Source organism: Streptosporangium sp. NPDC023963, assembly GCF_040639135.1.
Lineage (GTDB): Bacteria > Actinomycetota > Actinomycetes > Streptosporangiales > Streptosporangiaceae > Streptosporangium.
On the sequence record NZ_JBEZZK010000008.1, the window covers coordinates 226,580 to 281,123 of the forward strand.

Genomic DNA, 54,544 nt, shown 5'->3' on the forward strand with positions numbered 1-54,544 from the left:
CCGCCCACCGGCGCAGCGGCGCGTACGCGAGCAGGGCGAGTCGCTCTCCCGGGAGGCTACGGCGCAGGCAGCATCGCAGCGGGGAGCCCCCCTCGGTGTCGGTGACCATGCGGGGCGGACGCCCGGCGTCGTCGCGGACGCGTAGCTCGGCGGCGACCTCGGCCTCGATGGCGAATGCGCGGAGAGTGCTCATGGATCCATGCTCGTCCGCGCGGCCCCCGACGCGCTGGCGGAAATCGGCCCTGGTTGTGGACCCGGAGGGTGCCCTCCCCGGCTTCCCCGGATGCCGGTCCGCGGCGGCCGGGAGCACCCACGGTGACCATCGTGACGGCGGGCTCCTCGGAACGCCGCGGCTCTTCGGCACCGGGCGGGGGTGCCCGGATGTCAGGGGAGAGGATTTTCTGTCGGTGGGTGTGCCTACCGTGGACGGGCACAGGATTCCGGCGCGAGCGAGGGAAGACCGTCATGGACGGCGCCGCAGGCACATACCCAATCGCGGACGCCCAGCGGCATGGACCGCTGGGTGGTTCCGCACGCCGAGCACAGCTTCGAGGAGGGAAACCAGCGATCGACGAGCACAGGATCGACACGAACCAGCGCCCGGCCGCGTCCTTGGTCACGGTCACCGTGGACGGCTGGGCGCCCTCGGGCAGGGGGCGCGACCACACGATGTCCAAAGGCGCGTCCATCTTTGCGAGGGTGATCTGACCGTTTCGGTAGGTGAACGCAGAGCGGGTGTACTCGGCGCTTGCCCGGGACTTCTTGCGGGACTTGAACGTCGGGTACTTCGCGCGTTCGGCGAAGAAGTTCACGAACGCCGCCTGCTCGTTCGTCGGGTGGAAGCGGAACCTGCAGGCCCGCTTCACGATCTGCGCCACGCATCACGCTCTGCCACAAGAAGTTAACTGTGGACGTGTGTTCGATACCAGACCTGCGGCACTGCGCCGCGTTTCCTCTCCGGTCCAAAGTCCGGGGTCTCCACGCTGGAGGTATGCGATGACCACACTCGAGAACCGGCCGCACACCGCGCTTCTCGTCGTCGACGTGCAGAACGGTGTCGTCGAGGGGACCCATCGGCGCGACGTGGTCGTCGCGAACATTGGCGGCCTTGTCGAGAGGGCGCGGCGGGAGCGGGTCCCCGTCGTCTGGGTCCAGCACTCGGACGAGCAGCTCGCCAGGGGGAGCGACAACTGGCGGATCGTCCCCGAGCTGGCTCCGGACGACGCCGAGCCGCTCGTCGAGAAGCACTACAGCGACTCCTTCGAGGACACCACCCTCGAGGCCGTGCTGTCGGGCCTCGGCGTCGGGCGGCTCGTCGTCGTCGGCGCGCAGACCGACGAGTGCGTCCGCTCGACGCTTCACGGCGCGTTCGTGAGGGGATACGACGCGACCCTCGTCAGCGACGCCCACACGACGGAGGACCAGACGGAGTGGGGGGCGCCGCCGCCGGACCAGGTCATCGCGCACACGAACCTGTACTGGACCTACCAGACGGCGCCGGGACGGACGGCCGGGACGGCCGAGGCCAAGGACGTCGACTTCGGCGGCCCGTCCTGAGGTCTGTGTGACGCGGACGGCATCATCACGGGACGGGCACCGGGCCCGGGTCGCCGGGCGCGGATCACCGCGGGCCGTGGGAGCGGGTGGGGGCGGGTGGGAGCGAGTACGGCTCGTCGTCCCGCTCCCACCCGCCCTGCTTCGTGTCGAAAGGGCCGGCGGTGGCCGGCCTGAGAGAACGATCAGTGGCGCTCGACGGCCACCACGTTGTACGGGGTCGTCGGGGTGGGGGTCGTGGTGAAGCGGCCGTTGGGGAGATAGAGGCGGTCGCGGAAGGAGGCGACGGTGGTGGGGACGTCGAAGCGGCCGTCCGAGAGCTTGCGGATCACCTTCCCGGAGGTGGCGCCGCGGTCCAGGGAGAGGGACGTCAGGGTGTTCAGGAAGTTCTGCACGACGTGCAGGGTGCGGCCCTCCAGCAGCAGGCCGTCCCCGTTGACCAGGGACTCGGCGCCGAGGTCCACCAGGGTGGCCACGCCGGTCGAGGGGTCGACGCGGAACAGTTTGCCGGTGTTGGACTGGACGACGAGCAGGGCCCTGCGGTCGGGGGTCTGGGCGACGCCGTTGACGTTGATGCCGGTCGCGTAGGCGATGTCCCCGCTCAGCGGCACCTTCACCGCCTCGTCCGGCAGTGCTCCCCCGCGCCCGAACGGCAGCTTGTACAGCACGGGGTTGGTCGAGTCGGTGAAGTACGCCGCGTCGCGGGTGAGCACGACGTCGTTGACGAACGCGGCGCCGGTGGCGAGCCGGTAGCTCGCGAGCACCTTGCCGTTGCGGGTGTCGATCACGCGGGCGTCGCCGCCCGTGCCGCCGGCGACGAACAGCCTGCCGCGCGCGTCGACCTTGAGGCCGAGCGACGGGGTGCCAGGACCCGGATCGATGATCCGGCCCCTGCCCGTGCGCAGGTCGGCCCGGTAGATCGCGCCGGTCGCGCGCGAGCCGAAGTACGCGGCCTCTCCCGGGCCGACGGCGATCCCTTCCGGCTGGAAACCGTCCGGGAGGGGGAACTCGGTGGGATAGGCCGGTTTCTCGGAAGAGGCGGAGGGGGTGGACGCGTCGGCCCCGGATCCGGTCTCGGCCGCCGTGGCCGGGGCCGCCATGAGCACGGTGAGAAGCCCTGCTAGGAGAAATGCCACCTTCATTAAGGAACATCCCATCTGTCGCGAGTGCGATGGTCTACCCAAATGCTCACTTGGGTAATGGATCTACCGTATGACGCCCGGCTGTAGTGCTCCCGTAAAGCGCACCCGCCCGGACGACGTCCCTGCCGTCGTTGGATAGCGTCGAGGTCATGCGGCTTCATGTGGGATGCGCGATGTGGTCTCTCACGTCATGGCAGGGACGTTTCCTGCCCCATCCGCTCCCTCCCGGGGAGCGCCTGCGGTCCTACGCGACCTTGTGCAACGCGGTGGAGGGCAACACCACGTTCTACGCGACACCGGCGAGGGGCACGGTGGAGTCGTGGGCGCGGCAGACCGGCCCCGACTTCCGCCTGGTGGTCAAGCTTCCCAGGACGATCACCCACGAGGGGCACCTCACCGGCGTCGACGAGGAGGTTCGATCGTTCCTCGAGGCGATCGAACCGCTCGGGCCGCGAGCCCAGACCCTCTGGATCCAGTTGCCGGGATCATTCGCCCCGGCCGACCTCGGTACCCTGGCCGGCTTTCTCCACAGGCTCCCCCGCTCGCACAGGTACGCCGTCGAAGTCCGCCACCGCGCGTTCTTCGACGACGCGCGATCCGTACGGCTTCTCGAAGGGGTTCTCGCCCGCGCCGGTGCCGAGTGGGTGCCCTTCGACACCACCACTCTGTTCCGGAGCCCTCCGACCAGCGACGCCGAACGAGAGGCGTGGTCGAAGAAGCCGCGCATGCCGCGCAGGTCGGTCGCTCTCACCGACCGCCCGATCGTCCGCTACCTCGGCCGGGACGACACGGCGAGCACGATCGAGGGCTGGCGGGACTGGATCGGCACGGTCGCCGAGTGGCTGCGCGAGGGCCGCTCGCCGACCGTGTTCGTCCACACCCCCGACAACGCCGAGGCGCCGGCGCTGGCCCGTCGCTTCCACGACGACGTACGAGCCCTGCTGCCCGGGGTCGAGCCTCTCCCCGAGCCCGTGCCCGTCGAGCCGCTGACCCTCTTCTGACCGCCGAGCCCGCCGCCGCTCCTGGCCGCCGGGCCTCCCTCCGCCGGGCCTCCCGTCGCGCGGTGGTGAGCCCGGCCGTCCGCGCCGCGCGCGGCCGGGCCGGCTGCGGCGGTGATCAGGTGACCGGGCCGGTTGCGGCGGTGATCAGGTGACCGGGCCGGCTGTGGCGGTGATCAGGTGATCAGGTGACCGGGTGGTCAGGTGGTCTCCGGCCCGGCCGCCGGTGTGACGGGGGCCGCGTCCCGGGCGGTGGCGTCCGGCCTGGGCTGCCGCAGCACGACGAGCGCGACGGTGAAGGCGGCCAGGAGCAGAGCGGCGGCGACGCCGAAGGCGAGGTGGTAGCCGCCGGCCAGCGCGGCCGCCTCGCTCCCTCCCGCGGACAGCAGTTCCCCGGTACGCCGGGCGGCCAGTGTGGACAGCACCGCGACGCCGACCGCCATGCCGATCTGCTGGGTGGTGTTGAACAACCCGGACGCCAGGCCCGCGTCGTCGGCCCTGGCGCCGGACATGCCGAGCGCGGTCAGGGCCGGGAGCACCAGCCCGCCACCCGCGATGAGCAGCATCACCGGGAGCAGGTCGGTGACGTAGTTCGCGTTCACCGGCACGCGGGTGAGCCAGCCCATCGCCCCGAACAGGAGCACCAGGCCGACCAGCAGGACGGCGCGCTCGCCGAAGCGGGTGTTGAGCCGGGCGGAGAGGAACAGGGACACGCCGCCGATGGACAGCGCCGCGGGAAGCATCGCCAGACCGGTGTCGAGGGCGCCGTAGCCGAGGACCTTCTGCATGTAGAGCGCGACGATGATCTGGAAGGCGAACATGGCCGACAGCGCCAGCATCTGGACCAGGTTGGCGCCCGAGACGTTGCGCGACCGGAGGATACGCAGTGGCATCAGCGGGGTCCCGGCGGTCGCCTGACGGATGACGAACGCGGCCAGCAGGGCGAGCGAGACCGCGCCGAGGCCGAGGGTGTGGGCCGCGAGCCAGCCGTACTCCTCGATCTTGACCACGGTGTAGATGCCCAGCATCAGGCCGCCGGTGACCAGCACGGCGCCGATGGCGTCGGCCCCGGCGGCGAGCCCGGTCCCGCGCTCGCCCGGCAGTGCCCAGACCGCCAGCGCGATCGTGGCCAGCCCGATCGGCAGGTTGATGAAGAAGATCCAGTGCCAGCTGAGCGCGTCGGTGAGGACCCCGCCCAGGACCTGCCCGATGGAGGCTCCGGCGGCGCCGGTGAAGCTGAAGACGCCGATCGCCTTCGCGCGCTCCCCGGGTTCGGTGAACAGCGTCACCAGGATGCCCAGCACGACCGCAGAGGCCATCGCGCTGCCGACGCCCTGCATGAACCGGGCGGCGATCAGCATGCCGGGCCCGGAGGCCAGCCCGGCCAGCAGCGACGCGGCGGTGAAGACCACGTTCCCGGCCAGGAACATGGTCTTGCGGCCGATGAGGTCGCCCAGCCGGCCGGCCAGCAGGAGCAGGCCGCCGAAGGCGATCAGGTAGGCGTTGACGGTCCAGCTGAGCCCGGCGGGTGAGAAGCCCAGGTCCGCCTGTATGGCCGGCATCGCCACGGTCACGATGCTGCCGTCCAGGATCGTCATCAACATCGCGGCGGACAGCACGACGAGCGCGAACCAACGCGACGGGGGCGCGCCGGTGCGGGGCGGCCGGGAGGGCCGGGGGGAGGGTGCGGTGTGCGACATGGCCGTCTCCTGTTCGAAGGGGAACAGGAGAGACCGTAGCAGATAGTTTTGTTATAGACGATCCTTTACGGATTCACTTTGTGCGCTGCCGTGCCCGCCTGACCCCCTGCGGCGCCTCGGCGGGAGTGGCCAGATGGCCCGTCACCAGGCGGTTCATCGCCCGTACGAGCACCTCGGCCTCGTCCTCGGGCAGCGCGCCCAGCGCCGCCCGGTGCACGCCGTCGACGATCTCCTGGCTCTGCCGCGCGGCCTCCGCGCCCTTCTCGGTGACCGCGATGATCCGGGCGCGCCGGTCCGTGCTGGACGGGCGGCGCTCGGCGAGCCCCGCCTTCTCCAGGGCGTCGACCGTGACCACCATCGTGGTCTTGTCCATGTCGCCGAGCTCGGCGAGCTGGATCTGCGTGCGCTCCTCCTCCAGGGCGTGGACCAGCACGCAGTGCATGCGTGCCGTCAGCCCGATCTCGGCGAGCGCCGCCGCCATCCGGGTTCTCAGGACATGGCCGACGTGGTCCAGCAGGAACGACAGATCCGGCTCGGTGCGGGCGGGTGCCATGGCGGTCATGGCCCTACCCTAGCCAACCGGTACCGTTCTGGATTATCTGCAAGCGGAAGCACTTGGCGGGGCTCAGACCGTCGACCGGCCGATCAGCCGTTCACCCGGCCGGGTGAACGTGCTCGCCGGAGCCGCGTCGTGACCGCGAGGCCGGGCGCCGGGGCGCACGCCGATCGCGAGGACGGCCTGGCGCGCCCGTGCGCGGATCCCGTCAGGCGGCGTTCTCGTGGTCGGTGAGGACTTCGTGGATCACGTGCCGCGCGTTCGCCGCGAACACCGGATTCGTGTCCCGGTAGTACGGGAGCGCGATGAGCGCGATGGACAGGGCCCGCCCGCGCCCGCGGGCCCAGGTCGCGTCGTCGACCTGGAGGGCCGTGCGGAAGTCGTCGCGCACCTCGGCCGGGAGGAGGTTCCACGCGACGATCAGGTCGCAGGCGGGGTCTCCCACGCCCGCGGTGCCGAAGTCGATGACGGCGCCGAGCCGTCCCCGGACGAGCAGCAGGTTCCCGGGCATCAGGTCGGAGTGGACCCAGACGGGCGGGCCCTGCCACTCGGGAGTCCTCAGGGCTGCCTCCCACGCCGCGGTCGCCGCGTCGGTGTCGATCATCCCGCGCAGCTCGCCGAGCGCGACGCGCGTCGGAGCGTCCAGCCTCGCCAGCGGTCCGCCCCGGTAGGCGGGCGGCCCGTCCGGGAGATCGATCCGGCGGAACGCGGCGACGAACGCCGCCAGGTCCCCCGCGAGCGGGCCCGGCTCGGTCAGGTGACCGGCGGACGGGCTCTCACCGTCGAGCCAGCGGTAGACCGACCAGGGCAGCGGGTAGTCCTCGGCGGGCCTCCCCGCACCGAGCGGGACGGGAACGGGCACCGGCAGCAGCGGAGCGAGCCTCGGCAGCCACCGCAGGTCCTTCTCGACCTGCGCCGCGGAACCGGCCCTGCGGGGCAGGCGCACGGCCATGTCGTCACCGAGCCGGTAGATGGCGTTGTCGGTGCCGGAGGAGTCGAACGGCTCGACGGGAAGGTCCGCCCACCGCGGGAACTGTGCGGCGACCAGCCGGCGCACGAGAGGGACATCGTGCTCCATCTCATCCGCATGCATCCTGCCGGCACGCATGAGCACCTTCCTGACCTGGAGTGGGACCACCATGTGAAACGGGCGGCGCGACGGGGCCGAAGGACCGGGCCGCCCATCCCGCCGTACGCCGGACGACGTCCATCGGACCGGTCTCCGGACGCGCCTGTCAACTCATATACCGGCGGGAACGCGCACGCGCCCGGCGTTCGCCGGCGGCGCCGCCTTCTCCCGGGAACCGGTCGCCACGGTGCTCCGGTGGCCTCGTGCCCGCCACCGGAGGGGACTCGCGAGCCGGCCGGGGAACCACGGACCCGGCCACCGGCGAGCCGCTCACCGGCGTCGTTCACGAAGAGCTCTTTGCTCGCGGAGACGTCATTCGTAGACGGGCGGGGCGGCCGGCGGGGGCGGCTTCGCGGTCCGGTACCGGGCGGGCGGCTGGCCGGTGACGCGTTTGAAGGCGTTGCTGAAGGCGCTCTCCGAGGCGTACCCCCACTCGGAGGCCACCGAGGCGACCGTGCGGTCACCGGCGCGCAACGCCTCGGCCGCGGACCGGATGCGCCAGTGCAGCAGATAGTCCAGCGGCGGCAGCCCGACGAGGGTCTTGAAACGCAGGGCGAAGCTGGAGCGGGACATGTCCACCTCGGCGGCGAGGCCGGCGACCGTCCAGCGGCGGGTGGCCTGCTGGTGCATCAGGGTGAGCGCGGCGCCGATCTGCGGGTCGTTCAGCGCTCCCAGCCAGCCCGGGATGTTCTCCTCGCCGGCCAGGTGGGCGCGCAGCGCCTGGACGAACATGATCTGGGTCAGATGCTCGATCATCACCGTCGCCCCGAGCGGCTCGACCGCGGTCTCGTGGGTCAGCATCCCCAGCACGGGGCGGAGGGTCCGGGCCTGAGGGCTGTCGGCGGGGATGCGCACGGCCGGGGGCAGGCAGTCGAGCAGCAGCGTCGCGGTCATGTCGTCGAGGGTGATGCTGCCGCCGATGATGACGGTCGGCTCCGCGTCCGGGGTGCCGGCGCCGTACCGCACGTTCCTGATGTTGGGAGCATCGAGGTAGACGGCGTGGCCGTCCTCCGCCTCGATGTCCAGGTCGCTGGCGACCTCGTACGGCCGCCCGCCCGTGAGCAGGTAGCAGTCACCCGTCGACAGCCGCAGCGCGGGCGTGCCGTCGATGGTGAGCCAGCAGGCGCCGGACGTGATCGCACCGATCTTGATGTGCCGGTAGCTCCGGAAGCGCAGCGCCCAGCGGCCGGCGGCCTCGAAGCGCGAGGAGAGTGCGCTGCTGACGTTCAGCAGGGTCAGGACATCGGACAGGGGGTCCACGGTGACTCCGGACGATCTCGCATATATGTCGGACTCTTTCTTATGGATTGTCCAGGTAGGCGAGTTGTAGCGTTCCAACGCCCCCCTCATCTGGAAGGAGAAGGACGATGAAATACGCACAGCTCGGTACCACAGGAGTCTTCGTCTCCCGCGTCTCGCTGGGAGCGATGAGCTTCGGCGGTCGTGGCTCCCAGGTCTGGGAGGCGGTCGGCGCGCTGGATGTGAAGGACACCGACCACCTGGTGGGCACCGCGCTCGATCACGGGGTGAACCTCATCGACACCGCCGACGTGTACGGCGGGGGCGAGTCGGAGGAGCTCCTCGGCCAGGTGCTCGGGGCACGCCGCCGCGACGTGGTGCTCGCCACCAAGATGACCGCGCGGATGGCCGGTGGTCCCAACGACGTCGGCCAGTCCCGGCTGCACATCATGCGGTCGCTGGAGGACAGCCTGCGCAGGCTCCGTACCGACCACATCGACCTCTACCAGATCCACAACATCGACCCGATCACGCCCTTCGAGGAGTCCCTCGCCGCCCTCGACGACGCCGTGCACCAGGGGAAGATCCGCTACGTCGGCGCCTCCAACCTGACCGCCTGGCAGACGATGAAGGCCCTGGGCGTCTCCGAGCGGCGAGGATGGGCGCGATTCGCCTCCCTGCAGGCCCAGTACTCGCTCGCGGCGCGTGACATCGAACGCGAGATCCTCCCCCTGCTCCAGGACCAGGGGCTCGGCCTGCTGGTCTGGAGCCCGCTGGCCGCCGGCCTGCTGTCCGGGAAGTTCGACCGGACCGGCACGAGTGACGGAGGGGCGCGCCGCAACCGGTTCCAGTTCCCGCCGGTGAACCTGGAGCGCGCCTACGACGTCATCGACGTCCTGCGCGAGGTGGCGGCCCGCCACGAGGTCGGCGTGGCCCGCGTCGCGCTCGCCTGGGTGCTCTCGCGACCCGGCGTGAGCAGCGTCATCATCGGCGCCAAGCGCCCGGAGCAGCTCACCGAGAACCTCGCCGCCGTCGAGCTCGAGCTCACCGAGCGGGATCTCACCGAGCTGGACGCCGCCAGCGCGCTCCCGGTCGAGTACCCCGGCTGGATCCAGGCCGACCACTCCGACCGCTTCCCCCGGCAGGGCGCGTGGGAATTCACCCCGCAGAGTTGACCCTGACACGAGGGCAGGGCGTAGAACAGGATCATGAGAAGCGACACACTCACCGACCGTCTCGCCCTTGGCGTGGAGCAGGGCCGGCTGCCCGACCTCCACGCCGTGGTCGCCCTCCGCCACGACAGGGTGATCCTTGAGCACTACGGCGAGGGCGAGGATTTCCGGCTGAACGAGCCGCTCGGCCGGGTTCGCTTCACGCCCGACACGCTCCACGACGTCCGCTCGATCACCAAGAGCGTCGTCGGCCTCCTGTACGGCATCGCCCTGGCCGACGGCCGGGTGCCGGAGCCGTGCGAGCCGCTGCTGCGGCACTTCCCCGAGTATCCGGACCTCGCCGAGGATCCCCGGCGCGCCGCGCTGACGGTCGAGCACGCGCTCACCATGACGCTCGGCCTGGAGTGGGACGAGAGCGCCCCCTACACGAGCGCGGCCAACAGCGAGATCGCGATGGAACTCGCCCCCGACCGTTTCCGCTACATCCTGGAGCGGCGGATCGTGGACGAGCCGGGCAGCCGGCGGTCCTACTGCGGAGGCGCCTCGGCGCTGCTGGCGCGGCTCATCGAGAAGGGCACCGGACAGGCTGTGCAGGAGTACGCGCGCGCCAGGCTGTTCGAGCCGCTGGGGATCACGCGCTTCGAATGGTCGACCGGCGAGGACGGGGTGGCCCTGGCCGCCTCCGGGCTGCGGCTCACCCCCCGCGACCTGCTCGCGGTCGGGCGGCTCGTACGCGACGGGGGCGGCGGAGTCGTCCCCTCGTCCTGGCTGGAGACGGCGCTGCGCCCGCACGTGCGGATCGACGAGGGATCCCACTACGGCTACCACTGGTACGTGGGCGACACGTGGACGGGCGGGTTCGGCAACGGAGGCCAGCGGATCCACGTGGCACCCGCACTGGATCTGGTGGTCGCCATCACCGCGGGACAGTACAACAGGCCCGACCAGTCGACCGCCTCGGTCGTGCTCGACGAGGTGATCCTGGCGGGGATCGGACGCTGAAGGGCGTGACCGGCGGGGAAGCGTGACCGGCGAGGGGCGAGAGGAACGGGGAGGCGGGACGGCGGGGGCGGGAGGAACGGGAAAGCGGGACCGGCGGAGACGCGGGACCGGCGGGGAAGCGGGTGGAACGCCATCGGCCCGCGTTCCGCCCAGCCCTCGTCACCTGCCCGTTCTCACCGTTCCCACCCGTTCCCGCCGCTTTTCGCCAGATCGCCGCTTTGCGTCAGAGGCACCGGAGATGTCAGAGGCACCGGAGATGCCGAAAACGTCAGCGGTGTCGAGCCGAGCCCCGGCGTGGCCGCCGCACGGTCACGGATTCTTCGCCCGTGCGCGCTGCGTGACCGTGTTCCTCACGATCCACAGGACGCTCTGATGGATCGCCACCCCGGCGGCGACGTTGAGCACCCCCAGCGCGGCCGCCGTCACCAGTGATCCGTCGAGTCCGATGGCGTCGCCGGCCAGGAGCACGACGGGCCAGAACACGGCGGCGGCGAGGAGGGAGACCCGCCACCATCGACCGAAGACCAGGCCGAACAGGATCATGGTTGGTATCACGATTCACGCCCTTCGGAATGATCTGCCGACATCTTCATCATGACCTCGCGGCACCGGTTCTAAGCCCGCGAGATCGGTTCGATCGCCGTACCGGCCGGGATTTCCCGCCGCAAAGGCCACTTACCTGTTCAAGCTCGCCCGCGCGGTTCACCGGCGGCCTCCACCGTCACGTCCCGTTCGATGGCCGGTGGAGCGCGCGGGTCGCGAGGAGTGCGGGTGCGAACGGTGCGGAGCCTTGGGAGGCCGTGCCTTGGGGATCCGGGAGCGTTGTTCCCCGTGTGCCTTCGGACGGCGCTCGGCGGGCGCCTCCGAGCGGCGGACGTATACGGGAACGCCCGGCTGGAGGAACCGGTAGAGGTCGAGGGCGTTGTGCAGCGGGACCCGGACGCAACCGTGGGACGCGGGGTAGCGGGGGACGAGGGTGGAGCCGTGGATGGCGATGCCGCCGTTGAAGTAGACGGGGTAGAACATCGATCCCAGGATCCCGGTGGACCAGCCGGGAACCCGCACTCCCACCCGGTAGTCGCCGAGCGGGGTCGCGGCGAACCCGCAGTGGCCCTTCTCGCAGTACGGCCTGCGGGCACCGGTCGAGATGTGGGTCACCAGCACGGGTTTCCCGCCTCTCCACGCCGTGAGGAGCTGGCGCCGTAGATCGATCTCGGTCCTTTCCGGCTCCCCGCCCGCCACCAGGGGCCTGACACGACGAGGGTGCAGGAGGGCCTGCCAGGTCGGCGCGTCGATCCTGTCGACGGGTTTCAACCCGTTCGCCTTCTGAAAGGCCCATACGGTCATGCGTAAAGCGGGATCATACGTGGGGCTGAGATTTCCCGGGGGGAAACCCAAATCTTTAAGTCTTTTCTTTGCGTTGTGCACTTCCATTCCCCTGCTGCCTGTTTTCAGGGTCGTGAACTGGTCTGGCAGAGGGACGTGCCGGGAATCGGGGGCGGGGTCGGCCACGGCGTGCGTGACGCTGAAGGGGAGGGTCGTGACCAGGGCGAAGACGGTGCTGGTGATGAGGGAACGCTGAACGGTGCTTCGCATATGTGACGTCTATCCGTCGACAGGTGCGATTAACCCTGTAATGCTACTTGCCAGGGAGTAAGACTTATACAGCCGCGTGCGGTTCAAGGGTTATCTCGGGAGAATTTTCCCTGGAAAATATGCATATATTTCCAGGCGGCGTTATGTGATGATATTCGATAAATACTTCTGAAACCGCTGGGCGTGCTCGAGGGGACTCGGCGGGGTCAGCGGGGACGCGAGTAGCGGGCCGTCCGGTCGCGGGCGCGGAAGCCGAGTGCCTCGTACAGCCGTGCGGCCACCGGATACCCCGCGTCCCCCCGAGGGTGGACGATCGCGGTGACCGCTCCCGCCTCCCCGAGCCGGCGCAGCGCGTGCAGGCAGGCCGCGCGGGCCAGCCCCATCCGCCGGAAATCCGGGTGCGTGCCGACCGGCTCCAGTTCCCCGACGCCGTTGGCGTCGTCCAGCCAGATCAGGCAGTACGACGCCAGGCGGCCGTCCGGGGCCTCGACGACGCGGTCCAGTTCGCGCCGGTAGGGCCACGCGCCCATGACGTTGCGGTAGCTCTCCTCGGTGACCGACGAGGGGGCGAACGCCGCCCGGTGCACGGCCACCCGCGCGGGCACGTCCTCCTCGCCGCGCACGTGGCGCGCGACGAAGCCGGGAGGCACCTCGGGTTCCGGCAGATCGCGCAGATCGCGTGACATGCGCAGCAGGAAGGGCGCGTCCGCTGGCTCCCGCCGGTAGCCGTGCCGGGACAAGGTCGCGGCGAGTCGCCTCTCGCCCTCCAGGATGGTCACCCCCGCCTCGTCGCGGAACCAGTCGAGCACCTCGTCCGCCAGCTCGGGATGCTCCGGATGCACGAACATCTCCAGCTCGCCCGGGGGCATCGCCCAGCCCCACGCCAGGGTGTCACCGTCGCGCTCCCACAGCGCCGTCGGCCACTCCGCCTCCCGCCCCACGTGCTGGAACCTGCCCCAGGCGAGGCCTCCGACGTGCGGCCGGGCGGCGGGACCCCAGGTCGCCCGTACGAGTTCCTGCATCTTTCGCAGGTCGGCGGCGCCCTCGTAGGGGCGTACGGTGACGTCACCCATCGGTCTCACGTCCTTTCCTCGGGCGGTTCCACGGACCGGACCAGCCCGCACGACCGGATCACGGACCCGCTGAACGGCTGAGCATGTGGATCGCCGGACCACCGGATCCCGCACCGCGTATTCTTTCGCCGCTTCTCGCCGGAGCACACCCTGACGATCCTCTCTTCCTGGAAGCACACGCGGATCCGTCCTGACCTTCCCCGCCGCCGCGCGAAGCGATTGATTCACGTGAAACCTTCGCCGATGTCCTGGGAAGACCACCCCGCCCCACCTTCGCCCGCGAGCCTCCCCCTGCCTCCGCGCGAACCGGCCCCGCGCGAACCGGCCCCGCGCGAACCCCCCCGCACGGAGGCGCGCGTGTGGAGGCGCGCGTGTGGAGGCGCGCGTGTGGAGGCGCGCGTACAAAGCGACCCCGGACAACTTCGCGCTGATTTGTACGGCGGGGAGACATAGTGGCGTCCTCGCGGAGCGTCATAGGGGTAACCGCAGAGTGGAGGTGACCGTGGACGCCGCAGAGGAGCGACGTTTCCGCGAGTTCGTCTCGGCGCGATCGCCCGCGCTGATGCGCCTGGCCTTCCTGCTGACCGGAGGTGACCAGCACGCGGCGGAGGACCTGCTGCAGACCGCGCTGGCCAGGACGGTCGCCCGGTGGAGCCTGGTGGAGACGCCCGAGGCGTACGTCAGGCAGACGATGTACCGCCAGCAGGTGTCGTGGTGGCGGAGACGAAGGGAGACCGTGGTCGCGGAGCCACCGGAGGGAACGGTGGCGGACGGCACGCACGGCGTGGACCTGCGCATCGTCATGCGCCGGGCACTGTCCCGGCTCACCCCCCGGCAACGGGCGGTGCTGGTGCTGCGCTACTACGAGGACCTGCCCGAGGCGGAGGTGGCCGGGATTCTCGGCTGCTCTGTCGGCACGGTCCGCAGTACCGCTCACCGTTCCCTGGCCCGGCTGCGCGTCCTGGCGCCGGAGTTGGGGGAGCCGTACACGATTTTCGGGGAGGTGGCGACGTGACCATCGACGAGTTGGTGAGGCGGACCCTCAGGGAGTGGTCGGCGGAGGCGGACGTACCGCCGGGGGATCTGGCGGGGGCCGCGCTCCGGCGGCGGCGCAGGAACCGGTTGCGGATGTTCGCGGTGGTCGCGGGGGCGACCGCGACCGTCGTCGCGGCGGCGGTCACCGTGCCGGCCCTCGTTCACGGGGAGGGACCGCCCGGGAACGACGAGCCGGTCGTCGCGGTCGTCGCGGAGCCCGACCCGTCCAGGGAGACCGCGGCCGATCCGGAGTCCTCACCGCCGAAGACCCTGGTGGCCGCGGGCGGGGTGGCCGCCTACTCCTTCTACACCTGGAAGGAGGAGAAGATATCCGCTGATCGGCAGGTCATGAAGCTGACCTGGAGCCGCTACAACAGGGACAGCGGCGTCTACGAGCGGACTCCGTGGGCGTGGCTCGACGTCGTCAGGGGCGGCGAGGCGGCCGTGTTCCTCGAGGAGATTCCCGCGACGCGGGTCGGGGTGCTCACCGGTCGCGGCGCGGAGGTTCGCTGGATCGCCCTGGAACGTCCCGCCTCGGCCGTCCGCATGTCGCCGGACGCGACCCGGCTGCTGCTCACGAACTACTCCGCCAACCCCGACGAGTCCTACATTCCCGTGGACAACGGCCAGAGGGGCATGCCGCAGAGCCGCATCGGCTTCACCGTCGTCGACCTGGACGGCGGCCGGTCCGTCTTTCACGCGGTGGCGGCGGATCAGGAGGCGGGGTTCGGCGGCCGGAACGACTTCCAGTGGAGTGACGACGGCACGCTGGTCTGGGAGAACCACTCCTCCGCCTCGACGACCAGGAAGTACTACGACCTGGAGGGCAAGGAGCGGCCGGCCCCTTCCCGGGAGGCCGAGACCCACCAGCGGGCCGGGCTCTCGCCGGGCGGCACACGGCTGGCCGTCGAGAGTCCCGACCGGAGCGCGATCGTCGGGATCCAGGACCTGTCCACCGGCGAGACCGTCCCGCTCGCCGCGGTCGCCGGCTACTGGATCGAGCAGGCCGTTGCGTGGGCGGACGACGAGCGGCTCGTCGTCTGGGCCTGCGAGCGGAAGGGCGCCCAGGTCTGTGTGGGCGGTGAGTTCCGCAACCGGCTGCTCCTGGTGGGCCTGAACGGTGGCGAGGCCGTTCCCCTCAGTGGCTTCCGGAAGAACAGCCAGCAGGAGGGCGAATCCTGGACGCCCGTCTTCACGGACCGCTGACCCCGCTCTCTCGCGAGCCGCCTACGCGCCAGGTGTCACGCGAGCGGCTCGCGAGGGCCGGTCCGCCTGGCCGGCACATCCGCTCACGACCGGCACACCCGCTCACCGGCCGGCACATCCGCTCACCGGCCGGGCACACCCGCTCAGGTGGCGAACGTCGCGAGAGCGGTTCGTACGGGCCGCTCGACGTGGCGGGCTTCATGCGCGTCGCGGGAGCGGTCCGCGTGGAGTGCGGGTGAGCGCAGGCCGGTCAGCTCAGCCGGATGACGCCCTTGGAGACCCTGATCTTCCTGCGGACCAGCGGCCGCTTGGCGGGGCCCCTGGCCACCGAGCCGTCGGCGATCCGGAACCTGCTGCCGTGGCAGGGGCAGTTGATGGTCCCGCCGCGGATGGTCGACACCGGGCAGCCCTGGTGCGTGCACTTCGCGCTGAAGGCGCGGAAGGTGCCCTTGACGGGTTGGGTGACCACCCATTTGCCGTTGATGATCCGGCCGCCGCCGACGGGAATGCTGCTGGTCCTGGCGAGGATGGGACCCGCGGCCTCCTGGGTGTCCTCGGAGGCCTCTGCGGGACGTACCCATGCGGTGGCCGACGCGATCGCGGCGACGGCGCCGCCCGCGAGACCTCGGAAGATCATTAAACGACGGGTGGGAGCGGGCATGCCGGGCCTCCTGGGGCGTGAAGGGATCCGTGATAGATCACGTGTGTGGTTCATATCACAGGAAAACGGGCCTGAAGCCATGCTCCTCGATCTTTCCCCGCCACACGCAGGCTGCCGCCGTGCCGTACCGCGATGTCCCTGGCGATGGCCAGCCCGAGACCCGCACCGCCCGCGTCCCTGTCCCTGGCCTCGTCCAGCCGGGTGAACCGGTCGAAGACCGCCTCGTGGTGCTCGGCGGGAATGCCCGGTCCGTCGTCGAGCACGTCGAGCACCGCCTCGCCGCCGTCCGTGGCCAGCCGGACGGTGACCGCGGAACCCGCGTGACGTACGGCGTTGTCCACCAGGTTGGCCACCAGACGCCGCAGCTGCCCGGCGGAGCCGAGGATCACGGTGTCGGCCGCCACCTCCAGCGTGACCCCGATCTCCGGCCTGGGGCGCGACCTGGCCGCCTCCTCGGCGGTCACCTGGCCGAGGTCCACCTCCTCGTGACAGATGGGCTCCCCGGCGTCCAGGCGGGCGAGCAGGAGGAGATCGGAGGTGAGGGCCTGGATCCGCTCCACGTCGGTGAGCGCCTCGGCCGCCAGCGGTCCCGGCCGGGCCAGCTCCAGGCGGGTCCGCAGGATGGCCAGCGGGCTGCGGAGTTCGTGGGCCGCGTCGGCGACGAAGCGCTTGTGCCGGCTGACCGCCAGTTCGAGACGGTCGAGCGTGCGGTTCATGGTCTCGGCGAGGCGGGCGATCTCGTCACGCGACCTGGGTACGGGGACTCGCCGGTGCAGGTCGCTGGCGGTGATGTCGGCCATCTCGGCGCGGATGGCCGAGACCGGTGCCAGCGCCCGGCCGACGGCGAGCCAGGTGAGGGCGGCGACCAGCAGGAGCAACGCGGGAATACCGGGAAGCAGCAGGCCACGCAGGGTCGTCAGAGCGTCCACCGTGGGTTCGAGTGAGGCCCTGGCCTGCACGAACAGCGTGCCGTTGGCGGTGTCCACGGGCATCGTGGCCAGGGCGAAGGAGTCACCGGGAGCCCATCGGGCCACCTCGGCGGACTGGAGCGCGGCTCCGCTCGCGATGTTTTGCACGGCCGGCACGGGAGCCGCCGTCACCTTCCCGGTGGACGCCCCTGACGGCTGCGCGCCCTTTCCCCCGGACGTCCCGGACGGCGCGGTCCTTCCGGACGGCTGCGCGGCCTTCCCGCCGGGCGCCCCGGACGGCTGCGCGCCCTTCCCGCCGGACGACCGGAGGGCGACCGGGCCGGGGCCGGGGAGCGTCGGAGCCGCTGGAACGGGATGCGTGAAGATCTTGACGTCGGGGTCGAGGAGGGCCGGCTCCGAGTGCCCGGCGGTATCGGTCCGCGGTCTGGTGACGGTCACCACGGTGGCCGACGGAGCGTCGATCGCCCACGCGGAGGGCTCCGCGACGCCGGCGGACGTGACGTCGAACGCCGGGACGTCGAGCACCAACGTGCCGCCGGGGAGCACGTCGGTGGTGGCGCCGGCGAGAACGTCCGCGGTGGCGCCGGCGCGGCGGGCGGCCTCGTCGGAGGCGCTCCGGGTCAGGCTCCCCGTCAGCACGCCGACGAGCACCGACGCCGCCACACCCAGCGCGACCGCGACGATGGCGGTCGCCGCGAGGGTCGCCCGGAGCCGTACCGACATGCGCGACGCCATCTCAGGCCTCCAACCGGTAGCCGGCGCCGCGTACGGTCACCAGCGACGAGCGGCCGAACGGAGAGTCGATCTTGCGACGGAGCGCGCTGACGTAGACCTCGACGATGTTCGGGTCGCCGTCGTAGGCGAAGTCCCACGCCTGAGCCAGCAACTCGCCCTTGGAGACCACCTCGCCCTGCCTGCGCGCCAGGCCGTGCAGGACCGCGAACTCCTTGGGAGTGAGGGAGATCTCCACCTCGCCGCGGCGGCAGCGGAGCCCGGCGGGATCGACGATCAGGTCGCCGACCGCGATGGACACCGGCCTCGCCCTGCCGCCCCTGCGTACCAGCGCGCGCAACCGCGCGAGCAGCACCACGTAGGAGAACGGCTTGGACAGGAAGTCGTCCGCGCCCGTGTCCAGGGCCTCGGCCTCGTCGTGCACCCCGTCCTTGGCGGTGAGCATCAGGATCGGCGTCCAGTTCTCCGCGTCGCGAAGTTTGGCACAGACGGTGTAGCCGTTCATCCGGGGCAGCATGACGTCCAGCACGATCACGTCGTACGGGTTCTCGGTCGCCATCCACAGCCCGTCGCGGCCGTCGTACGCGACGTCGACGGCGAATCCCTCGCCCGCCAGCCCCTCCTTCAGGAGGTGGGCCAGGCGTTTCTCGTCATCAACCAGTAGCACGCGCATGCCGCCCAGCCTGCCGTACCCCGCCTAAAGCCAACCTGAAGACGATTTCCGGCGCCTTCAGGCTGGGTTCAGGCAACGGGCGGGAACCTGTGATCTCCAGAACGGCATGCCGGTCCGCTCACCAGTCCACCTGCCGGTTCGTCCGCCGATTCGTCTGACAAGGAGAACATCCATGCGTATCCGCATGCTCGCCGCCGCCGTGGTGACCGCGGGGGCTCTGATGGCCACGCTGACCGGAGCCGCCAGCGCCGACGACACACCGACCCCCGCCCCCCTGCCCGAGGACGGTGTCGTGCTCATCGACTGCGAGGGGGGCGGCCAGGTGACCCTGACGACGCGCCGGCTCACCGAGGCCGAGCGCGAGAAGCTGGAGAAGGAGGGATCCGCTCTCGCGGTGCCCGCCCTTCCCGCAGTGCCGTCCGGGCAGGCCGGTGAGACCAGGAAGCCCGAGGCCGGACACGTCACGATCACCGAGGACATCCTGGTGGCGCGGCCGGACGCCGAGCCGCCCGCCCTGCCCGAGGGCGCGACCCCGCCCAAGAGGATCAAGGTGATGGCCGCGCCCGCCCTTCCCGAAGGCGCTCCGAAGCCCGGGGAGGTGGCCACGCTCTCCGCGGCCGTGCCCGCTCCCGAGGGGGCCGCGGTCACCGAGGTCAAGGTGACGGGCAAGCACTCGGAAGGCGACGTGCCCACCGTCACCTGCGTCAGGAAGGCCGAGGAGAAGTGACCTCGGGGACACCCCGGCGAGCCCAGGGGTGTCCCCGCGAAGACCTGCGAGCCGGCCGGGGCATCCGTGCGGGAATACTCCGGCCGGTTCGCAGCAGTCCCGGAAACGAGTCCGGCCGGTTCGCCGCCGGTTCGGAGGTGACTTCGGCCGGTTCGCCGCCGGTGCGGAGGCGATTCGGGAAACCCGCACGGAAATCCTGTTCCGTGCGGTGGTCGGTCCCCGGGGGACGGCTTGTCACGTGCGGGGGCCGGTCCCCGGGGGACGACCGGTCACATGCGGTGGTCAGCCCTCGGGGAAGGACGGGTGCGGGCCCAGGGCCCAGTACTCGTACAGGCCGTAGCCGATCCGGCCGTCGTACTCGAAGCGGCCGACCGCGTCGACCATGCCCCACATCCTGGGGGCGTCCTCGGGCAGCGTGTGGGTGACGCCCTGCACCACCGGGCCGGGACCCTGGTACATGCCGTGCTTCCAATCCGATTCCAGGCCATATCCGGTGCCCACCATCAGGTGCACCGGGAGAATCGGGACGCAGCGCAGGTCGAAGGGTTTCCCGTCCGGCGGGGAGAAGGAGATCGTCGCCTCGCGCACCTCCCGGGTGCCGTCCACGTACGTCGGGCGGTACTCGGGACGGCCGAGATACTCCTCCTCGCCCTCCCTCGGAGAGCCGAACCCCCACACGCGCACCGCCTCCTCCAGCACCCGGCGGCCCTTCTCGTCCTCCTGGATGATGCACAGGATGGCGTGGTCGTCGAACTGGACGGGCGCGTAGAGCCAGTAGAAGGTGCCCGCGTTGCGCGCCTGGATGCCGGGGGGCTCGGGCTCGCCGACCGGGCGGATGCCCCACGAGCGGTCGCGGGTGCCCTGCCAGCGGTCGGGGGTGACCTCGACGCGCTCGTCGCCGACCAGGATGTGCCCGGTCCACCGGCCGGTCTGGGCCATCCGGGAGGAGTCGAACACCACGCGCTCCTGCCAGCGGAGGAAGTGCCTGGGTTCCAGGGTGGCCGGTACGGTGCCCTCCCAGGTGAGGTCGAAGGACAGGCCGTGTTCCGTGGCGTCGAGCACCACCCGCAGCCGCCGCAGGCCCTCGATCACCTCGACCCTGAACGGGCCGACCCGCGTGTCCATCCGGTCGCCGCCGAGTTCCCGGGAGGCCCGGACCACGCGGTGCAGGTTCCGGTACCGCACGCAGGCGAACGCGTCGGTGACCCCGAGGTTGGGATACTGGCCGAGGCCGACGATGAGCATCAGCTCGTCGGACCCGGCATGGCAGTTGAAGTAGTACCGGTCGTAGAAGTTGCGGTCCGACGTCGTGACGTGCCGCATCACCTCGGGCGACTGGTGGACGGGGTGGTCGTCGAGGGGCGACAGCGTCATCGGTGCTCCTTGGGTCCGAGGAACACGTTCTAACAAGCGCTTGGTGATCGGTCAATGGACGCCCGCACAGGAGTTCACCCGGTTCCCGCGCAGGAAAGTCCACCCGGTTCCCGCGCAGGAAAGTCCACCCGGCTCCCGCGCAGGGAAGTCCGACGGCTCCCGCACAGGAGTACGGCCCGCACCTTCGCGGTGCGGGCCGTACTCCCGGCAGTCGCCGTACGCCGTACCCGGCCGTACGCCGTGTTCGTGCCACCGACCGGCACTCACGTGACCGGCCGGCGTCCCGACCCCTAGGGCAGTTTCTTGGAGGTGTGCTCCGCCCTGGAGTCGGCCTTGGCGCCGACCTCGTCGGCCTTCGTCGCGGCGTCGTCCGCCGTGTCGGAGACCTTCCCGGCCACCGCCTCCGTCTTCTGCCCCACCCACTGGGACGCGTCGGAGGCGCTCTCCTTCAGCGTGTCCGCCCATTGGTCGGCGTTCCTGCGGTACAGGACGTAACCCGCCGCCGCGATCGCGACGCCCACGAAGAGCAGGATCATGGGTGTTTTCCTGGATTTCGCGGGAGTGGGATCGATCCTCGCGGCGGCCTGGGACAGCGCGGCGCTGATTTTCGGCGCGAGCTGCTCCTCGAACGAGTGCGCGGCGGCGTCAAGCCTGGGTGCCGCCCACCCGCGTGCCACAATGATCTTCTCGCTGGCCACGTCACGAGCCTGACCGGCCACTTCACGGGCCTGGCCGGCCATCTCTCGGGCGTGACCGGCCACATCGCGAGCCTGGACGGCCATGTCATGGGCATGATGACTGGCCGCGTCCCGGGCGTGGCTGGCCATTGGGCCGACCCGATCCGCGGCTCGGACGGCCTGAGCCTTCACGTGGCGCAGCCGCCTTTCCGGTGCCACGATCTTCATGTGGCGCTTTCCAAACAGTGCTAGAGGCACAACAACCTCCCCATTCGTTGGGGCCCCGTCGCCACCCCTTCCCGCTCGAAGGCGGCTCAATCATGACGGCCCGTGGGAGGATGCTTGGGGATGCGGCTGCGGCCGAAATCGTCAAAGTGCCATAAAAGCAATACGTTGCACAGGTATTCCTACGAACTGAAGGGGGCAGTCCGATCATGGCTGAGAAGTTGATCGCAAACCTCAACACCAACCGCGGTAGCGTGAAGGTCCAGCTCTTCCCGGATCACGCGCCCAAGACCGTGCGTAACTTCGTCGAGCTCGCCGAGGGCACCCGCGAGTGGGTGCACCCGGAGACCGGCCAGAAGTCCACCGCCAAGCTGTACGACGGCACGATCTTCCACCGGGTCATCTCCGGATTCATGATCCAGGGTGGCGACCCGCTGGGTCAGGGTGTCGGCGGCCCCGGCTACAAGTTCGACGACGAGATCCACCCGGACCTGTACTTCAACCGCCCGTACCTGCTCGCCATGGCCAACGCCGGCGTCCAGTTCGGCCGCGGCACCAACGGCTCGCAGTTCTTCGTCACGGTGGTCCCCACGCCGCACCTCAACGGCAAGCACACCATCTTCGGTGAGGTGATCGAGGGCCAGGACGTCATCGACGCCATCGCCAAGACCGACACCGACGCCCGTGACCGTCCCACGGAGCCCGTGGTCCTGGAGTCGGTGACCATCGAGCGCGTCCAGAGCTGATCTCTCGCCCGGCGGCCTCCTCCGGAGGCCGCCGTTCGCGTTCCCGCACGCCCCCGTCCCTCCACCCCCGAGCCCTGCCCTTCGCTCCGGCCGGCCGGTGTGGCCCGGCGGCCGTTCGCGGGTGTACGGGTGCTCGGGATCGTGAATAGGCTGGCAGTCTGTGGATAACAGCACGCTCGAAGGGGCCAGCCACACACATGACCACCCAGCCGTCCAACGAGCCCGACACCGTTGTCCCCACCTGCTACCGGCATCCAGGACGTGAGACCTACGTCCGCTGCCAGCGTTGCGACCGTCCCATCTGCCCCGACTGCATGCGCGACGCCGCGGTGGGCTTCCAGTGCCCCGAGTGCGTGGCCGAGGGCAACAAGGGCATGCGGCAGGCGCAGTCCGTGTTCGGCGGCCGGGCGGTCACCACGCCCCGGGTCACCTGGGCCCTGCTGGTCGTCAACATCCTGGCGTACGCCGCCGAGACCGCGAACACCGACTGGGTGCTGGACAACTTCGTGATGAGCGCCTACGACGTCGGCTATCAGGGCGAGTGGTGGCGCCTGATCACCGGTGCCTTCCTGCACCAGCCGCTGGGGGACGGTGGCTTCGCCCTGACCCACATCGTGTTCAACATGTGGGCGCTCTACGCCATCGGTCCCGAGCTGGAGCGGCGCCTCGGATCGGCCAGGTTCCTGGCGTTGTATCTCCTCGCCGCGCTCGGCGGGTCCGTCGCGGTCTACCTGTTCGGCATCGCCGCGGTCGGCGCCTCGGGCGCGATCTACGGCATGTTCGGCGCGCTGTTCGTGCTCGCCAAGAAGCTCGGCTACAACGCCCAGGGCGTGCTCTGGCTGATCGGCGCCAACGCCGTGATCACCTTCGTGGTCCCCGGCATCAGCTGGCAGGGCCACCTCGGCGGCCTGATCACCGGCGCCCTGGTCGCCGCGATCCTCGCCTTCGCCCCGGCCAGGAACCGCAGCGCAATCCAGTGGGGAGGTTGCGCGGCGGTGTTGATCGTCCTGGTCGCGCTGGTGCTGGGGCTGCCGCCGTTCGCCGTCCAGGCCGAACTCGGGATCTTCGGTTGATCCACACCCTGATGCTTCCCCAGGGTGTGGACAATGCCTGTGGAAAAACTAGCGCCAGCGGGTGGAAAGGATCACCCCGAGGATGATGAACGCGAACCCGACCAGCAGGTTCCAGTTCTGGAGGGTGCCGAGGAGGGGAGCGGTGGGCGCCACGTAGTAGACGGCGATCCACAGGATGCCGACGATCCAGCAGGTCACCATGACCGGCGCCAACCAGCGTGGGCTGATCTTGACCTGCTGTGAGGTCTGCGGCGGGGTGTAGACCGGCTTCTTGCGAGTCTTGGGCTTGGGCACTGGGGTTCTTCTCCTGCGTCAACCCTGCGCGATCTGGATCGTGCGCAGGCCGTGTCGATTAGCGTAGTCGCTAGTGGATGAAGTTCCGTGTAAGGATAGTCCGCGCAGGTGGACCATGGCGATTCCGTGGGGCACCATCCTGTGGCAAATGTTGCGCCGGACCCGTGATCCGGCCCGCCGCGGAGGCCTTTTCCGTCACTAGCCTGACCCCATGAGAGCGGCGCTGAGGGTTCTGGGCGACCTCAGCGTCACCGCGGGGCTGATCATCCTCCTCTTCTGCGCCTACCTGCTGTGGGGCACCGGCTCCTACACCGCCGGACAGCAGGCGCTGCTGCGCAGGGAACTCCTGGGAGAGGGGATCCCGTCGGGCGGGGCGGCCGGAGACCGGCGGGGAGAGCCGCCGGGGCCGATCCGGCTGGGCGGGGCGGTGGCGATGCTGGCGATCCCCAGGCTCGGGGACGACTACCGGTACGCCATCGTGGAAGGCGTCGACCAGGATCGGCTGCGGATGGGCCCGGGCCACTATCCCGGCACCGCCATGCCAGGGGAAATCGGTAATTTCGTTCTTTCGGGCCATCGGACCACCTACGCCGCCCCTTTCAACCGCATCGACGAGCTCCGCCGGGGCGACCTCATCCTGGTCGACGCCCGCGAGGCCCGCTACACCTACCGCGTCACCGGCAGGCGCGTCGTCGACCCCGGCGAGATCAGCGTGGTCGCCCCGGTTCCCGGCAGGCCGGGCCGCGAGCCGACCAGAGCGCTGATCACCCTGTCGACCTGCCACCCGGAGTACTCGGCCGCCCTGCGGCTCATCGTCTCGGGGAAGTTGGAGAGGCGTGAGGCCCGCCCCGGGCGGTCCGGGCGGACCCTGGGGTAGAGGCCCCGGACGGACCGGATGGAAAGGCCCGGGCGACGCCCCGGACACGAAGGAGGTCCCATGTACGGCTGGATCTGGCGGATGCTTCCCGGAAACCTCGTGGCCAGGGGATTCACGGCCCTGGTGCTGGCCGGGCTGGTCGCGGCCGTACTCTGGTATGTCGTGTTCCCCTGGATCGAACCTCGCGTCTCCCTCGACCTGACCACCGTGGGCCGATGAGCCGTGTCCTGGTCGTCGACAACCACGACAGCTTCGTCCACACCATCGTCCAGTATCTCCGCGAGCTCGGCGCCACCTGCGACGTGCGCCCGCGCGACCTGGTCGCGGTCGAGGACGCCCGTGGCTTCGACGGGGTCCTGATCAGCCCCGGCCCCGGCACCCCGGAGGACGCGGGGGTGAGCGTCCCGCTCGTCGGCCACTGCGAGGCCCACGGCATCCCGCTGCTCGGCGTCTGCCTGGGACACCAGGCCATCGCCATCGCCCACGGGGCGACCGTGGGGCGGGCGCCCGAACTGGTGCACGGCCGTACCAGCGCGATCTCGCACGACGGGCGCGGCGTCTTCTCCGGCCTGCCGTCACCGGTGACCATGACGCGCTACCACTCGCTGGCCGTCCTGCCCGGGACGGTGCCCGAGATCCTCGAGGTCACCGCGACCAGCGACGACGGTGTGATCATGGGTTTGCGCCACCGTACCGCCCCCGTCGAGGGCGTGCAGTTCCACCCCGAATCGGTGATCTCGGAACACGGTCACCGGCTGCTCGGAAACTGGCTCGAAAGATTGTTGTAACGCGAAGCCCATCCTGGACGATTGACCAGTGAGAGTCCTTCCGCCATCGCCCCCGAGTGGCGGAAGGGCTCTTCCCCGTTTCCGGGCCTCCCGGGCCTCCCGGGCCTCCGGTTCCCGTCCCCTGGACCTTCCGGCCGGAAACCGGGTGACGCCGCCGCGCAAGCCGGGCCATGAAAGCCGGACGCCGCAAATATCGGACGCCGCACACATCGAACGCCGCGAACCCAGACGCCGCGAACCCAGACGCCGCGAAAGTCATGGGAACGCGGGAACGGCCAAGAACGCCGGAACGAGCGCGGGCGGGAAACGAAAGAGGCCCCCGCGCGGTCGCGGGGGCCTCCGTCAGGTGCTCCGGTCAGTTCCCGTCGCCGGGCGGGGCCTCATCGAAGATCGTGCCGTCGTCGGGCTCCGTGGGCGTGTCCTCCGTCGGCTCCTCCGGAATGGTCGGCTGCTCCTCGGGGAAGGTCGGCTGCTCGGTCGGCTCGGGCGGTGCCCCGCTCGACACGATCAGCGTGATGGTCGTCCCCTGCTGGTACTTGCCGCCCGCCTCGGGAGACTGGCTCAGCACGGTGTCCTTGGGCAGGTCGCTCGGCTGCTCGACGACCTTCCACTTGAAGCCCGCCTCCTTGAGCGCGTTCTTGGCGTCCCCGACCGTGAGGTTCACCACGGCCGGGACCTCCATCGCCTCCTTGGGGACGTAGATCCGGACGGTGCTGCCCTTGTTGGCCTTCTTGCCCGGCGCGGGCACGGTCTCGAAGACGATGCCCTGCTTGCGGCTGGAGGGCTTGGTCTGCAGGTTGACCTCGAAGCCGGCGTCCTCAAGGGTCTTCGTGGCGTCCTCGGCGCTCATGTTGAGCACGGTGGGCACCTCGACCTTCTCGATCCCCTTGGAGACCTTGAGCGTCACCTCGGTGCCCTTGTCGACCTCGTGGTCGGCCGACGGGTCGCTCTCGATCACCGAGTCCTTCGGGATCTCCTCGTCGAACTCCTGGATGACCTTCACCTTCAGGCCGAGGCCCTCGAGCTTCTTGGTCGCCGCCTCCACGGTCTGCGAGGCCAGCGGCGGGATCTTCACCTTGCCGCTCGTGGTGGGGGTGCCCGGCGAGCTGAGGAACATGTAGCCGACGCCGATGAAGGCCCCGATGACCAGCAGCGGGATGAGGATCCACGCCGCGGTCTTGACCGCGGTGTTCCCGCCGCTCTGCTGCCGGCGACGGCCGCCCCCACCGGTGCGCGGGCCGCCCTCCTCGCCGTACTCGTACGCGGGGACGGCGGTGGTGCGCTGGGTGGCCGGGCCACCGGGACCGCCGGGGCCCGGAGCCTGCATCGTCCGGGTGGCCGAGCCGTAGCCGTTGTTGGCGCTCAGCGCCATCGTCTGGGCGTCCGTCGGGATGCCGGACATCGCCCGCTGGATGTCGGCCCGCATCTCCCCGGCGCTCTGGTAGCGGTGCGCCGGGTCCTTGGCCATCGCCTTGAGCACGATGGCGTCGGCCCACTGGGGAATGTCGCGGTCGATCTGCGACGGCGGGATCGGGTCCTCGCGCACGTGCTGGTAGGCGATCGCGACCGGCGAGTCACCGGTGAACGGCGGCTGCCCGGTCAGCAGCTCGTACAGCACGCAACCGGTGGAGTAGAGGTCGCTGCGGGCGTCGACCCGCTCGCCCCTGGCCTGCTCCGGCGAGAGGTACTGGGCGGTGCCGATCACCTGGGCGGTCTGCGTCATGGTCGCGGCCGAGTCGGCCATCGCGCGGGCGATGCCGAAGTCCATGACCTTCACGTCGCCGTTGCGAGTGATCATGATGTTCGCGGGCTTGATGTCGCGGTGGACGATGCCGCCGCGGTGGCTGTAGTCCAGCGCCCGCAGGATCCCGTCGACCAGCTCGGCGGCGCGCTCGGGCAGCAGCCGCCGGTCGGCACGCAGCAGGTCGCGCAGCGTGCGGCCGTCGACGTACTCCATCACGATGTAGGGCACCGGCGCACCCTCGGAGACGTCCTCGCCGGTGTCGTAGACCGCGACGATGGACGGGTGGTTCAGTGACGCGGCGGACTGCGCCTCCCGGCGGAAACGCGCCTGGAAGATGTGATCCCTGGCAAGGTCCGCGCGGAGGGTCTTGATGGCGACGATCCGATCCAGCCGGATGTCTCGGGCGCGATAGACCTCGGCCATGCCGCCACGCCCGACGACGCCGTCAAGCTCGTAGCGATCGCCGAGGCGTCGGGGCTGAGTCATTTCCTGCACTGTCCCTTACCGTTCATCTTGGGTGCCGGTGAGCTCTTGGGCCACCGGTGTCCATCATCGACCCGTTGCCGCATCACGTCTCCTCATTCGGCGGGTCTGTGTCACCGGGTTCAGGAGTTGTGCTCGGTGTGAGGCTCGGTGTCACCGTCGGGGTGGTTGGTGTCGGGGTGGGAGTCGTCGGGCTGGGGCTGGGCGGTGGCGACGTACTCGGCCTTGCGGTGGGCGTGGCCGATGTGCTTACCGTAGCCGACGGCGTGACCGACGGGCGGGCCGACTTCGTCGGTGAGAGCGGCGGTCTGCTCGTCGGAGGCTTGCTTTTCGTCGGCCGCGCGGTCGGCGACGTGGTGGCCGGGCTCGGCCGTACGGCCGGCTCCCCCGGCTCGCTGTCACCGGGCTGGTTCGTCAGCTCGTGGACCGCCAGCGCACCCAGCCCGACCGCGGCGGCGCACCCCGCGACCGTGGCGACGATCACCGTCGTCCTGCGCAGACCGCGGCGCCCGCGACGCGCCGGGACGGCACCCGGCGGAGTCGTGCCCGCGCCGGCTCCCGCACCGGAGCCCGCGCCGTGACCGGGCCCCCTGCCGGAACCCCCGCCCGCCCCGGCGCCCGTGCCCTGGCCGGGACCCGCCTGCGAGCCCTCGGCGTCGCGGCCGGGCCCGGGCCGGAGGGGGACGGCGAGGGCGCTGGTGACCTCCTGAGGCCACTCGCTCGCGGGCTCCGCGCGCCAGCCCACCGGGTCGGTGAGCATGCCGAGGCCGGTGGCGCCGGTGGCGGTCAGCGCGTCGAGCAGCATGTCCGCCCGTTCCGACAGCTCCCTGGCACCGGCCGGGCGCCGCAGCGGATCCTTGGCCAGGCACGCCATGACCAGGTCGCGGACCGCCGGCGGGATCCACTCCGGCAGCGGCGGCGGGGGTTCGCCGATGTGCATGAGGGCGATCGCCACCTGCGTCTCGGCGCGGAACGGCGCCTGCCCGGTCAGGCACTCGTAGGCGACCACCCCGAGCGAGTAGATGTCGGTGGCGGGCGTGAGCGGGTCGCCGGACGCCTGCTCGGGGCTGACGTACTGCGCGGTGCCCATCAGGATGCCCGTCTGGGTGACCGGCACCGCCTCCAGCGCCCTGGCGATGCCGAAGTCTGTGATCTTTATCACGCCCGCCTCGGTCACCAGAAGGTTCCCGGGCTTGATGTCCCTGTGGATGATCCCCGCGCGGTGCGCGGCGTGCAGGCCCATGGCGGTCTGGCGGACCACGTCGAGGGTGATCTCGGGACTCAGGGCGCCGTCGCGGGCCAGGATGCCGGCCAGGGACTGCCCGGGCACCAGCTCCATCACCAGGTAGGCGACACCGCCGCCCTCGCCGTAGTCGAAGACCTGCGCGATGCCCGGGTCGGACAGCCCGGCCGCGATGCGCGCCTCGGAGCGGAACCGCAGGCGGAAGGCCGGATCCTCCGCCACGTGCGGGCGCAGCAGCTTCACCGCGACCTCTCGGCCGAGCAGTTCGTCCCTGGCCCGCCACACCTCACCCATGCCGCCCGACGCGATCCGCCCCAGCGGGCGGTACCGGCCCCCGAGCAACGCGGTCATCTACCCAGCACCGCTTCCATCACGCTCTTGGCGATCGGGGCCGCGGTCTGACCGCCGGAGGCGTCGCTGCCGGCGCTCCCGGACTCGACGATCAGCGCGACGGCGACCTTGGGGTCCTCCGCGGGGGCGAAGGAGATGAACCACGCGTGCGGGTCACGGCCCTGGGCGGTCTCGGCGGTGCCGGTCTTGCCGCCGACCGTCACGCCCGGGATCTGCGCCGCGCTCGCCGTGCCCTTGTTGACGACGTTGACCATCATCTCCTGGAGCTTGCGCGCGCTGTCCTCGCTCATCGCGGTGTCCAGCGCGTCGGGGTCGGCGCTCGCGACCTCGCCACCCTCGGAGTCGGCGATCTTGTTCACCAGGTACGGCTTCATGACCACGCCGTTGTTGGCGATGCCGGCGGCGATCATGGCCATCTGCAGCGGGGTCATCTGGTTGCTGCGCTGGCCGATCGAGGCCTGGGCGAGGGCCGCCTGGTCCTCCTCGGGGCCGATGCTGCTGGCCGCCACCGGCATCGGGATCGCCAGCTGCTCGCCGCCGATGCCGAACCTGGCCGCCTGGTCGCGCAGCGCCTCGTAGCCGAGGTCCATCGCGATCTTGCCGAACGGCGTGTTGCAGGACTTCTCCAGCGCGAACGACAGCGTCACCCGCCCGGCGCCGCACGCCGCGCCGCCGTAGTTGGGCAGGTCGGCGGTGGTGTTGGGCAGGTCGAGCCGCTGCGGGGCGTCGACCTGGGTCTCCGGGCCCACGGTGTCGTCGCTCTCCAGGTACGCGGCCGCGGTGACCACCTTGAAGGTCGAGCCCGGCGGGTAGGTGCGCTCGACCGCCCGGTTCAGCAGCGGCGTGTTCTCGTCGTTCTCCAGCTCCTTGGAGGCCTCGTTCACCTGGGCCTTGTTGGCCTTGGACAGCGGGTTGGGATCGTAGGTGGGGATCGAGACCATCGCGAGGATCGCCCCGGTCTTCGGCTCGATCGCGACCAGCGCGCCCTTCTTGCCGCTCTCGCCCAGCGCCTTGTACGCCGCCTCCTGCGCCCTGGGGTTGATCGTCAGATCGACGTTGGCGCCCTTGCTCTGCTTGGCGGTGAACAGGTCGATGCTGCGCCGGATCAGCAGGTCGGCACTGGTGCCGTTGAGCAGGGAGTTCTCCGCCCGCTCGATGTTGCTCTCGCTCTCGGGCGCGAAGAACCCGGTGATGGGGGCGTAGACCTTGCCCTCGGGATAGCGGCGCTCGAAGCGGAACTCGGGGTCGCCGGTGTCGATCGACTCGGCGAGGACCTTGTTGCCCGCGGTGATGCGGCCGCGCTCGACCTCGTAGCGCGCGTACAGGTTGCGGTCGTTGCGCGGGTTCGCGCGCAGATCGTCCGCCCGTACGGCCTGCAGGTAGTTCACATTGATCATGAGCAGGCCGAACATGAGCAGGCAGGCAAGTGCGGCGCGCTTGAGGGGACCGTTCATCGCTGGAACACCTGCGTCATTCCTTCGTCCTGGATGGCCTGGGGCGGAGGCTTCCTCGCCGTATCCGACATGCGTACCAGCAGCGCGATAAGGATCCAGTTAGCCAGCAGCGCCGACCCGCCCTGGGACATGAACGGGGTGACCAGGCCGGTCAGCGGGATCAGGTTGGTCACGCCGCCCACGATGATGAAGACCTGCCAGGCGAGGATGAACGACAGGCCCCCGGCCAGCAACTTGGAGAACGGCTCGCGGGCCGCGATCGAGGTGCGCAGGCCGCGCTCCACCAGCAGGGCGTAGACCATCAGCAGGGCCATCAGCCCGGTCAGGCCCAGCTCCTCGCCGGCGGCGGGGAAGATGAAGTCGGAGAAGGCCAGCGGGATCTCGTAGGGGTGTCCCTGGCCGAGGCCGGTGCCGAGTATGCCTCCCTCGCCCATGGCGAACAGGCCCTCCATGAGCTGCGCGCTGCCGCCGACCTTGTCGAAGAGCGCGGGATCCTCGGGGTTGAGGAAGACCGTGAAGCGGTCCTGCACGTGACTGAAGAGCAGCCCCGCCAGGACCGCTCCACCGACGAAGAGCAGGATGCCGATGAGCACCCACGAGGTGCGCTGGGTGGCGATGTAGAGCATCGCGATGAACGTGCCGAAGATCAGCAGCGAGGAGCCGAGGTCCTTCTGCAGGATCAGCACGCCGAGGCTGAGGCCCCAGGTGATCAGGACCGGCCCCAGGTCGCGGGCCCGGGGCAGATCGATGAAGAGCAGTCGCCGCCCGGCCAGGGCGAGCACGTCGCGCTTGGCGACCAGGTAGCCGGCGAAGAAGATGACCAGGGCGAGCTTGGTGAACTCCGCCGGCTGGAGGGTGAAGCCGCCGAGGCCGATCCAGATGCGGGCGCCGTTGATCTCCTTGCCGACGAACGGCAGCAGCGGCGAGACCAGCAGCGCCAGGCCGACGGCGCCCATGGTGTAGGTCAGACGCTGCAGCGCGCGGTGGTCGCGCAGCACGATCAGCGTCACGGAGAACATCACGACCCCGACCGCGGTCCACATCAGCTGGTTGGTGGCCGAGGCCCCCTTCATGCCGGACGCCTCGAGGCGATAGATGACCACCAGTCCGAGGCCGTTGACCAGCGTCACCAGCGGCAGGATCAGCGGGTCGGCCCAGGGCGCGAACCTGGCCAGCACCAGGTAGGCGGCGAGCATGAGGCCGCCCAGGCTGAGGCCGTAGGTGACCATCCCCGCCGGGATCTGGTTGTCGAGGGCCAACCCCACGTTGGCGTACGCCAGCATCACGATGGCGACCGCGAATGCGAGCATCGCCAACTGGGCCACCCGCCGTTTGGCGGGAAGCGGGACCGGCTCTGCGCTTGGGGTGCTCATGTCTTTACTGTGACCTTGTGGGTTCGGGGGCCCTGGGGGGCGAGGAGGACGCGGAGGCGCTCGGGGACGCGGTCGGTTCGTCCTTCCCGTCGGCTTTGGCCGCGGACGTCTTCAGCTCTTCGATCTTCTTCAGGCCCGCCTCGACGGTGGGGACGGGGATGCCGTCGCGGACCTGGCCCTGCTGGAACGCGCCGAGAGTCGTGATCGACTCCGCGGTGCTCCGGGCGACGTCGAAGAGCTCGATGGGGCCCAGGTTGGTCTTCACACCCTGGAAGACCACGATCTCGTTGCCCTTGGCCCCCACGAAGTACTGGTCCTCCAGCCACTGCCCGCCGAAGTACCAGCCTAAGCCGCCCCCGATGACGACGACGCCGCCCGCCACGGCCAGGAGAGGCCACAGCCGGCGGCGTTTGGCCGGTCGGGCCGCGGCCCTGACGATCGGCTCGTCGGCGTCGATGTCGTCGTCGGAGATGACGGGTTGCGGCATGGTGACCGCGCTGGCACGGCCCGCCGGGGTGTCCGGCGGCTGTGACCGCGGCATGCTGGAACCGGCGGCGCCGACCACGGCCGCGTCGGTGCGCGGTGCGTGGGTCTCGTCCACCTCCAGCACGTCGGCGAGGACGCAGGTGATGTTGTCGGGGCCGCCGCCCCGGTTGGCCAGGTCGATGAGGGTGCGGACCACCCCGTCGGGGTCCTCGATCGTGGAGAGCGTGTGGTGCAGGGTCTCCGCGCTCACCACCCCGGACAGGCCGTCGGAGCAGAGCAGGTAGCGGTCGCCGATCTGGGCCTCGCGCAGGGACAGGTCGGGGTCGACCTCGCCGCTGCCGTCGAGCGCCCGCAGCAGGATCGACCGCTGGGGGTGGGTGGCGGCCTCGTCCTGGGTGATCCGGCCGTCGTCCACCAGTGACTGCACGAGGGTGTGGTCGTGCGTGATCTGGTAGAGCTCTCCGGCTCGCAGCAGGTAGGCCCGCGAGTCGCCGACGTGGACCAGGGCGACCCTCGTCCCCGACCAGAGCATGGCGGTGAGGGTGGTGCCCATGCCCTTGAGGCTGGGGTTGTGACTCACCATCTCGTGCAGCTTGCGATTGGCGTCGCGTACCGCCGCCTCGATGGCGCTGAGCAGGTCACCTCCCTGGGCGTCCGTGTCGAGCAAGGACATCTCGGCGATGGCGACCGAACTGGCCACCTCGCCGTGTGCGTGGCCGCCCATGCCGTCCGCGACGGCGAGCAGGCGGCCGCTGGCGTAGGCGGAGTCCTCGTTGCCTTCGCGGAGGAGGCCGACGTCAGAGCGGGCGGCGTAACGGAGTGCGATGGTCATTTGCGCAATTCGATGACGGTCTTGCCAATGCGGATCGGAACACCGAGCGGCACCGGAGTCGGACGGGTGACTTTGGAGCGGTCAAGATACGTGCCGTTGGTGGAGCCGAGATCTTCCACGATCCACTGACCGTCCTGGGGGAAGAGCCGGGCGTGCCGGCTGGAGGCGTAGTCGTCGCTGACTACCAGCGTCGCGTCGTTCGCCCGGCCGATGGTGATGGGCGTCTCCGAGAGGGTAATGGTGGTGCCTTGGAGGGGGCCACCGGTGACGACCATCTCCCGTGGTTCCCCCTTCTTGGATTTGGCCGGGGTCTTCACCGGCTTGGGCGCCTTGCGCGCGGGGACGGCGGCGGCCGTGCGTGAACCGAACAAGTCTGTCCGGATCACACCGACCGCGGCAATCACGAAGAACCACAGCACCGCGAGGAAGGCGAGCCGGATCAGCAGCAGCGTGAGCTCGGACATGGACCGTCTGTTTACCTTTAATCGCGCCGGAAAACCAGAGTCGTTCGCCCCAGCGTCACGCGAGTGCCGTTCTGGAGCTCGACCCGGCGAACCGGCTGGCCGTTGACGAAGGTGCCGTTCGTGGAGCCGAGGTCGACGAGCGCGACCAGGGGACCCTCCACTCGCAGCTCGGCGTGGTGCCGGGACACACCCGGGTCGACCAGCCGCAGATCGCAGTCGGTGCCCCTGCCGAGCAGGGTCACCGGTGTTGTCAGGTCGAAGGACCGCTGGCCCTGCGGGTCGTCCTGGGTGGACACCAGCAGGCGGGGGCGGCCTCCGAAGGCGTGGGGTTTCGCGGCGGGCACGTCGCTCACCGGCTGGCGGATCTCGTCCTGCTCGACCGTCGCGCCACGGATCACGCCCGAGCGGATGCGGAACAGGCCGACCGCGAGGTCGTCGGCCGTCTCGAAGCGGACCCTGACCGGCCCCACGAAGGAGTAGCCCTGTTCCTTGGCGTACTCCCTGGCGAGGTTGGCCAGCTCGTGGCTGATGCTGTCGGAGTAGACCTCCAACCGCTCGTTGTCGGTCGTGGACAGTTCGACCACGAAGTCGTTGGGCACGAGAGTGCGTCCCTGGGCGACGATCGCCGCCCGCTCGTCCATCTCCCGTTGGACCGCACTGGCGACCTCTACCGGCTGAAGGTCAGATTTGAACGCCCGCGCAAAGGCCCCTTCAACCAAACCTTCGAGCCTCCGCTCGAAACGCTGAAGGACTCCCACCGGGTACCTCCCCTCCTCCGTCTATGTGGTCGCGGCCGCTTGGGGGCTCGTTGGCTCGTTCCTCGCTCTCTCGCACCCAGCTGCTCCGCTTTCGCATCTAGGAGGATCGTATCCGGGTTCATGGGTACCGGCCGATCCGTGCTAATGTTTCGACCGCACCCAACAAGGGCGGGTGGCGGAACGGCAGACGCGCACGGTTCAGGTCCGTGTGTCCGAAAGGACGTGAGGGTTCAAATCCCTCCTCGCCCACAAGATCATCACCCCGGTCATGCGAGCATCGCGGCCGGGGTTTTGTCGTTTCCTGGGAAACCACGTATCCATCTGAGCCATCCGTAAGGTCTCGTGGCGGGCCGAGTCGATCATCGATCAAGGTAGTCGCTCGCTCCGTTATAGAGAAGTCTCAGGGGTTACGCATGGGTCTTGTGGTTTTTGGACCGCTACGACATGCCTATCGGTTCTACCCGGCCACGCTTGCTGATCGCTTTCGGATGACTTGCAGGGGTTCGCCGGGGTCTGGTTACGCTTACAGAGAACACGGGCCGGACTTACAGAGAACACGGGCCGGAGAAAGAATCTTTCTCCGGCCCGTGTCGTCCTCCCACCGGTTCCGTGATCGATCCGGCCGCTCCCGTGGACGCCGGGAGCGGCGAGGACCGCTAGCGGCTCGCGGGCATCCGTACGTCCAGGATCTCGCCGAGCAGGTCCGTGAGGCTCACCATGCCGATCACCTCGCCGCCGCCGTCGGTGACCAGGCCCAGGTGCGCGTGGGCGTCCTGGAGCGTGGAGACCGCGTCGGGGATCGTGGTCTCCTTGGCCAGGCGCGGCACCGGGCGGGCGAGCTCTGCGGGGCTCGCCTCCGGCCGGACGAGGATGTCCCTGACGTGCACCACGCCCAGGACGTCGCCCGGCCTGCCGGAGGTGACCAGCATGCGCAGGTGCCCGTCGCGTGCGGCGACCTGGCGCATCCGCTCGCTCGTCGCGTCGGCGGGCACCGAGGTGGTCTTCTCCAGCGGCAGCATCAGCCGCTCCACCGGCTGCTGGTGGACCCGCAGGGCCCGGGTGAGCAGGTCGTGCTCGTCGCGGTCGAGCAGGCCCATCCGGCCCGACTCGCCGACCAGCATCGCCAGCTGGACCGGGGTCCTGGTGGTGGCCAGCTCGTCCTTGGGATGCACCCCGAACAGTCTCAGGATCCCGTTCGTCAGCCCGTTGAGCGCGGCGAGCACCGGCCGGACGACCCAGGTGAAGCCGCGGAACGGCAGGGCCAGGCCCATCGCCGCGACCTCCGGGTGGGTAAGCGCCCACGATTTGGGAGCCATCTCGCCGATCACCATGTGCAGGAAGGTGACGAACGCCAGCGCGATCACGAGCGAGATGGGGACCCGCAGCGACTCGGGCAGGCCGACCGCGCCGAAAACCGGCTCCAGCAGGTGTTCGATGGCCGGTTCGGTCACCATGCCCAGGCCGAGCGAGCACAGCGTGATGCCCAGCTGGGCCCCGGCCAGCATCAGGGAGAGCTCCCTGCCGCCGCGCACGGCGGCGCGGGCGGCGAGCCGGGTCAACCGGCCTCCCCGGCCCGCGAGCTCCTCCAGGCGGTGCCTGCGGGCCGAGATCACCGCGAACTCGGCGGCGACGAAGAAGGCGTTGCCGATCAGCAGGGCCACGCCGAGCAGCAGGGCGGAGGTGGTGCTCATCGCCGCCTCGCCTCGCTCCGCTCGATCATGGGCGTCTCGGGGCCACGCTCGATCATCCGCGGCGCGGTCATCGCCGGTCGGTCCTCTTTCCCGGTTCTCGCCTCCGGGACGTCCCCGGGATCGGCGTCCTGCGACGCGGTGAGCGACAGCCGCACCCACTCGGGGACCCTGCGGTGCACCGAGAGCACGGTGAGCGAGGCCTCCCTCTCGTCGGCGCTGTCGTTCTCCAGGGGGTCGTTCCGCGAGGTGAGCGTGACGGTCACCTGGTCGCCGGGCTCGGTCATCCGGCCGAGGGTGGCGAGCACGAGGCCCGCGACGGTGTCGTAGTCGTCGCTCTCGGGGAGCTGCAGGCCGATGGCCCGCTCGATCTCGTCCAGCCGGAGCGTGCCCGGCAGGTCCCAGGTGCCCTCGTCGCCCGCGACGACCCCGGCGGGCTCCGGGTCGTTCTCGTCGATGAGCTCGCCGACGAGCTCCTCCGCGAGGTCCTCGATGGTGACCACGCCGGCCAGGCCGCCGTACTCGTCGATGACGCACGCCAGGTCGTCGCGGGCGGTGCGCATGCGCTCCAGCACGAGGGGCAGCGGCGAGGAGGTGGGCACCAGGAGCGCGGGGCGGGTGATCTTTTCCAGCGTGCCGTCGGCCAGTCCCGACCTGAGCAGCTCGCGGACGCCGGTGACGCCGACGACGTCGTCGCCGTTCTGGTTGCAGAGCACCGGATAGCGGGAGTGACCGTGCCTGCGGACGGCGTCGATCAGGTCGGAGATCGGCCGGTCGTCCCTCAGCAGCACCACGCGGGGGCGCGGCACCATGACGTCCTCGGCGGTGCGGTCGCCGAACTCCAGGGCGCGGCCCAGCAGCTCCGACAGCCTCGGCGGCAGGTCACCCGTGGTGGCGGACTCGGAGATGATCCGGGACAGCTCCTCGGGGCTGGCGCCGTGCTCGATCTCCTCCACGGGCTCCACGCCGACCCGGCGCAGCAGGCCGGTGGCGGCGGAGTCGAACAGGCGGATGACCGGCCCGGCGATCCGCAGGTAGATCATCGTCGAGCGGGCGAGGAACTTCGCCACCGGCTCGGGACGGGCGATGCCCAGGTTCTTGGGGGCCAGCTCACCGAAGACCATCTGGATGACGGTGGCCACCGCGACGGCCAGCGCCACGGCGATGCCGGGCACGGCCCCGCGCGGCACTCCCGCGGTCTCCAGCCAGGGGCGGATGACCGTGGCGATGGCGGGTTCCGAGATGAAGCCGACGAGCAGGGCGGTCACGGTGATGCCGAGCTGCGCGCCCGACAGCATGAACGACAGGCGTCCCGTCACCTCCAGCGCCCGTGCCGCGGCCGCGTCGCCGGAGTCGGCCTGCTCGCGCAGCACGCCGCGGTCCGCCGCGACGAAGGCGAACTCCTGGGCGACGAAATAGCCGGTGGCGAGGGTGAGCAGGAGGATGGCCAGCAGGCCCAGAGCCGTGTTCACCGGGCGGCTCTCCCGGTCGGTTCAGTGGTGCCCGTGCGTTCGCACGGGCAGGTATTCCACGGGTCCGGAGTGGACACGATCATCCTTTCGAGCAGAGGTAGTCCTCTACCGTAACGATCCGGGTGGGGGTCGATGTTTCCGGATCGGCCGACGATCGCATTGTTGGTCGCTAACAACCTGTATGAGTACTTTTACATAGGGAAACCTTGGGCACCTGGCGGCAAGCGCCTGAACCAAGACGTAGCGTCGACAATGACGTTTTCACCATGAGATCAAGAAGTGGCGGGACAAGACGTGGCTGACAGGCCCGAAGACGACGATCGCACTCGCGCGCTGCGATCGCCCACGCCGGGGCCCGTGCCGCCCAGAGCGGCCGGGCAGCCCGCCTACCCCTCGCCTGGCGGCCCGGGAACGCCCGTCCGGCAGTCGGCGTCCTCGCGGCGGGAGGCACCCGTCCAGGAGGAGACGCCGCGCGAGGTGCCGCCCCCCCGGGGCGGGCGGGTGTACGGCAAGGCCAGGTCGGGTGCCGGCCCGGTCAAGCCGCTGAACGCGCCCCCGGCCCCGCCCGGGGACTCCGGCGGCCGAGGCGGCGGGAGCGCGTCGCGCATGCCCGGCTGGCGGCCGAAGCGTCCCGGCAGGCTCATCGTGCGGATCCTCGCCGGGCTGGTCGTCGTGCTGCTCATTCTGGCCGTCGGCGGATATTTCATGATCAACTCGCGGTTGACCAAGATCGAGGCGCTCACCGACTACGAGGGCCGTCCCGCCGACACCCCCGGCACCAACTGGCTGCTGGTCGGCTCCGACAGCCGCGCCGGCCTGACCGCGGCCCAGCGTAAGAAGCTCGCCACGGGCAAGGCCGTGGGCCGCAGGACCGACACGATGATGCTGCTGCACATCCCCGAGGGCGACGGCCGGCCGACCCTGGTCAGCCTCCCGCGCGACTCGTACGTGCCGATCGACGGCCACGGCAGCGACAAGCTCAACGCCGCCTACGCCTTCCAGGGCGGCCAGCAACTGCTTCCCAAGACCGTGGAGCAGGTCACCGGGCTGCGCCTCGACAACTACATGGAGATCGGCTTCGGCGGCTTCGTGGGGATCGTGGACGCCATCGGCGGGGTCGAGATCAACGTCAAGCAGGCGATCAAGGACCCCAAGGCCGGGATCAACCTGAAGAAGGGCCTGCAGACCATGGACGGGGGGACGGCCCTCGGCTACGTCCGCACCCGCGCCACCGGCGCGATCCCCGACCTCGACAGGACCCAGCGCCAGCGCCAGTTCTTCTCCGCGGTGGTGAAGAAGGCGGCCAGCCCCGGCGTCCTGATCAACCCCTTCACGTCCGTCCCGCTCGCGCTGAGCGCGGCCGACTCGGTGTCCGTCGGCGAGGAGACCGGCGCCTTCGACCTGCTCTCCCTCGGCCTCGCCATGGGCGGCGACCCGGTCACCACGGTCGTGCCCATCGGCTCCCTGCCCACCATCGACGGCCAGTCCGTCGTCAAGTGGGACCGGGAGAAGGCCCTGCGCATGTTCGAGGCCCTGGCCCAGGACAAGCCCGTTCCCGAAGACGCCCTCGGCAGGTGACGGCCCGCCCCGGCCCCCGGGCCGGGGCGCCGGCCGGCGCTTCCCGTCCACGGCACTTTCCTCCGGCCCTCCCGCCCCGGTCGTCTCCGCGAGGCGACGCGACGACTATGCGGAGGCGGGGCGGGCACGGGACCAGACGTCCTCGCCGGGCGGAGCACCCTCGTGACAGTGCCCGCCCGGCGAGGGCCGGCGACCTCAGCCGCCGGCGGTGCTGACGACGACCCCCGCTATCACGGCCGTCATGACGGCGGCGTTGACGGCGGCGATGGTCTGGGAGACCGCCTCGCCGGCCCACTCGCCCTCGGTGATCTCCTTGATCCGTTCCTTGCTCGCGCCGGGGAACGCCTTACGGTCGATCTTGGCCGCGTGCAGGATCGCGATCAGCACCGCGGCCCGCTCGTCGGGGGTGGCGCCGGACAGCACGCTCTGGACCCGCTCGCGGATCGCCAGCTCGACGCCCGGGTCGCGCTCGGGGTAGCGGGTGCTCGGGAAGATCCCCAGGATCTTGCGCCGTTCCTCGTCCAGCACGCCCCGCTCCGCCAGGCGCGCCAGCAGGCGGGAGCGGAGCTTGCCGGAGTGGAGCCTCTGCACCCACCACTCGGGCTTGCGCGCCTTGGACTCCGCCGCGATCCTGGCCAGCGCCGTGTCGAGCTCCTCGTCCCCGACCGGGGTCGCGTCGAGAACGGCGACCTTCCTGTCCGCGAGGTCGATCCGGCCGCCGACGGCCAGTTCCGCCAGCAACGCGCCGCCGAGCGCGGCGTCCAGCTCCGAGGAGCCGATGAGTTGTCTGCCCTGCTCCTCGTCGTACGCGAGCAGGAGCACTTCCTCCGCGATCGTCGTCATCGTCCGACCCTACGTCGCGGGCGCCTCGCGGCCGTAAGCACTCCGTAAGCGATCCGGGGCGGGATCGCGGATAGCGTCGGCACCGAGGCCGGAGGGACGTCTCGACTTCCTCGCCGTAGCCGGAGGCCGGGGGTCTCCACACCGGAGGTATGCGATGAGAGTCAAGAGGCTGCTCCGGCACCCCGTCACGTGGGGTGTCCTGACGTTGGGCGCCGTCGCGCTCGGTGTCGCGCTGTACCTGTTCCAGCCATGGCGCCTGTTCACCACCGTCGAGGTGAACGAGGCACTGCCCGCCGCGACCGCGTCCCCAGGCCCCGTGGCCACCCGGCAGGACGAGCCGGGCGAGCCCGCCAAGGCCACCGAGCCCGTTCGGGAGCCGAAGGTCCTGGCCAAGGGCACGTTCATCTCCCACGAGCACGAGACCGAGGGCGGGGCGAGGGTGCTGGAGCTGCCCGACGGGAGCCGGGTCCTGCGGATCGAGAACCTGGACACCTCCGACGGGCCGGACCTGCGGGTCTGGCTCAGTGACCAGCCCGTCAAGAAGGGCAACGCGGGATGGTTCAACCTGGACGACGGCAAGCACCTCGAACTCGGCGACCTGAAGGGGAACAAGGGCAACGCCAACTACGCCATTCCCGCCGGGGCCGACCTCGACAGCCTGAAGTCCGTCACCATCTGGTGCAAGCGCTTCAGCGTCTCCTTCGGAGCCGCCGCCCTGACCTGACACAATCTCCGACCCATGAGCGTTTCTGAGGAACTCCACGTCATCGGCCGCCCGCTCGTCGAGGCGCAGCTCGCCCATCCGACGGTGGCGGGCATCGCCCGGGGAGATCTCCCCGAGCCGGTGTTCCGGTCGTGGCTGGAGCAGGACTACCTGTTCCTGCTCGACTACGTCCGCGTCTTCTCGCGGCTCGCCTGGCAGGCCCCGGACGGGCATCTGGGCGACCTGGTGGACCTGGCGCACGCCACCTTCCACGAGGAGCTGAGCCTGCACCGGTCGCTGTCGGCCGAGTTCGGCGCCGACCTCGGCGGCGCGAGGAAGGGCCCGGCCTGCGCGGCCTACACCTCCTTCCTGCTCGACTCCGCGGCCGTCTACGCCGACGGCCTGGCCGCGCTCTACCCCTGCATGTGGGGCTACTCCACGCTCGGCCGCGCCCTGGCGGAGAATCCGCCCGCCGAGCCCCGCTACCGCGCCTGGGTCGACACCTACGCCCACCCGGCCTTCGCCGAGCTGACCGGGCGCATCGCGGTGATGATCGACGAGGCGGCGCCGGACCCGGGCAGGGCCGGGAAGCTGTTCGCCGAGGGAATGGCTCACGAACTCGCCTTCTGGGACGTTCCCTGACCTTGTCCGCCCCGCTGCCCGGATGCCGCCGCGGACCGGGTGATCCGGTAGGGCTGGACGTACCGAATTGGCCTGCTATCAGGGGAAATTGAAGGTCCGGATGAGGGCATCCACGGGGCTTTGCGCCCCATCCGGTGGAGGAGTTGGAACAATGGGCGTATGAGTGTTCCTGAGGTCGAGGCGCAGGCCGTGCCGGATGACGCGTTCCTGCTCGACGTGCGCGAGAACGACGAGTGGCGTGCCGGGCACGCGCCCGGCGCCGTCCACATTCCCCTGGGTGAGCTGCAGTCCCGGGTCGACGAGGTGCCCAAGGGCGCGCCCGTCTACGTGATCTGCCGGGTCGGCGGCCGTTCCGCGAACGCCACCGCCTGGCTCAACCACGTCGGCTGGGACGCGATCAACGTCGGCGGCGGCATGCGGTCCTGGGACGGCGCGGGGCGTCCGATGATCGCCGAGAGCGGCCAGGACCCCTTCGTCGCCTGAGCCGCCCGCCCTCGTCACCTGAGCCGTCCGAACCGTGCGAGGGGGAGCCCTCGCCGAGACGTGAGGGGGAGCCTCCGCCGAGACTCTTGCCAAGAAAGGAATGAATGGCATAATCAGGGCGAATGTCTACCGCGGGAGCTCGGGCGTAACCGGGCTGAGAGGGCGGAACACGCAGAGGGTCTCATCGACCTCCGACGCGCCGCCGACCGCATGAACCTGTCCGGGTAATGCCGGCGTAGGGAGTGTGCGTGATGACGTCTGCCGCCGTCGATTCCAAGGGTTCCGGCGATTCCGGAAACCCCGGGGCGGCCGAGGCGCCCCTCACCCTCGGCGAGGCTCCCCCCAAGGCGCTCGGCGTGCTCGACCAGGGAGCGCTCTGGGCCAACCTGGGTGTCAGCCTGCTCGGCTTCTCCGGCGCGATCACGCTGATCAATCCGCTCGGCGACCGGCCGCTGAGCTTCGTGGCCGCGATCCTGGCCGCCGTCGTGGGCAGCGTCGTCGGCACCGCGATGGTGGGCCTGGCCGCGATTCCCGGGCAGCGGACCGGCGCTCCGGCGATGGTCCTGCTGCGCGGGCTGTTCGGGGCCAGGCTCTCCTACCTGCCGACCGTGCTGAACATCGTCCAGATGCTGGGCTGGGGTGTCTTCGAGCTGTGGGTCATCTCCCAGGGCGCCCAGGCCATCGCGGGATCCTTCGGGATCGAGGTGCCCTACGCGGTCTGGGTGGTCGTCGCAGGAGTGATCACCACCGCGCTGACCATCCGGCCGCTGGGAGCGGTCCGCCTGCTCCGCAGGTACGTCACCGCCGCCGTGGTGATCTCGATGATCTGGTTCATGGTCGCCCTGTTCCAGCGGGGACCGGCGATCGGCGGCGGATCCTGGGAGGCGTTCGCCCCCTCGGTCGACTACGTGATCGCGCTGTCGGTCTCGTGGGTGCCGGTCGCGGCGGACTTCGCCCGCTTCTCCCGCTCCGGCAGGGCCGCGTTCGCCGGGGTCGTCGGCGGCTACACGATCGCCCAGGTGGCCTGCCTGGTCCTCGGCATCGCGGCGCTCGCGCTGGTCGGCAACAACCCCGGCCAGGTCTGGGACCCCTTCGTGGCCGCGGCCCTCGGCCCGATCTTCTTCGGCATCCTGGTGCTGCGCGAGACCGACCAGTCGTTCGTGAACGTCTACTCCACCGCGATGTCGCTGCAGAACCTGCTGCCCAGGCTGGACCGCCGGGTCATCTCCGTGGCCATCGGCGCGCTGGTCACCATCCTCGCGATCTTCGCCACCGACCAGACCTACACCGTCTTCCTCGGCCTCATCGGGGCGGTCTTCGTGCCGATGTTCGCGGTGCTCGCGGTGGACTACTTCCTGCTCGGCGGCGACAGGCGCTGGGACACCTCGGAGACCGCGCCCTCGCGCCCGCTCATGGTGCTCCCGTGGGTGCTGGGCTTCGTGGCCTGGTGGATGCTCGCCGCGCTGCCGGTCGCCCCGGAGGTCGCGTGGTGGTCCTCGTTCTGGAAGGGCGCCCGCGACGCGATCGGCTTCGTCCCGCAGCCGTGGATGAGCGCGTCCGTCGCCGCGTTCCTCGTCGCGGGTCTCGTCACCCTGGGGCTCGGCGCGCTCCGTCGCCGCTCCTGACCGCGCGCCGTACGGCTTCCGGCGTTCCGGTCGCCAGAGGCGGTCGTGGCGGTCGTGAGGCGGTCAGGGGCCCCGGGAAGGACCGGTCTACGCGTCGCCGGGCCCGCGGAGCACGGCGGTGGACTCGATGCGCAGCAGGCGTTCCTTGGCGGCCGAGCCCCCGGCGTACCCGCCGAGGACCGCCTCGCTCTCGACCACCCGGTGGCACGGCACGATGACGCACACCGGGTTGCTGCCCAGCGCGTTGCCGACCGCGCGCAGCGCGCGCGGCCTGCCGATCCGCTCGGCGATCTCGAGGTAGGTCGTCACCGTCCCGTACGGCACCGCGAGCATCATCTGCAGCACGGTCCTGGAGAACTGGGTGGCCAGGCGCAGGTCGACCGGCGTCGTGAAGGCGCGGAGCCTGGCGGAGAAGTAGGCGTCCAGCTCCCGGCGCACCGGGTCGAGCCGCCGGGCGTCCGGCCCGATGAACGTGCCGACCTCCCTGCTGATCCGTTCGAAGACGACGTTCTCGTCCTCGTAGCTGCAGGCCACCACACCCCTGCTCGTCACGGCGAGGGTCAGACGCCCCAGCGGGCCGTCGAGCGTGCCGAACGCGATGTCGGGATGGCTCGTGCCGACGTAGTCGGGCGAGGTCACCCGTAGCAATGCATCGATGTCGCCGGATGACATGGCCCCACCCTTTCGTATCCAGGTGTGTGGTGACCGCAGAGTATCGGACGGATCGCCCGGCCAGTGGCAACACGTGCGGGACGAAAGTGCCAAGATCAGACCGGTTGAGACGGCACTATGGGTGTGTGGTGGACTACAGGGCCGACAGTGACGGGGGCATCGGCCGTGAGGTCGTCGCCGCGGCGCCCAACGCGATCGTCGCCATCGATCGCGAGCAGACGGTTCTCGCCTGGAATCCCGCCGCCGAGCGTCTGTTCGGCTGGTCGGCCGACGAGATGGTCGGCCGCCGGGTGCCGGTGGTCCCCGAGGAGCTGACGGCCGAGCACAACGCGGTCCTGGAGAAGGTCCGCACCGGCGGTCAGGTCTCGCTGAGGACCAAGCGGTTCCGCCGTGACGGCAGCCTGCTCGACGTGCGGGTCGACACCGCCGCGCTGTCCGCGCCGGACGGCGCCCTCCTCGGCTACGTCAGCGTCTACCACCTGGCCCAGGACGACGAGACCGCCAACGACCGCAACGCCCGCCGGGCGCAGCTCGTCCGCAGGCTCACCGACGTGGTCGCCGACATCAACGCCGAGCTGGAGCTGCCCGCCGTGCTCGACCGGATCGCGGCCAGCCTCGCCGACCTGACCGGGGCCGACGCGGGCGGGTTCGTGATGATCGAGGGTGACCGGCTCCGCCTCGTGGCCTGCCACAACCTGCCCGACTCGATGCGCGACTCGACCGCCGACCTCCGCACCAGCCTGGTCGGCAAGCTGCTGCGCGAGGGCAGGACCGTCCTGCTGGAGACCGGCGACCAGGACCGGCTGGACCGGCTGATCTGGTCGCGGTTGCCCGGCCTGCACACCATCGCGCTCGGCCTCGCGGCCATGGGCGGGCGGTCGTACGGCGCGCTGTACGCGCTGTTCGCCAAGCGCAAGGCGGGCCACCTGGAGCTGGAGCTGCTGGAGCTCCTCGCCGGTCACGCGGGCATCGCCGTGGGCAACGCCATGGCCTACCAGGAGGCCGTGCGGCAGCGCGCCCACGAGCGGGCGGTGTTCGACGCCAGCGCCGACGGCATCGCGGTCCTCGACGACACGGGCCGGGTGGTCCAGTGGAACCCGGCCGCCAGCGAGCTGACCGGCTTCCACGCGGCAGAGGTGATCGGCGGGCCGCCGCCGTTCCAGCTGCCGGGGCCGGGGGACAAGCTCAGCATCCAGCTGCCCTCGGGCACCTGGCTGGACGTGCTCTGCGCGGAGATCGTGGAGACGGGCGAGATCGTGGTCGACTTCCGCGACGTCACCCGCGCGAAGGAGCTGGAGGAGGCCAAGGACCTCTTCCTCGCCACCACCAGCCACGAGCTCCGCACGCCGATCACCGTGGTCCGCGGTTTCGCCAGCACGCTCGACAGCCGCTGGGACAGCATGGCCGAGGCCGAGCGCCGTGCCGCCGTGCACACCATCGCCGAGCGGGCCCGCTCGCTGGGCCAGCTCATGGACCACCTGCTGCTGGGCTCGCGCGCGGGGGCCGGCGAGCTCACGCTCAGGATCGAGAGCTTCGACCTGGCCGAGCTGGTCCGGGCCGCCACGCTGGGCCTGCCGATCCTGTCGGACCTGCACCGGGTCGAGGTCGACGTCCCCGACGACCTGCCCCCGGTCTCCGGTGACGCGCTGGCCACCGACATCCTGCTGGCCCAGCTGCTGGAGAACGCCTTCAAGTACTCGCCGGACGGTGGCCTGATCAGGGTCGAGGCCTGGGTGGACGGCGACAGGGTGGTGCTGGTGGTGGACGACGAGGGCGTCGGTATCGCCCACGCCAGCAGGGAACGCGTCTTCGAGCGCTTCGTCCAGGCCGAAAGCGGCGACCGCCGCAGGTTCGGCGGGGTCGGTCTCGGCCTCTACATCGTGCGGAGCCTCGCGCGGGCCCAGGGCGGGGAGGTCTCGGCGCATCCGCGTCCCTCCGGCGGCACCCGGATGAGGCTGGCCCTTCGTATCGCCGACACGCCGGACGCCCTTACCTGATCGACACGCCGAACCAGTAACGAGTCGGTAACGGATGTGCTGATCTATTGTCGAATGTGCACAAGCTGTAATTGACGCTCGGTTTCCAAGACTATCTAACGGGGCATTTCGGTCGTACTGGGGTGAGTTCCTCAGGGGGGAACAGGCATACGGGGAGGTGAGTGCGTCGAGCGTCGTTCTGTTGCCGTATGCACCGTCCAGCGTCGCTGTCGCACGCCAGCGCCTCTGCTCTGACCTGCAGGAACGGGGTGTGTACGAGACCGCCATCGACGACGCGGTGCTCGTGGTCAGCGAACTGCTGAGCAACGCGCTGCGTCACGCCCACCCGTTGCCGTCAGGACAGATCAGAGTGTCGTGGCGCTGGACCGAGGAGCATGTCGAGGTCGCTGTGAGTGACGGTGGCGCGGCCACCGAACCGCGGGCGGGACGCCCGACGCTCTCCTCCCTGGGAGGGCGAGGCCTTGGAATCGTCGAGTATCTGGCCTCCAATTGGGGCGTCAGACACGAGGGGGACATCACCACGGTATGGGCGGTGGTCACGGCGGTCGACACGGTAGGTAACGGCCACGTTCCCGCTCCCGAACCCGCTCTCAGGGAATGCGGATAACCCTCTTTCCGGGTTTCGTCCCGCTTCGAATGTCGTGAAGCGGGACGGGACCAGGCACTTCTCCGGCGGGGCGACATCCTCGCGTCCGGTGTGAAGGCTTTGTGGCGGGATGACGCCTTCAATCAGGTGTGAATGTTTTCCGGCGGGGCGGCGTCTTTATCGGGGAACGCGTTATACGTAGAGGAACCACTTGTCGTACCGCGGGACGCCTCGGTACGAAGTCCACCACCCGCTCTGGACGCCGAGGTTTCCGGCCCGGTGGCGGTCCCGGTCGCAGCGGTAGACGTTTCCGAGCATTTCGTCCTGCGCGGGCGCCCCGTCGGCCGGCAGCGCCCCGCCCTCATCCCCCGGCGAGCGCCGGGCGGTGCAGCACGGCCTTCTCCCCGGCCGTCCAGGCCGTCGTGACGAGGAGATAGATCCCCGCCGCGAGCGGCAGCACCGCGGCGACCAGGACGGTCCCGTACGGCAGCAGGGGCAGTATCCGGCGCAGCGCCGCGGGCTGCACGTCCTCGCTCATCGTGCGCCGCATCCGGCGGGACGTGATCCACGCCACGGCGAGGAGCAGCAGGAAGAGCCCGGCGAAGACCAGGGTCGGGCCGCTGATCAGCCCGAACCCGGCCACCGTGCTCGCGAACTGCTGACCGAGCGGCACCCCCAGGAGCCCGTGGGTCAGGAGGGCGTTGGCCTGCCCGGCGATCGTCGAGGAGACGAACACCTGGTACGTCACCATGAGGAACGGCATCTGCGCCACGGACGGCAGGCACCCGGCCAGCGGTGAGGTCTTCTCCCTGGCGTAGAGGGCGGCCATTTCCCGCTGGAGCCGCTCGGGGTTGCGGCCGTGGCGCTTCTTGAGCCTCTGGAGCTCCGGGGCGAGGCGGACCCTGGCCCGCTCGCCCCTGGCCTGCATGACACCGAGCGGGAGCAGCATCAGCCGGACGAGGACGGTGAACACGACGATCGCCGGAGGCGTGGAGCCCAGCGGCTCGGCGAGCGCGGCGATGAGGCCGGCGACGAACGCGATGACGGGGTCGAACATGAAAGGGGCCCTTCTGAGCGAAGTGGAGACGGCACAGAAGGCGCCCGCGAACCGCGGGGTCTTTCCAGGACGCGTACGCGCGGCGCACGGCGGCCGGGTGCCTCCGGGGCACGGTGACCACGTGTGTACACGGTGATCACGCGCGTGCGGGGCATGCCGGTCACGTGCGCGCGGGGCGCGCGAGGATCGCGAGAGGTCGCGGAGGATTACGCGGGCGCCGGGCCCGCGGAGGGTGCTCTGGGCCGGGACCTCCCGGCCGCGTCGGGGTCGCGCTGCCGGACGAACATCGTCCGTCTGGCCCGGTCGCGCCGGGACATCGGCGACCGTGACTCCGTACCCGAGGTGACGGGCGCCGGGCGCAACGCCCAGGCGAGCAGGAACACGCCCAGCCCGACCACGGCGGCGGCCGTCAGGACACCGCCGCCGTCGAACATCCAGACCGCCAGGGTCTGGACGGCGAGCAGCAGGTTCACTTCTTGAACTTGGCCACCGCGGTGACCAGCGCGACGACCACGAAGGCCACCACCGCCAGGACGAGTGCGAACTTCAGCAGCCCGAAGAGGGCGGGCAGCACGAACCCGAACACCACGTAGAGCGCGAGCAGGACGCCCAGAACCCCCAGCACGATACGACTCATGCGATCCACCGTACGCCGGGCGGGGCGACGGCGGGCGCCTTGATCGTAACGATGGTCATAACGATCGAGTGCTTACGGACCGGTGACACGGCTTAGGGATCGTCCCCTCGCGGGCCTACCGTGGGGGCCATGAGCGCGCGGATTCTGGTGGTCGACGACGATTCGATGGTGGCCGAGGTCGTGGCCCGCTACCTGGAACGCGACGGTCACGTGGTCGAGTGCGTCGGAGACGGCGCCGAGGCGCTCAGACGCGCGCTGGCCGATCCGCCCGACCTGATGGTGCTCGACCTGATGCTCCCCAAGATGGACGGTCTCCAGGTCTGCAGGAAGCTCAGGGAGCGGTGGCCGGTTCCGGTGATCATGTTGACCGCGCTCGGCGACGAGCTGGACAGGGTCGTCGGCCTGGAGACCGGCGCCGACGACTACGTCACGAAGCCCTTCAGCCCCCGGGAGCTGGCGCTGCGCGTGCAGTCCGTACTGCGGCGGGCGCGCGGGTCATCCCTGCCGGCCGGTACCGGCGTGCTCAGGGACGGCGAGCTGGCGGTCGACGTCGGTGCCCACGAGGTCCGGCTCCGCGGTGACGAGATCATGCTGACCGCCCGCGAGTTCGACCTCCTCGCCCACCTGATGCGCAACCCCCGCCAGGCCTTCAGCCGCTCCGCCCTGCTCGACCAGGTCTGGGGCTGGTCCTTCGGTGACTCGTCCACGGTGACCGTCCACGTCCGCCGCCTCCGCGAGAAGATCGAGCCCGACCCGACCGACCCCCGGCGCATCGTCACCGTGTGGGGGGTCGGCTACCGCTACGAACCGCTGGCGGAGCCGTGATCCCGGAGATCCTGATGATCGTCGCGGTCACCGCAGGGCTCGGCCTGCTGATCGCGCTGGCCGGGCTGGGCACGATGCGGCTGCTGCGCGAGCGGTCGATCGGCGTGATGCTCGCGGTGGTCGTCGTGGTGACCGTCATGGCGACGGTCGGCGGGATGACGGCCCTCACCCTGAAAATGATCATCGAGGGGACGTTGAGGGACATCGTGCTCAGCGTCGTCGCCGTGAGCGGCCTGGTCGGGCTGGGTGTCGCGACGGTGCTCTCGCGCCGGGTCGTGAAGGCCAGCCGCAGGCTCGTCGACGCCGTGCACGCCGTACCGGCCTCGGGAGAGTTCACGCCCCCCGAGGGACTGCCCGCGGAGCTCGGCACGATCGCCGGGAGCCTGGACCAGGCCTACCGGCGGCTGCGCCTCGGCCATGAGCGCGAGCGCGCCCTGGAGAGCGCCCGCCGCGAGCTCGTCTCCTGGGTCAGCCACGACCTGCGCACCCCGCTGGCGGGCATGCGGGCCATGGCCGAGGCCCTGGAGGACGGGGTGGTCGCCGATCCGGAGACCGTCGGCCGCTACCACCGGCAGATCCTCCTGGAGGTGGACCGGATGTCGGGCATGGTCGACGACCTGTTCGAGCTGTCCAGGATCCACGCGGGGACGCTGCGCCTTTCGCGCGACCGGATCGGCCTCGGCGACCTGGTCGCCGACGCGCTGGCCGGGGTGGAGGAGCTGGCCAGGGGCAAGGGAGTGCGGCTGAGCGGTGAGGCCGGCCCGGTGGTCCCCGTGCAGGCCGACGCGGCCCAGCTCTCCCGGGCGCTGCGCAACCTGGTGGTCAACGCGATCAGGCACACTCCGGGCGACGGCGCGGTCGTGGTCCGCGTCTCGGCCGAGGACGACACCGCCTGCCTGTCCGTCGCCGACGGCTGCGGCGGCATCCCGGCCGACGACCTGCCCCGCGTCTTCGACGTCGCCTTCCGCGGCGAGACGGCCCGTACCCCCGGCGTCGACGGCGCAGGGGCGGGTCTCGGCCTGGCGATCGCGCGCGGCATCGTCGAGGCCCACGAGGGGGCGATCGGCGTCGTCAACTCCGGCCCCGGCTGCCGCTTCGAGATCCGCCTGCCGCTCTCCGCCTGAGCGGTCCGGCCGGCCCGGCCCGGTCCTGCCGGGTTGTCCCGTCCTGTCCGGACGGACGCCGGCGAGCGCGGGAACGCGGGGCGGGTGGGCGGGTGGGCGGTGGCGGTCAGCTCGCGCAGGTGCCGTTGGAACCGGTGTTGCCGGCGGCGGTGCCGTTGGCGGTGGGTGCGGGCGTGACGTGGCTCGTGGTGCCCTGCGGGCCCTCGGGCCTCACGGAGACCATGAGGGTCATCTGCGCGCACTCGCCGCCCTCGGTGTCGGGCTCGACGTGCTGGCAGGAGGTCAGCCTCCTGGTGGTGCCGAGAGACTCCACCATCGCCCGGAACGTCGGGCACGGCCAGCGCCACATGCAGCTGCGGCAGCGCAGGATCGGATGCGCGGCGTCGCTGGTGATGCCGCCCGCGTCGCGCGGCTGGTGCAGGTCGAGCAACCTGACGCCGAGCGTGGCGAAGTCGAGGAGCTCTTCGCGCGCTCCCTCGAGGAAGTCGAGGTCCTCGGTCGACAGGCGGGTTCTGATCGGGACGTATCCCTCGTGGTTCACCAGGCTTCGCAGTGAACTCGCCGCGTCGCGCCACGAGGTGGCCTTGTCGGTGCGAGTGATCATGGACTCCAGGTGCTCCCGGAGCCGCTGTCGCTGGAGATCCTCAGGTAGGTCGGTGTTCATGGGTGCGTTCGAGCCCGTTTCTCGTAACTCAACGGCCGCCACTGACGTAGCGCAGCGACGATCGGGAGGCGCCGGGTCTCCTCCCCTTTCCGGCCAAGCCGGTGTTGCTTAGTGTCAAGCTTCGCGCACTCAGGGTTTCCGTGAGGCGGAAACGGGGGACAAAGGGCGGACGACTCGGGTTGTTCAAGAGAACGTGACCAGCGGCTCTCGCGCCGCTAGTGTGCCCGCTGTGGAGCTAAAAGTCTCAACTCGATCTCATGCCGGGCACACCGTCGTGACCATCGTTGGCGAAATCGACCTATACACCGCGCCTCGCCTGCAGGCCGAGTTCACTCGGTTGCTTGGGCAGAGCCAGACCATGCTTGTCGTCCTCGACATGTCCGCCGTGGAGTTCTGTGACTCCACCGGCATGAACGTGCTGCTCTCCGCGCTCAAGCGACTGCGCGAGCGGGGTGGCACGCTGGAGGTGGCGGCGCCCCGGCCGGCCGTACGCAAGATTCTCCAGGTCACTGGCCTCGACTCCGTCTTCGTCGTGCACGAGACGCTGCCGGAGAAGCTGCTGACCTCCGACTCCCAAGGATGACGTCCTCCCCACGGCTGATGCCCGGGGTCTCCACACTGGAGGTGTTCGATGACCGGCACGGCGGCGATCATTCCCGCCAAGGATGAGGGCGACAGGATCGGGGCCACCGTGGCCGCGGTCCTGGCGCTGCCCGGCGTCGATCTCGTCGTGGTCGTCGACGACGGCTCCGTCGACCAGACGGGGCGGGTGGCCAAGGCCGCCGGGGCCCGGGTCGTGCGGCACAGCCACAACCGGGGGAAGGCCGCCGCCATGGAGAGCGGCGCCCACGCGGTACGCCTGCTCGACGGCGAGGAGCCCCGGCACCTGCTGTTCCTCGACGCCGACCTGGGCGAGACCGCCCGTACGGCCGTGCCGCTGATCGAGCCGGTCGCGTCGGGCGAGGCCGACATGACGATCGCCGTCTTCGTCACCCGCGTGAAGCTCGGCGGCCACGGGTTCGTCGTGAGGCTCGCGCGCGAGGGCGTCGAGCGCGCCACCGGCTGGGCACCCGCCCAGCCGCTCAACGGGCAGCGTTGCCTGACCCGGGCGGCCTTCGAAGCCGCCCGGCCGCTGGCGCGCGGCTTCGGCGTGGAGACCGGTCTCACGATCGACCTGCTCAGGAAGGGCTTTCGCGTGCGCGAGGTCCCGGTCGAGATGGCGCACCGGGCCACCGGCACCGACTGGAAGGCCCAGATCCACCGGGCCAGGCAGTTCCGCGACGTCGCCCGCGCCCTCCTGGCACGCCGCTGACCTGGACCGGCTGACCTGGACCGGCTGACCTGGACCGCCGGCCGGGCACCGCGGCACCGCCCGGTTCACCGACGTCACGCCGGGCACCGCACCGGGCACCGTGCCGGGTGTGCTGGAATTTGCGGGTGACTCGGGATGCGTCGGTCGTCGACGAGAGGCGGAGACCCGCCGGCGATACGCCGCGGGGGCTCGACGTGGCCGCGTTCGGAGCCGTGGGGCTCTCGGCGGCGATCACGGTCCTGATCGGGCTGCTGGGTCCCTCGGCCATGGTCCCGAGGTTGCCCGGGCCCTCCTGGCACCCTCCGTACTCGCTGGAGGCCCATCCCGGCGCACATTCGGTCATCGCCCTGGGCGCCGTCGCCATCGTGCTGGGCGGGCTCGGCCTCGCCGCCGCGCTCAGGTCCCGGTGGCGGCCCGACCCGCGCCGGCTGCTCTACGCCGGCTGCGCGGTGGCGGGCCTGCTCGCCTTCCTGCCGCCCTCCGGCTCGGCCGACCACCTCAACTACGCCGCGTACGGCCGCCTGGTCACGCTCGGCCGGGACCCGTACGCGATCACCCCCGCCACCCTGCCCGGCGACCCGGTCACCGGAGCGGTGGAGGAGTGGGCCGGTGTGACCAGCGTCTACGGTCCGGTCGCCACCGCGGTGCAGGCGCTGGCGAGTCTCGTGGGCGGCGACTCGGTCAGGCTGACGGTCTTCGCGATGGCCGTCGTCAACGCGGCGGCGTTCGTCGGCACGGCGCTGCTGCTGCACCGTTTCGCCAGGGGGAACGCCGACCTCCAGCGGCGGGCGGCGCTGCTGTGGACGGTCAACCCGCTGATGATCTACCACCTGGCCGCCGGGATGCACGTCGACACCCTCGCCATCGCCTGCATGGTCGCCGCGCTCACGGTTCGCGGAGCCGCCTCGGGGCTGCTGCTCGGGGTGGGCATCGGGGTCAAGCTCAACGCCGGGCTCGTCGCCCTCGGGCCGGCGTGGGAGCTGCGCCGCTCGCCCGGCAGGCTCGCCGTGGTGGCGGGGACCGCGACGGCCACCGTGGTGGCGATCTACGCCGTCGCCGGGCCGCACGTGCTCGACCAGGTGAGCGCCGCCAGCAGGAAGGTCTCCCTCGCCACGCCCTGGCAGCTCGTCAAGGTGGGGCTGCAGTCGCTCTTCGGGCCGGGCGCGTACTCGGCCTGGATCCAGATCGGATCCCTGCTCCTGATGGCCTGCCTGGCCTGGCTGGTGCTGCGGGCGTCAGGGGTGCTGTGGACGTCAGGAGTGCCGGGGGCGTCGGGGGCGTCGGGGGCGTCGGGGGCGTCGGGGGCGCAGCCCGCCGGCACCGCGCCCGTCGTCGCCGCCGCGATGGTGGTCGCCTGGCTGTTCGCCGCGCCGTACGCGCTGCCCTGGTACGACGGGCTGGCCTTCGCGCTGCTGGCCCTGGCGTCCTGGCCCGCGCTGGAGGCGTTCATGGTGGCCAGGGTCGTCGTGCTGTCGCTGGGCTATCTCCCGGCCAGGGAGGCACTGCGGCCCGACGACCTGCTCTGGACGAAGACCCTGCTCAGGGAGACGGTGGTGCCGTGGACGCTGCTGGCACTGACGGTCGCCCTGGCGTGGTGGGCGGCGAGAGCCGGACGGCGCGCACGCAGGCGGCCAGCGTCAGCGGCACCGCGACCGTGAGCGCCATGGCCGGGATCGCGATGCCCGAGTCGTTCATCAGGAACCCGATCAGCGCGCAGGCCAGCGCCCCGAGCAGCCCGGCGCGCAGCGCGGGCGCGAGCGCGTAGGCCCGGCCCAGGGCCGACGCGCCCCACCGCGACGGGCGGTCGAGCACCAGGAACAGGAACGCCAGCGCGACCAGCGTGAGCAGCGACAGCGACCAGTTGCCGACCGTGACCCCGATCATCGCGGCGAACTTGCGGCCGACCACGGTCCAGGCCTCCCCGTCCAGCACCTGCTGCACGAAGGCGCCCAGGTGGGTGCGCTGTTCGGCGGGCCGCAGCCAGTCGGCCACCGCTATGGCGCCGATCAGCAGGCCGCCCGCGAGACCGACCAGGACCAGCTTGACCGGCGAGACCCGCCCGCCGGACAGCAGGATCAGGAAGACCGCCACCCCCACCAGGAAGGCCGGGACCCCGCCGAAGTCGGCGCCCCACGCGGGCCAGCCGTCGGCGAACACCGCCAGCCCCCCGTACGCCGCGCACACCGTGAGCGCGAGCGAGCGCCGGCCGCGCGAGATCAGCCACTGGGCGATCCCGGCGAGGGCCAGGATCGTGCCGGCGGAGTAGACGG

56 protein-coding genes, 1 tRNA gene, 1 pseudogene and 1 riboswitch (2 of these 59 cut by a window edge) are annotated in these 54,544 nt (G+C 70.7%); of the genes and pseudogenes, 25 read left to right on the plus strand and 33 right to left on the minus strand.

The genetic code is table 11. The annotated features are described in order from the left end of the window. The 3 genes and pseudogenes from AB0F88_RS24730 to AB0F88_RS24740 all read right to left on the minus strand — a co-directional run. Positions 1-193 carry the 5' portion of a DUF1203 domain-containing protein gene (locus AB0F88_RS24730; RefSeq protein WP_362688389.1) on the minus strand. Its footprint begins 305 nt before the window's first position, so the window shows 193 of its 498 coding nt (coding positions 1-193); its start codon is at positions 191-193; its stop codon lies beyond the left edge, outside the window. Between the two features lie 224 nt (positions 194-417). Beyond that, complete coding sequence (locus AB0F88_RS24735) at positions 418-666, minus strand: zinc ribbon domain-containing protein (protein WP_362688392.1); 249 nt, start codon at positions 664-666, stop codon at positions 418-420. Further along, positions 576-878, minus strand: a pseudogene (locus AB0F88_RS24740) (hypothetical protein); the annotation flags it as partial. The pseudogene AB0F88_RS24740 and the gene AB0F88_RS24735, both read right to left, overlap by 91 nt. A 118-nt stretch (positions 879-996) precedes the next feature. On the opposite strand from AB0F88_RS24740, the gene AB0F88_RS24745 reads away from it, so the two are divergent. Next, positions 997-1,557, plus strand: a complete 561-nt coding sequence (locus AB0F88_RS24745; RefSeq protein ID WP_362688394.1) for a cysteine hydrolase family protein — start codon at positions 997-999, stop codon at positions 1,555-1,557. Positions 1,558-1,739: 182 nt separating this feature from the next. On the opposite strand, the gene AB0F88_RS24750 is transcribed toward AB0F88_RS24745, so the two are convergent. Beyond that, positions 1,740-2,690, minus strand: coding sequence for a superoxide dismutase (locus AB0F88_RS24750; RefSeq protein ID WP_362688397.1), 951 nt, complete (start codon positions 2,688-2,690; stop codon positions 1,740-1,742). Between the two features lie 155 nt (positions 2,691-2,845). Here AB0F88_RS24750 and AB0F88_RS24755 point away from each other — a divergent pair, with 155 nt between their 5' ends. Further along, entirely contained in the window at positions 2,846-3,697 is an 852-nt protein-coding gene (locus AB0F88_RS24755; protein ID WP_362688400.1) for a DUF72 domain-containing protein, read from the plus strand. Between the two features lie 197 nt (positions 3,698-3,894). Here the strand turns inward: AB0F88_RS24755 and AB0F88_RS24760 are convergent, their stop codons facing one another. From AB0F88_RS24760 to AB0F88_RS24775, 4 genes are all read right to left on the minus strand, one after another. Then, positions 3,895-5,394 carry a DHA2 family efflux MFS transporter permease subunit gene (locus tag AB0F88_RS24760; RefSeq protein WP_362688403.1) on the minus strand — a complete coding sequence of 500 codons (1,500 nt, stop codon included), beginning with the start codon at positions 5,392-5,394 and terminating at the stop codon, positions 3,895-3,897. Positions 5,395-5,467: 73 nt separating this feature from the next. Next, complete coding sequence (locus tag AB0F88_RS24765; RefSeq protein WP_362688406.1) at positions 5,468-5,956, minus strand: MarR family winged helix-turn-helix transcriptional regulator; 489 nt, start codon at positions 5,954-5,956, stop codon at positions 5,468-5,470. Positions 5,957-6,158: 202 nt separating this feature from the next. Further along, positions 6,159-7,028, minus strand: coding sequence for an aminoglycoside phosphotransferase family protein (locus AB0F88_RS24770; RefSeq protein ID WP_362688409.1), 870 nt, complete (start codon positions 7,026-7,028; stop codon positions 6,159-6,161). A 363-nt stretch (positions 7,029-7,391) separates the two neighbouring features. After that, positions 7,392-8,339 carry an AraC family transcriptional regulator gene (locus AB0F88_RS24775; protein ID WP_362688412.1) on the minus strand — a complete coding sequence of 316 codons (948 nt, stop codon included), beginning with the start codon at positions 8,337-8,339 and terminating at the stop codon, positions 7,392-7,394. A gap of 107 nt (positions 8,340-8,446) precedes the next feature. On the opposite strand from AB0F88_RS24775, the gene AB0F88_RS24780 reads away from it, so the two are divergent. Next, the gene (locus AB0F88_RS24780) at positions 8,447-9,493 is read left to right on the plus strand and encodes an aldo/keto reductase (protein WP_362688415.1); all 1,047 of its coding nucleotides are present in this window, start codon (positions 8,447-8,449) and stop codon (positions 9,491-9,493) included. A 33-nt stretch (positions 9,494-9,526) separates the two neighbouring features. Continuing rightward, complete coding sequence (locus AB0F88_RS24785) at positions 9,527-10,492, plus strand: serine hydrolase (protein WP_362688418.1); 966 nt, start codon at positions 9,527-9,529, stop codon at positions 10,490-10,492. A gap of 309 nt (positions 10,493-10,801) precedes the next feature. Here the strand turns inward: AB0F88_RS24785 and AB0F88_RS24790 are convergent, their stop codons facing one another. The 3 genes from AB0F88_RS24790 to AB0F88_RS24800 form a co-directional block, all read right to left on the minus strand. After that, positions 10,802-11,047, minus strand: coding sequence for a hypothetical protein (locus AB0F88_RS24790; protein ID WP_362688421.1), 246 nt, complete (start codon positions 11,045-11,047; stop codon positions 10,802-10,804). A 147-nt stretch (positions 11,048-11,194) separates the two neighbouring features. Further along, positions 11,195-12,088: a L,D-transpeptidase family protein gene (locus AB0F88_RS24795; protein ID WP_362688424.1), complete on the minus strand. Its 894-nt coding sequence runs from the start codon at positions 12,086-12,088 to the stop codon at positions 11,195-11,197. Positions 12,089-12,294: 206 nt separating this feature from the next. Next, positions 12,295-13,161 carry a GNAT family N-acetyltransferase gene (locus tag AB0F88_RS24800; RefSeq protein ID WP_362688427.1) on the minus strand — a complete coding sequence of 289 codons (867 nt, stop codon included), beginning with the start codon at positions 13,159-13,161 and terminating at the stop codon, positions 12,295-12,297. A gap of 502 nt (positions 13,162-13,663) precedes the next feature. Between AB0F88_RS24800 and AB0F88_RS24805 the strand changes: the two genes are divergently transcribed. Both AB0F88_RS24805 and AB0F88_RS24810 read left to right on the plus strand, forming a co-directional pair. Then, positions 13,664-14,176: a SigE family RNA polymerase sigma factor gene (locus tag AB0F88_RS24805; RefSeq protein ID WP_362688430.1), complete on the plus strand. Its 513-nt coding sequence runs from the start codon at positions 13,664-13,666 to the stop codon at positions 14,174-14,176. Next, positions 14,173-15,402, plus strand: coding sequence for a hypothetical protein (locus tag AB0F88_RS24810; protein WP_362688433.1), 1,230 nt, complete (start codon positions 14,173-14,175; stop codon positions 15,400-15,402). The genes AB0F88_RS24805 and AB0F88_RS24810 overlap by 4 nt, the downstream gene beginning before the upstream one ends. A 250-nt stretch (positions 15,403-15,652) precedes the next feature. Here AB0F88_RS24810 and AB0F88_RS24815 read toward each other — a convergent pair whose 3' ends face one another. From AB0F88_RS24815 to AB0F88_RS24825, 3 genes are read right to left on the minus strand one after another with little or no spacing between them, the layout of a single operon-like run. After that, complete coding sequence (locus tag AB0F88_RS24815; protein ID WP_362688436.1) at positions 15,653-16,063, minus strand: Rieske (2Fe-2S) protein; 411 nt, start codon at positions 16,061-16,063, stop codon at positions 15,653-15,655. A 50-nt stretch (positions 16,064-16,113) separates the two neighbouring features. Continuing rightward, positions 16,114-17,727 (minus strand): ATP-binding protein, encoded by a 1,614-nt coding sequence (locus tag AB0F88_RS24820; protein WP_362688439.1) that lies wholly within the window; start codon positions 17,725-17,727, stop codon positions 16,114-16,116. 1 nt (position 17,728) lies between these two features. Beyond that, positions 17,729-18,397, minus strand: a complete 669-nt coding sequence (locus tag AB0F88_RS24825) for a response regulator transcription factor (RefSeq protein WP_362688442.1) — start codon at positions 18,395-18,397, stop codon at positions 17,729-17,731. 172 nt (positions 18,398-18,569) lie between these two features. Here AB0F88_RS24825 and AB0F88_RS24830 point away from each other — a divergent pair, with 172 nt between their 5' ends. Continuing rightward, the gene (locus AB0F88_RS24830; protein WP_362688445.1) at positions 18,570-19,124 is read left to right on the plus strand and encodes a hypothetical protein; all 555 of its coding nucleotides are present in this window, start codon (positions 18,570-18,572) and stop codon (positions 19,122-19,124) included. A 282-nt stretch (positions 19,125-19,406) separates the two neighbouring features. Here AB0F88_RS24830 and AB0F88_RS24835 read toward each other — a convergent pair whose 3' ends face one another. Next, positions 19,407-20,498 carry a hypothetical protein gene (locus tag AB0F88_RS24835; RefSeq protein WP_362688448.1) on the minus strand — a complete coding sequence of 364 codons (1,092 nt, stop codon included), beginning with the start codon at positions 20,496-20,498 and terminating at the stop codon, positions 19,407-19,409. 290 nt (positions 20,499-20,788) lie between these two features. Further along, entirely contained in the window at positions 20,789-21,280 is a 492-nt protein-coding gene (locus AB0F88_RS24840; protein ID WP_362688451.1) for a hypothetical protein, read from the minus strand. Between the two features lie 329 nt (positions 21,281-21,609). Here AB0F88_RS24840 and AB0F88_RS24845 point away from each other — a divergent pair, with 329 nt between their 5' ends. Next, positions 21,610-22,146, plus strand: a complete 537-nt coding sequence (locus AB0F88_RS24845; protein WP_362688454.1) for a peptidylprolyl isomerase — start codon at positions 21,610-21,612, stop codon at positions 22,144-22,146. A gap of 197 nt (positions 22,147-22,343) precedes the next feature. After that, entirely contained in the window at positions 22,344-23,219 is an 876-nt protein-coding gene (locus tag AB0F88_RS24850; RefSeq protein ID WP_362688457.1) for a rhomboid family intramembrane serine protease, read from the plus strand. Positions 23,220-23,267: 48 nt separating this feature from the next. On the opposite strand, the gene AB0F88_RS24855 is transcribed toward AB0F88_RS24850, so the two are convergent. Continuing rightward, positions 23,268-23,513, minus strand: coding sequence for a cell division protein CrgA (locus AB0F88_RS24855; protein ID WP_344744891.1), 246 nt, complete (start codon positions 23,511-23,513; stop codon positions 23,268-23,270). A 211-nt stretch (positions 23,514-23,724) separates the two neighbouring features. Between AB0F88_RS24855 and AB0F88_RS24860 the strand changes: the two genes are divergently transcribed. Genes AB0F88_RS24860 through AB0F88_RS24870 form a run of 3 tightly spaced genes read left to right on the plus strand, consistent with a single transcriptional unit; the run spans position 23,725 to position 25,178 of the window. After that, on the plus strand, positions 23,725-24,390 hold the full coding sequence (locus AB0F88_RS24860) for a class E sortase (protein WP_362688460.1): 666 nt from the start codon (positions 23,725-23,727) through the stop codon (positions 24,388-24,390). A 60-nt stretch (positions 24,391-24,450) separates the two neighbouring features. Continuing rightward, on the plus strand, positions 24,451-24,609 hold the full coding sequence (locus tag AB0F88_RS24865) for a hypothetical protein (protein WP_362688463.1): 159 nt from the start codon (positions 24,451-24,453) through the stop codon (positions 24,607-24,609). Further along, entirely contained in the window at positions 24,606-25,178 is a 573-nt protein-coding gene (locus tag AB0F88_RS24870) for a gamma-glutamyl-gamma-aminobutyrate hydrolase family protein (protein ID WP_362688466.1), read from the plus strand. Before AB0F88_RS24865 ends, AB0F88_RS24870 begins: the two co-directional genes overlap by 4 nt. 355 nt (positions 25,179-25,533) lie before the next feature. On the opposite strand, the gene pknB is transcribed toward AB0F88_RS24870, so the two are convergent. From pknB to AB0F88_RS24905, 7 genes are all read right to left on the minus strand, one after another. Beyond that, positions 25,534-27,408 carry a Stk1 family PASTA domain-containing Ser/Thr kinase gene (pknB, locus tag AB0F88_RS24875; RefSeq protein ID WP_362688469.1) on the minus strand — a complete coding sequence of 625 codons (1,875 nt, stop codon included), beginning with the start codon at positions 27,406-27,408 and terminating at the stop codon, positions 25,534-25,536. An 82-nt stretch (positions 27,409-27,490) separates the two neighbouring features. After that, the gene (locus tag AB0F88_RS24880; protein ID WP_362688472.1) at positions 27,491-28,999 is read right to left on the minus strand and encodes a protein kinase; all 1,509 of its coding nucleotides are present in this window, start codon (positions 28,997-28,999) and stop codon (positions 27,491-27,493) included. Continuing rightward, entirely contained in the window at positions 28,996-30,453 is a 1,458-nt protein-coding gene (locus AB0F88_RS24885) for a penicillin-binding protein 2 (protein ID WP_362688475.1), read from the minus strand. Before AB0F88_RS24885 ends, AB0F88_RS24880 begins: the two co-directional genes overlap by 4 nt. Then, positions 30,450-31,826, minus strand: coding sequence for an FtsW/RodA/SpoVE family cell cycle protein (locus AB0F88_RS24890; RefSeq protein ID WP_362688478.1), 1,377 nt, complete (start codon positions 31,824-31,826; stop codon positions 30,450-30,452). The genes AB0F88_RS24885 and AB0F88_RS24890 overlap by 4 nt, the downstream gene beginning before the upstream one ends. 4 nt (positions 31,827-31,830) lie before the next feature. Beyond that, on the minus strand, positions 31,831-33,144 hold the full coding sequence (locus AB0F88_RS24895) for a PP2C family serine/threonine-protein phosphatase (protein WP_362688481.1): 1,314 nt from the start codon (positions 33,142-33,144) through the stop codon (positions 31,831-31,833). Then, a complete protein-coding gene (locus AB0F88_RS24900; protein ID WP_362688484.1) occupies positions 33,141-33,608 on the minus strand; it encodes an FHA domain-containing protein in 468 nt (155 codons plus the stop codon). Before AB0F88_RS24900 ends, AB0F88_RS24895 begins: the two co-directional genes overlap by 4 nt. A gap of 17 nt (positions 33,609-33,625) precedes the next feature. Next, positions 33,626-34,366, minus strand: coding sequence for a DUF3662 and FHA domain-containing protein (locus AB0F88_RS24905; protein ID WP_362688487.1), 741 nt, complete (start codon positions 34,364-34,366; stop codon positions 33,626-33,628). A 166-nt stretch (positions 34,367-34,532) separates the two neighbouring features. On the opposite strand from AB0F88_RS24905, the gene AB0F88_RS24910 reads away from it, so the two are divergent. Further along, positions 34,533-34,615: transfer RNA gene (locus tag AB0F88_RS24910), tRNA-Leu, on the plus strand. Positions 34,616-35,022: 407 nt separating this feature from the next. On the opposite strand, the gene AB0F88_RS24915 is transcribed toward AB0F88_RS24910, so the two are convergent. Next, positions 35,023-36,057 carry a hemolysin family protein gene (locus AB0F88_RS24915; protein WP_362688490.1) on the minus strand — a complete coding sequence of 345 codons (1,035 nt, stop codon included), beginning with the start codon at positions 36,055-36,057 and terminating at the stop codon, positions 35,023-35,025. Beyond that, the gene (locus AB0F88_RS24920) at positions 36,054-37,526 is read right to left on the minus strand and encodes a hemolysin family protein (RefSeq protein WP_362688493.1); all 1,473 of its coding nucleotides are present in this window, start codon (positions 37,524-37,526) and stop codon (positions 36,054-36,056) included. Before AB0F88_RS24920 ends, AB0F88_RS24915 begins: the two co-directional genes overlap by 4 nt. Positions 37,527-37,883: 357 nt before the next feature. Here AB0F88_RS24920 and AB0F88_RS24925 point away from each other — a divergent pair, with 357 nt between their 5' ends. Then, complete coding sequence (locus AB0F88_RS24925; RefSeq protein ID WP_362688496.1) at positions 37,884-39,104, plus strand: LCP family protein; 1,221 nt, start codon at positions 37,884-37,886, stop codon at positions 39,102-39,104. A 195-nt stretch (positions 39,105-39,299) separates the two neighbouring features. On the opposite strand, the gene AB0F88_RS24930 is transcribed toward AB0F88_RS24925, so the two are convergent. Further along, positions 39,300-39,947, minus strand: coding sequence for a GPP34 family phosphoprotein (locus AB0F88_RS24930; RefSeq protein ID WP_362688499.1), 648 nt, complete (start codon positions 39,945-39,947; stop codon positions 39,300-39,302). A gap of 154 nt (positions 39,948-40,101) precedes the next feature. Here AB0F88_RS24930 and AB0F88_RS24935 point away from each other — a divergent pair, with 154 nt between their 5' ends. The 4 genes from AB0F88_RS24935 (at position 40,102) to AB0F88_RS24950 (ending at position 43,400) form a co-directional block, all read left to right on the plus strand. Continuing rightward, the gene (locus AB0F88_RS24935) at positions 40,102-40,671 is read left to right on the plus strand and encodes a DM13 domain-containing protein (protein ID WP_362688502.1); all 570 of its coding nucleotides are present in this window, start codon (positions 40,102-40,104) and stop codon (positions 40,669-40,671) included. 15 nt (positions 40,672-40,686) lie between these two features. Next, the gene (locus AB0F88_RS24940; RefSeq protein WP_362688505.1) at positions 40,687-41,292 is read left to right on the plus strand and encodes a TenA family protein; all 606 of its coding nucleotides are present in this window, start codon (positions 40,687-40,689) and stop codon (positions 41,290-41,292) included. Between the two features lie 159 nt (positions 41,293-41,451). Next, positions 41,452-41,775, plus strand: a complete 324-nt coding sequence (locus tag AB0F88_RS24945; protein WP_362688508.1) for a rhodanese-like domain-containing protein — start codon at positions 41,452-41,454, stop codon at positions 41,773-41,775. A 121-nt stretch (positions 41,776-41,896) separates the two neighbouring features. Continuing rightward, a riboswitch (TPP riboswitch) is annotated at positions 41,897-42,035 on the plus strand. After that, positions 42,027-43,400 carry a cytosine permease gene (locus AB0F88_RS24950; RefSeq protein ID WP_362688511.1) on the plus strand — a complete coding sequence of 458 codons (1,374 nt, stop codon included), beginning with the start codon at positions 42,027-42,029 and terminating at the stop codon, positions 43,398-43,400. It overlaps the preceding riboswitch by 9 nt. Positions 43,401-43,487: 87 nt before the next feature. Here AB0F88_RS24950 and AB0F88_RS24955 read toward each other — a convergent pair whose 3' ends face one another. Further along, the gene (locus AB0F88_RS24955) at positions 43,488-44,072 is read right to left on the minus strand and encodes a methylated-DNA--[protein]-cysteine S-methyltransferase (RefSeq protein WP_362688514.1); all 585 of its coding nucleotides are present in this window, start codon (positions 44,070-44,072) and stop codon (positions 43,488-43,490) included. Positions 44,073-44,197: 125 nt separating this feature from the next. Between AB0F88_RS24955 and AB0F88_RS24960 the strand changes: the two genes are divergently transcribed. Together AB0F88_RS24960 and AB0F88_RS24965 are read left to right on the plus strand one after the other, a co-directional pair. Then, on the plus strand, positions 44,198-46,069 hold the full coding sequence (locus AB0F88_RS24960; protein ID WP_362688517.1) for a PAS domain S-box protein: 1,872 nt from the start codon (positions 44,198-44,200) through the stop codon (positions 46,067-46,069). Positions 46,070-46,226: 157 nt separating this feature from the next. Beyond that, the gene (locus tag AB0F88_RS24965) at positions 46,227-46,676 is read left to right on the plus strand and encodes an ATP-binding protein (protein WP_362688520.1); all 450 of its coding nucleotides are present in this window, start codon (positions 46,227-46,229) and stop codon (positions 46,674-46,676) included. Between the two features lie 340 nt (positions 46,677-47,016). Here the strand turns inward: AB0F88_RS24965 and yidC are convergent, their stop codons facing one another. The 3 genes from yidC to AB0F88_RS24980 all read right to left on the minus strand — a co-directional run bounded on the left by yidC (position 47,017) and on the right by AB0F88_RS24980 (position 48,349). After that, positions 47,017-47,712 (minus strand): membrane protein insertase YidC, encoded by a 696-nt coding sequence (gene yidC / locus AB0F88_RS24970; protein WP_362688523.1) that lies wholly within the window; start codon positions 47,710-47,712, stop codon positions 47,017-47,019. Between the two features lie 206 nt (positions 47,713-47,918). Continuing rightward, positions 47,919-48,185: a DUF6412 domain-containing protein gene (locus tag AB0F88_RS24975; RefSeq protein WP_362688526.1), complete on the minus strand. Its 267-nt coding sequence runs from the start codon at positions 48,183-48,185 to the stop codon at positions 47,919-47,921. Next, positions 48,182-48,349 (minus strand): hypothetical protein, encoded by a 168-nt coding sequence (locus AB0F88_RS24980; RefSeq protein ID WP_344915193.1) that lies wholly within the window; start codon positions 48,347-48,349, stop codon positions 48,182-48,184. The genes AB0F88_RS24975 and AB0F88_RS24980 overlap by 4 nt, the downstream gene beginning before the upstream one ends. A gap of 129 nt (positions 48,350-48,478) precedes the next feature. Between AB0F88_RS24980 and AB0F88_RS24985 the strand changes: the two genes are divergently transcribed. Further along, a complete protein-coding gene (locus AB0F88_RS24985; RefSeq protein ID WP_362688530.1) occupies positions 48,479-49,174 on the plus strand; it encodes a response regulator transcription factor in 696 nt (231 codons plus the stop codon). Next, positions 49,171-50,298 (plus strand): HAMP domain-containing sensor histidine kinase, encoded by a 1,128-nt coding sequence (locus AB0F88_RS24990; RefSeq protein WP_362688533.1) that lies wholly within the window; start codon positions 49,171-49,173, stop codon positions 50,296-50,298. The genes AB0F88_RS24985 and AB0F88_RS24990 overlap by 4 nt, the downstream gene beginning before the upstream one ends. Before the next feature lie 106 nt (positions 50,299-50,404). On the opposite strand, the gene AB0F88_RS24995 is transcribed toward AB0F88_RS24990, so the two are convergent. Then, positions 50,405-50,962 (minus strand): hypothetical protein, encoded by a 558-nt coding sequence (locus AB0F88_RS24995; RefSeq protein WP_362688536.1) that lies wholly within the window; start codon positions 50,960-50,962, stop codon positions 50,405-50,407. A gap of 229 nt (positions 50,963-51,191) precedes the next feature. On the opposite strand from AB0F88_RS24995, the gene AB0F88_RS25000 reads away from it, so the two are divergent. The 3 genes from AB0F88_RS25000 to mptB all read left to right on the plus strand — a co-directional run bounded on the left by AB0F88_RS25000 (position 51,192) and on the right by mptB (position 53,932). Continuing rightward, positions 51,192-51,545, plus strand: a complete 354-nt coding sequence (locus tag AB0F88_RS25000) for an STAS domain-containing protein (protein WP_329088376.1) — start codon at positions 51,192-51,194, stop codon at positions 51,543-51,545. Between the two features lie 48 nt (positions 51,546-51,593). Beyond that, positions 51,594-52,274: a glycosyltransferase gene (locus tag AB0F88_RS25005; RefSeq protein ID WP_362688539.1), complete on the plus strand. Its 681-nt coding sequence runs from the start codon at positions 51,594-51,596 to the stop codon at positions 52,272-52,274. Between the two features lie 194 nt (positions 52,275-52,468). Then, a complete protein-coding gene (gene mptB, locus AB0F88_RS25010; protein ID WP_362688541.1) occupies positions 52,469-53,932 on the plus strand; it encodes a polyprenol phosphomannose-dependent alpha 1,6 mannosyltransferase MptB in 1,464 nt (487 codons plus the stop codon). Here the strand turns inward: mptB and AB0F88_RS25015 are convergent. Continuing rightward, positions 53,814-54,544: the 3' end of a hypothetical protein gene (locus AB0F88_RS25015; protein WP_362688544.1), read on the minus strand. It continues 1,777 nt past the right edge of the window; only the last 731 of its 2,508 coding nucleotides appear in the window; its start codon lies off the right edge, out of view; its stop codon occupies positions 53,814-53,816. The two genes, mptB and AB0F88_RS25015, sit on opposite strands and share 119 nt — an antisense overlap.

What these genes read in the sequence shown, in the direction of transcription:
- AB0F88_RS24745 (WP_362688394.1), top strand. Translation starts at nt 997, where the DNA reads ATGACCACACTCGAGAACCGGCCGCACACCGCGCTTCTCGTCGTCGAC.
- AB0F88_RS24755 (WP_362688400.1), top strand. Translation starts at nt 2,846, where the DNA reads ATGCGGCTTCATGTGGGATGCGCGATGTGGTCTCTCACGTCATGGCAG.
- AB0F88_RS24760 (WP_362688403.1), bottom strand. Translation starts at nt 5,394, where the DNA reads ATGTCGCACACCGCACCCTCCCCCCGGCCCTCCCGGCCGCCCCGCACC.
- AB0F88_RS24765 (WP_362688406.1), bottom strand. Translation starts at nt 5,956, where the DNA reads ATGACCGCCATGGCACCCGCCCGCACCGAGCCGGATCTGTCGTTCCTG.
- AB0F88_RS24770 (WP_362688409.1), bottom strand. Translation starts at nt 7,028, where the DNA reads ATGGAGCACGATGTCCCTCTCGTGCGCCGGCTGGTCGCCGCACAGTTC.
- AB0F88_RS24780 (WP_362688415.1), top strand. Translation starts at nt 8,447, where the DNA reads ATGAAATACGCACAGCTCGGTACCACAGGAGTCTTCGTCTCCCGCGTC.
- AB0F88_RS24785 (WP_362688418.1), top strand. Translation starts at nt 9,527, where the DNA reads ATGAGAAGCGACACACTCACCGACCGTCTCGCCCTTGGCGTGGAGCAG.
- AB0F88_RS24795 (WP_362688424.1), bottom strand. Translation starts at nt 12,088, where the DNA reads ATGCGAAGCACCGTTCAGCGTTCCCTCATCACCAGCACCGTCTTCGCC.
- AB0F88_RS24800 (WP_362688427.1), bottom strand. Translation starts at nt 13,161, where the DNA reads ATGGGTGACGTCACCGTACGCCCCTACGAGGGCGCCGCCGACCTGCGA.
- AB0F88_RS24815 (WP_362688436.1), bottom strand. Translation starts at nt 16,063, where the DNA reads ATGCCCGCTCCCACCCGTCGTTTAATGATCTTCCGAGGTCTCGCGGGC.
- AB0F88_RS24820 (WP_362688439.1), bottom strand. Translation starts at nt 17,727, where the DNA reads ATGGCGTCGCGCATGTCGGTACGGCTCCGGGCGACCCTCGCGGCGACC.
- AB0F88_RS24825 (WP_362688442.1), bottom strand. Translation starts at nt 18,397, where the DNA reads ATGCGCGTGCTACTGGTTGATGACGAGAAACGCCTGGCCCACCTCCTG.
- AB0F88_RS24830 (WP_362688445.1), top strand. Translation starts at nt 18,570, where the DNA reads ATGCGTATCCGCATGCTCGCCGCCGCCGTGGTGACCGCGGGGGCTCTG.
- AB0F88_RS24835 (WP_362688448.1), bottom strand. Translation starts at nt 20,498, where the DNA reads ATGACGCTGTCGCCCCTCGACGACCACCCCGTCCACCAGTCGCCCGAG.
- AB0F88_RS24840 (WP_362688451.1), bottom strand. Translation starts at nt 21,280, where the DNA reads ATGGCCGTCCAGGCTCGCGATGTGGCCGGTCACGCCCGAGAGATGGCC.
- AB0F88_RS24845 (WP_362688454.1), top strand. Translation starts at nt 21,610, where the DNA reads ATGGCTGAGAAGTTGATCGCAAACCTCAACACCAACCGCGGTAGCGTG.
- AB0F88_RS24850 (WP_362688457.1), top strand. Translation starts at nt 22,344, where the DNA reads ATGACCACCCAGCCGTCCAACGAGCCCGACACCGTTGTCCCCACCTGC.
- AB0F88_RS24860 (WP_362688460.1), top strand. Translation starts at nt 23,725, where the DNA reads ATGAGAGCGGCGCTGAGGGTTCTGGGCGACCTCAGCGTCACCGCGGGG.
- AB0F88_RS24865 (WP_362688463.1), top strand. Translation starts at nt 24,451, where the DNA reads ATGTACGGCTGGATCTGGCGGATGCTTCCCGGAAACCTCGTGGCCAGG.
- AB0F88_RS24870 (WP_362688466.1), top strand. Translation starts at nt 24,606, where the DNA reads ATGAGCCGTGTCCTGGTCGTCGACAACCACGACAGCTTCGTCCACACC.
- pknB (WP_362688469.1), bottom strand. Translation starts at nt 27,408, where the DNA reads ATGACTCAGCCCCGACGCCTCGGCGATCGCTACGAGCTTGACGGCGTC.
- AB0F88_RS24880 (WP_362688472.1), bottom strand. Translation starts at nt 28,999, where the DNA reads ATGACCGCGTTGCTCGGGGGCCGGTACCGCCCGCTGGGGCGGATCGCG.
- AB0F88_RS24885 (WP_362688475.1), bottom strand. Translation starts at nt 30,453, where the DNA reads ATGAACGGTCCCCTCAAGCGCGCCGCACTTGCCTGCCTGCTCATGTTC.
- AB0F88_RS24890 (WP_362688478.1), bottom strand. Translation starts at nt 31,826, where the DNA reads ATGAGCACCCCAAGCGCAGAGCCGGTCCCGCTTCCCGCCAAACGGCGG.
- AB0F88_RS24895 (WP_362688481.1), bottom strand. Translation starts at nt 33,144, where the DNA reads ATGACCATCGCACTCCGTTACGCCGCCCGCTCTGACGTCGGCCTCCTC.
- AB0F88_RS24900 (WP_362688484.1), bottom strand. Translation starts at nt 33,608, where the DNA reads ATGTCCGAGCTCACGCTGCTGCTGATCCGGCTCGCCTTCCTCGCGGTG.
- AB0F88_RS24915 (WP_362688490.1), bottom strand. Translation starts at nt 36,057, where the DNA reads ATGAGCACCACCTCCGCCCTGCTGCTCGGCGTGGCCCTGCTGATCGGC.
- AB0F88_RS24930 (WP_362688499.1), bottom strand. Translation starts at nt 39,947, where the DNA reads ATGACGACGATCGCGGAGGAAGTGCTCCTGCTCGCGTACGACGAGGAG.
- AB0F88_RS24935 (WP_362688502.1), top strand. Translation starts at nt 40,102, where the DNA reads ATGAGAGTCAAGAGGCTGCTCCGGCACCCCGTCACGTGGGGTGTCCTG.
- AB0F88_RS24940 (WP_362688505.1), top strand. Translation starts at nt 40,687, where the DNA reads ATGAGCGTTTCTGAGGAACTCCACGTCATCGGCCGCCCGCTCGTCGAG.
- AB0F88_RS24945 (WP_362688508.1), top strand. Translation starts at nt 41,452, where the DNA reads ATGAGTGTTCCTGAGGTCGAGGCGCAGGCCGTGCCGGATGACGCGTTC.
- AB0F88_RS24950 (WP_362688511.1), top strand. Translation starts at nt 42,027, where the DNA reads ATGACGTCTGCCGCCGTCGATTCCAAGGGTTCCGGCGATTCCGGAAAC.
- AB0F88_RS24955 (WP_362688514.1), bottom strand. Translation starts at nt 44,072, where the DNA reads ATGTCATCCGGCGACATCGATGCATTGCTACGGGTGACCTCGCCCGAC.
- yidC (WP_362688523.1), bottom strand. Translation starts at nt 47,712, where the DNA reads ATGTTCGACCCCGTCATCGCGTTCGTCGCCGGCCTCATCGCCGCGCTC.
- AB0F88_RS24980 (WP_344915193.1), bottom strand. Translation starts at nt 48,349, where the DNA reads ATGAGTCGTATCGTGCTGGGGGTTCTGGGCGTCCTGCTCGCGCTCTAC.
- AB0F88_RS24985 (WP_362688530.1), top strand. Translation starts at nt 48,479, where the DNA reads ATGAGCGCGCGGATTCTGGTGGTCGACGACGATTCGATGGTGGCCGAG.
- AB0F88_RS24995 (WP_362688536.1), bottom strand. Translation starts at nt 50,962, where the DNA reads ATGAACACCGACCTACCTGAGGATCTCCAGCGACAGCGGCTCCGGGAG.
- AB0F88_RS25005 (WP_362688539.1), top strand. Translation starts at nt 51,594, where the DNA reads ATGACCGGCACGGCGGCGATCATTCCCGCCAAGGATGAGGGCGACAGG.